Source organism: Flavobacterium sp. IMCC34852 (assembly GCF_030643905.1).
Lineage (GTDB): Bacteria > Bacteroidota > Bacteroidia > Flavobacteriales > Flavobacteriaceae > Flavobacterium > Flavobacterium rivulicola.
Genome location: NZ_CP121446.1, coordinates 2,595,210 through 2,652,880, shown reverse-complemented (window position 1 = coordinate 2,652,880; position 57,671 = coordinate 2,595,210). Strand labels below are relative to the sequence as shown.

Sequence of the window (57,671 nt, the reverse complement as noted above, 5' to 3'; positions counted from 1 at the left end):
CCTAACTATTCCGGAGAGAATACTGCAGTGTTAAGTCTTCAAAACATTACTTTAGCTTTTGATACTTACCAATACAGATGTTTGGTGACAGGTTTAGCGCCATGTGTTACTTTAACTCCTATTGAAGCTATCTTAAACGTAACTAACACCGGTTTCTCTACACAACCTGCAGATGTAAATCTTTGTGGTCAATCAAGTACTTCATTCAGTATTGTAACTACAGGTGATGAGCCTTACAATGTACAATGGCAAATGAGTACTGACGGTGGTGCCAGTTTCAATGATATTTTTGACGGTCCTGACGCTTCTGGTTTAACCTTTGCTGGCGTTAATGATTTTAGTCCTAAAACATTATCAGTATCCGGAATTACTACTGCTCACAATGGTTACCAATTCAAATGTCAATTAGATTTCTTCTTAGACAGTGGAATTGCTACCTTAACAGTGAATACTCCGGTAACTTTAACTAATAATTTCTCATCAGCTCCGGTTGTAAGATGTAGTGCACCAAGTGCTGCAGCCACTTCTTTCGGTATTTCAACTACAGGTTCTGTAGCGGCTGTTGAGTGGAAATATGCAACTTCAGCAAGTGGTCCTTGGAACACTATTGCTGCAGGATTCCCAACAGGCGCCTCTTATTCAGGAGTTAGCTCTAATACTTTATCAGTAACAACTACTGCAGCTACGCCTGTTGGTAATTATTACTACAAAGCATTTGTAACCGGTGCCGGTTCTGGGGCTAACAAGTGTCCAGATGCTGAATCAGCGGTTGCTACTATTTCTGTAGTTAATCCTACTATCACAGTATCTCCTAGTTCAGCGGCTTATTGTACTCCTGGTCCTGCGGTTACTTTAACTGCGGCCGGAAGCGATATCAGTAGCTATTCTTGGACTGCTAGTGGTTTCACTACAACTACAGGAACTTCTATTGCAGTTACACCTTCAGCAGCTACTACTTATACTGTAACTGGTACTGACTCTAATGGTTGTACTAATACAGCACAAGCTACTGTAACTGTAGGTGGTGCCTTTAGTTTAGCTGCTACAAGTTCTGCGGCTACTGTTTGTCCGGGTAACCCTGTGACTTTAAATGCTACACCAACTCCTTTAAGTGGGGTGTCTTATTTAATCAATGCCATTCCTTACCAATTTAATGCGGTTAGTGGGTCATTTACTCCTTTAGCAGGAACTGTTGCTACTGCAATATCAGGAACAGCAGATGATACTGCTTCAGGTGCATTGCCTATTGGCTTCACATTTAACTATGGTGGAACAAACTATACAAACTTTAGAGTGAATTCAAATGGTTTACTTTCTTTCGGAGCCGGTAGTAGTACAGCATCTAATGCTTTGAACTCTACTACTTCAGGAGTTAGACCAGGTATTGCTCCACTTTGGGATGATTTACAATGTTCTGCTTCCGGAATTACTTACCAAGTAAGTGGTTCTGCACCTAACAGAGTATTAACGGTAGAGTGGTTAAATATGGAATGGAACTGGAGTTCTAGTCAAAATGCCATCTCTTTCCAAGTGAAATTATATGAAGGTACTAATGCTGTTGAATTGGTTTACAGAAATGAATTACCGGCAGGTAACCCTGGCGGGTCAGGTGGTGCTTCTGTTGGTTTAATGGGAACTGCTACCAGTAACTTTATTTCATTACAAGACCTTACAGCTTCTCCGGCTATCAGTACTACAACTTCTGCTAACGGTTTAGCAACTAAACCGGCAAGTGGTCAAACTTACAGATTTACTCCGGTAGCTCCTGTAACTTATACTTATGCTTGGTCATCAACACCTTCAGGATTTACAGCTTCTACTGCAGGAGCAACTGCTAATCCTGCTGTTAATACTACGTATGATGTAACTGCTACTTCAAATGCAGGTTGTACAGCTTCTGCTTCTGTTGCCGTATCTGTCGATGCTGCACCACCGGTAATTACTACTCAACCACTTACACAACAATTGTGTCAAGGTAGCACAGCTACTTTAAGTGTGGCTGCGTCTAGTGCTACTGCTTTAAGCTACCAATGGTACAAAGATAATGTGGCTATTACAGGTAATGCTTCTGCTACTACTGCTACATTAACTTTAACAGGTACAACTCCTGCGAATTCAGGAAGCTATACTGTTACAGTAACTAACTGTTCAACGGTAACTAGCGAAGCTGCTGTATTAACCATTTATCCTACTCCTACAGCTGTAGCACCGGTTGCTCAAGCTTACTGTATTGATGCTACTGTACCGGCTACTCCTTTAACAGGAACGCCTAGTGGAGTAACATTCAACATCAGTGGTGGTGCTGCTTTAGGTTTGGCTAACCAAACCGGAGTGACTCAAATCCCTTCGTTTACACCAACTGCGGCCGGAACTGCAACAATCTCTATCACACCGGTAGCGAATGGATGTACAGGTCCTGCAGTTACTTATACTTTGAGAATCAACGCGTTGCCAACAGCTCCGTTATTGTCTGTGAATACGCCTATCTGTGAAGGAAGCTCTTTAGATTTTGCTTCTTCAGTAGCTGTTCAACAAGGATATACTTTAAACAGCAACAGTAATGTAGCCTTTATCGATATCAGTGCTACAGGTACTTCTGTAGGTGCTATCTCTGATGATAGTGAGCATGGTATAACCATTCCGTCATTTATTTATAATGGTACTCCTTACACTACTGCTTTAGTGGGTAATAATGGTGCGATGACTTTTGGTGTTACCACCGGTAATATTGGATTTACCAATACTGCTTTACCTGGAAGTACTGCTAACCTAGCAGGTACTGCAGCTACCATCTGTGCTTTATGGGATGATTTAACACCTGGTACAGGAGGTTCTATCAGAACACAAACAGTTGGTAACAAATTCATTGTTCAATGGACACAAGAAGACAACTTCGGTGCTACAGGAACAGGTACTGTTACTTTCCAAATTCAGTTAGACTTAACAACAAGTCAAATACACTTAGTATATCCGGACATCATTTATGGGGTAGTTGGATACGATAACGCTCAAACCGCTACAATTGGATTGAACTACAGTAGTACTTCTGCATTACAGTACTCATTCAATACGGCTAGTATTTTGAACGGACAAAGTTTAACATTTACACCGGCAGCTTACAGTTATGCTTGGTCAGGACCAAACGGATTTACTTCTGCTTTGGCTAACCCAACTATTGCTAATGCTACACCGGCTGCTACAGGAGACTATACATTAGAAATCACTAATGGAAACGGTTGTAAATCAAGCTCAACAATTCCTGCAGTAGTTTATCCTACACCAACTGTTGTTGCGCCTGCAAACCAAACATACTATACCGGTTTCGCAACTGCTGCTATTCCGTTAGTAGGTACTCCATCAAATGTTACCTTTAACATTAGTGGTGGTGCTGCTTCAGGATTAGCTGATGTAAACGGAGTAACTGAGATTCCTTCATTTATCCCAACGGCTACACCTTCAACAGTAACTATTACACCAGTAGCTAACGGATGTGTTGGAGCGCCTGTGACTTTCCAAATTTCATTTGTTCCTGTTGTAGTTAACATTGAATCTAATGTTTGTGGAAGTATCAATAATGGTTTGAATAACCAAATTAACTGTACTAATATCAGCATCCCTGGTTATACGACTACTGGTTACCAATTTGAAGTAACTAATATGTCTACAGGTGAAGTATCTATTGTATTCAGTAGCCAACATCACTTTAAGTTAACAGATGCCAGCAACTATTCTTATGGTACTACTTTCTCTATTAGAGTTGCGGTTGTATTAGATGGTAATGTTCAAGGATACTACGGTTCTACTTGTTCGCTTACCACTACAGAGGTTAGAACTACTAAAGTAGTAACTTCTCAATGTGGAGCCACTTTAGTATTTGTTAATTCTACTATCAATGCTAATGGTGTAAGTTCAACTAACTTATACAGATTTAGAGTAGCATTAGCCAGTGCGCCAACAGTAACTTACTTGGTAGAGCGTACAGTGCCTAACTTTAAGTTGACTGATGTAATCGGTTTACCTATCCAGTATAATACTGAATACTTAGTAGATGTTCAAGTTCGTGTTAAATTGGCTGGCTTTGAAGCTTGGTCACAATACGGAGAGCGTTGTTCAGTATTCACACCGGAAGCACCGGAGTCTTCTTTGATTGCTTCTCAATGTGAGGATTACCAAGTAACTTCAGATACTGAATTAATCAATGTTATTCCTTTCCCTGGAGCAACAGCTTACCGTTTCCGATTAACCGGATACGATGAGTTTGGTGATGTAAACTATACACAAACAGTAACTAGTTCACTTCCTTACTTTACTTTAAGTATGTTCACAGGATTAACTCCTGGTACAACTTACACTGTAGGAGTATCAATGGAATTGTTCGGAGTGTACACTGACTTTGGTAAAGATTGTACTATCATTACTCCGGTTCCTGCAAGACAAGTTTCGACTACTATTGTAGAGCCGTTCAAAGCTACTGCTTACCCTAACCCGTTTGCAGCTAACTTTATGATCGACGTTAAAACTAGCAGTACTTCAGTAATTGCTATAAAAGTTTACGATATGGTTGGTAGATTAGTGGAGCAAAGAACTACTTCTGTTACCGAATTGGATAAAGCTCCAATTGGTACCAACTACCCATCAGGAGTTTATAACGTGGTTGTAACCCAAGATGATGCAGTACAAACTGTACGTGTGGTTAAAAGATAATTAACAACTCTTAATAATGAAAAACCCATCAAGTAATTGATGGGTTTTTTTATTTAAAAAAGTTAAGCTTTTTTAGTTGAAAATAATTGTTCTATGTTCTAGTCATCATCCACCTCAAACTCAAAATCTTCTAAATCTCTTCGGTCTTTTTTGGTAGGTCTTCCGGTTCCGGTTTTGCGATAGTGTTCTTTGGATAATTTTAGTAATTCTAAATGGGCAAAAACCTCCGGTGGTGTTTCATCCTTGCGGTAAATGTCTACCAATTTAGCCCCAACGCGATTAGCAGGGATATCTAATACCGAAATAGTATAAGTAATTTGGTCTTTCCTGAAAGTGATTTTATCCATCGGGAAAACTTCTCTGGAAGCCTTAGCAACCTGTCCGTTTACCGTGATTTGATTTTTCCGACAGGCTTCGGTTACCATGTTTCTGGTTTTGTAATAACGAACACACCATAAATATTTATCAACTCTCATTTTTTTTCCAAAATCAACGTTAAATAGTTCACAAAAATAAATCAATATTGTATCTTGCGTGCTCAAAAATCAAACAAAAATGAATAATTTTTTAAAAACTATAGCTTGCTTTACCTTAGTATTGCTGGTAGTTTCCTGCTCTAAAGATGATGATAAAACAGAGCCTCTACGTGATTATGCTACACAGTATGAAGCAGATCTAGATAAGATTGAAGAGTTTTTGCAAACCCATTATTATACAGTGGTTGATCACCCGGGTTTCCCCGATGACCAAAGCGTTACTTTTACCAAAATACCAGCAGGCGGCACACAAACTTCTATATGGAACAGTCCCGACTTGGTTACCGATTTTACAGTAGATGCCAATGATATTACATACAAACTTTATTATTTAAAAATAAGAGGTCATGTTGATAGAGATAATTCGGTAAACCCGCCTTCTGAAGCTGATTTAGCCAAAACACCTTGTAATGTTGACAGAGTATTATCAGCTTATGTGGGTCAGTATTTATACACTGCCAAAGAAACTGTTGACGGAGCGGAAGTAGAGGTTTTAAAATTGAAACAGTTTGAAGAAAGTATCAATCCACAAACCTTTTTAACGCTGTCTTCTACCATTAGAGGTTGGGGTGAAGTTTTTCCTAATTTTAAAGCAGGTACTTATTCAGAAAACCCGGACGGTACTTTAACTTATGCTGATTTTGGGGCAGGAGTTATGTTCCTTCCTTCAGGATTGGGCTATTATGCCAGCAGTTCTACTACAATTCCGGCTTATTCTCCGCTCATTTTTTCTTTCAAATTATATGAAATTCAAAGAGTTGATAATGATGGAGATGATATTTACTCTTTTCAAGAAGATTTAAATGGTGATGGTTATGTGAGGGTTTTAGAAGAAGGAGAAGTTAATATTGATGATACAGACGGAGATGGAGTTCCCGATTTCTTAGACATTGATGATGACGGTGATTTTTTTATAACCAAAAATGAGATTATAAATCCACTAACCGAAACTGCCTTTCCGTTCAATGATATTCCACTGTGCGCAGCTGATGGGAAAAAAGTGCATTTGAGTGCTGCTTGTCATCCGTAAAGAAAATAGTATCAATAAAAAAGTCCCGATAACATCGGGACTTTTTTATGGTCAAAAATAAAAGAACTTATTTTCTTTTCATCACTTTTTCAACAGCCGCAACAATGGCTTGGTGGTTTAATTGATACTTCTCCATCAACTGCTCAGGAGTACCGCTTTCTCCGAAGCTGTCGTTAACCGCTACAAACTCTTGTGGTGTAGGATGGTTCAAAGACAATACTCTGGCAACACTTTCGCCTAAACCACCTAAAAAGTTATGCTCTTCAGCAGTAACGATACAACCGGTTTTAGCAACTGATTTTAAAATGGCTTCATCATCTAAAGGTTTGATAGTATGAATGTTGATTACTTCGGCCGAAATACCTTTAGCTTCTAGGGCTTCTGCTGCAATTAAAGCTTCCCATACTAGATGTCCTGTGGCAACTATCGTTACATCAGTTCCTTCGTTTAGCATAATCGCTTTTCCAATTATAAAAGGTTCGTCAGCAGGAGTGAAGTTAGGCACTACCGGACGACCAAAACGCAAATAGGCCGGACCATGGTGGTCAGCTAAAGCAATAGTAGCCGCTTTGGTTTGGTTGTAATCGCAAGTATTGATTACAGTCATACCAGGTAACATTTTCATCAAACCTATATCTTCTAAGATTTGGTGGGTGGCACCATCTTCTCCTAAAGTCAATCCGGCATGCGAAGCACATATCTTCACATTCTTATCAGAATAAGCCACCGATTGACGAATTTGGTCATAAACCCTTCCGGTAGAGAAATTGGCAAAAGTGCCCGTAAACGGAATTTTTCCGCCTATGGTCAAACCGGCAGCAATACCAATCATATTAGCTTCGGCAATTCCAATTTGGAAAAAACGCTCCGGATGGTTCTTTTTAAAATCGTCAAACTTCAACGAACCAATCAAGTCCGCACAAAGCGCTACGACATTTTCATTTTTTTGTCCCAATTCGGTCATGCCTGCGCCAAAACCTGAACGGGTATCTTTACTTCCTGTATTTTCGTATTTTTTCATTTTAAATTTTTATTTTGAAATCAATGGTTTTGAAATCAATTAGTTTGTAAAAGTGTAACTCTTTATTATCCTCTATAAAATTAACTTCGCTAAATAAATCTTCGTTTTCTAATTTGAATTTAGCACACCGCAATGGGAATATCAATCGAGGAAAACTGAAATGCTGATTTTTAGTTACGTTAGTTGGTTTTGTATAAATAATACATTCATTTATAACTTTTTTCTTCTTCTTGTTTTTATACCTTGTGATTTTAATTACCTTAACACCATTAATTGTAACATATTCTACGTTGTACTTATTAGTGTAATTTTCACAATCAATAATTTCTAATGCTTTCCCCTTGTCAACTACGAGACTATTATCAACCTCTAATTTTTCATTGATATTATGAATTTGAAAATCCTCCTTTTTAACAAAATCAATGATAGATTCATACCATATTTTATTATTTTTTATCAGGATTCTTAAAACATAATCTTCTGTTGCAGAATTTCCAAGGGTAATTATTTTTTGTGATAAAGTATCATTTTCGTGTTGACGGTATTCATAGGTTGACATATAATCAAAGTGATATTCCTGTGAAAAAACATTTTGCCCTATAAAGAACAATAGTATCCATAGAATCTTTCTCATCTGATTACTGCCAAAAGACCATTGACCACTATTAATAATCTCCTAAAGTCTCAGCATTCTGTGCCAAACCAACAGCCAATTGGTCATTGTTTGGCGCTTTTCCGTGCCAAGCGTGAGTGTGCATCATAAAATCAACACCGTTACCCATTACCGTGTGCAATAATACACAAACCGGTTTTCCTTTACCTGTTCTGCTTTTTGCTTCTTCCATTCCTGCAATGATAGCTTCAATGTTGTTGCCTTCTTTGATTTCCAATACATCCCAGTCAAAAGCTTCGAACTTGGCTTTTAAATTACCCATGCTCAATACTTCCTCTGTAGAACCGTCAATTTGCTGTCCGTTGTAATCCACTGTGGCAATTAAGTTGTCTACCTTTTTTGCTGAAGCATACATAATAGCTTCCCAGTTTTGCCCTTCTTGCAATTCTCCGTCACCGTGAAGGGAATAAATAAGATTAGGGTCGTTGTTCAATTTTTTAGCTTGGGCCGCACCAATAGCAACCGACAAACCTTGACCTAACGATCCCGAAGCGATTCTTACACCCGGTAATTGGTCATGAGTTGTTGGATGTCCTTGTAAACGCGTGTTCAACTTTCTGAAGGTTGCCAATTCTGACACCGGAAAATAACCCGAACGGGCCAAAACACTGTAGTAAACAGGAGAAATGTGACCATTCGATAAGAAGAATAAATCCTCACCGATGCCGTTCATTTCAAATTCAGGGTTTCTTTTCAATAAGTGTTGGTATAACACCGTGAAAAATTCGGCACAGCCCAATGAACCACCCGGATGTCCCGAGTTTACGGCATGTACCATACGCAAAATGTCTCTGCGAACTTGTGTTGTGAAATCTTGTAAATGTTGTGTGTTAGACATTATAAATAGATATAAATTATTGGGCTCAAAAGTAATTCTATTTTTTGCAAGCCGCAAAAGTTTTATAAATTAGTTATCAAAGGGTTATTAATAATAAATTTAAGCAGAACAACTTAGGGCATAGATTGAAATAAATTGTGTTTTTAAGGTTGGAATTTTATAAAAATACCAAATTATTATGTAACGCTGCTCTTTTGATTTTCAAGTAGTTTTATAAAAAAAATAGAAATATGGAAAAATCACAAACAATCTTCTATTTAGACGATGACGATGAAGATTTAGACTTCTTCAAAGAAGTAGCGGAAGAATTAGGACACAAGGTTAGAGGCTTCTCCGAAGGGAGAATTATGCTCTTGGTATTGGAGACCGAATTGAAAAAACCCGATATTATTTTTTTAGATGTGCATATGCCCATACTCAATGGCCAAGAAATCTTGGAAATCATTAAAAAGTCGGATACACTCAAAACGATACCTATTGTAATGGTCTCGGGTGCATATCCCAAAAAGTTAGTCAAACATTTTAACGATTTAGGGGTTAATTATTTGATGAAAAAGCATCATGTTCGCGATTATAAAGAGGCTTTAGAAGAAGTACTCAATACCCATTTGACCAATTGTAAAATGACTTCTTAAAAACTGTCTTTTAGTCATAGATAAAGCATACCAAAGGTATGGATAGTGTATGAAAAATCACTACCAATTCTATTTGCCAAACAATTAATTATACACTCTCATCCGCATTTGTTAAATAAAATCCTAAATCCTATCCTGAAGTGTCGGGACTAAATCTTAATTCTGTTATCTTTGCGAGCTGTAAATTACCCTTATGAAATTTGATTTATTAGCCAAAGATCCTAATTCAAGCGCGCGTGCCGGAAGTATTACCACCGATCATGGCGTGATTGAAACGCCTATATTTATGCCCGTTGGAACCGTAGCTTCCGTAAAAGGAGTACACCAACGAGAACTGAAAGAAGAAATCAATCCCGATATTATTCTGGGAAATACTTACCATTTATACCTTCGCCCGCAAACCGATATTCTTGAAAAAGCCGGCGGATTGCATAAGTTCATGAATTGGGACAGAAACATCTTAACCGATAGCGGTGGTTACCAAGTCTATTCACTTTCAGCCAATAGAAAAATCAAAGAAGAAGGCGTAAAATTCAAATCCCATATCGACGGCTCATACCATGTGTTTACACCCGAAAATGTCATGGAAATACAGCGTACCATTGGAGCCGATATCATTATGGCTTTTGATGAATGTACTCCTTATCCATGTGATTATCGTTATGCCCAACGTTCAATGCACATGACACATCGTTGGTTAGACCGATGCATCAATCACTTGGAAAAGTTGCCATTCAAATACGGATATGAACAAACCTTTTTTCCAATAGTTCAAGGAAGTACTTATAAAGATTTGCGAGCGCAATCGGCTGAATATATTGCCAATGCAGGAGCGCAAGGAAATGCCATTGGGGGTTTATCTGTAGGGGAACCGGCCGAAGAAATGTACGCCATGACCGAAGTCGTTACCGCCATTTTACCCCATGACAAACCAAGGTATTTAATGGGCGTAGGAACACCAATCAATATTTTAGAGAATATCGCTTTGGGAATTGATATGTTTGATTGTGTGATGCCAACCCGTAACGCCCGAAACGGAATGTTATTCACCGCTAACGGAACCATTAATATCAAAAACAAAAAGTGGGAAGCAGATTTCTCTCCGATAGACGAAATGGGAATCACTTTTGTCGATACCGAGTATACTAAAGCTTATTTACGTCATTTATTTGCTGCGAATGAATATTTAGGAAAACAAATTGCCACCATTCACAACTTAGGATTCTATATGTGGTTGGTTCGTGAAGCCAGAAAACATATCTTAGCCGGAGATTTCAGAACCTGGAAAGACATGATGGTAAAACAAATGAGCCAAAGACTATAGTTGATTCGGTATTTTGGTTATTCGGTGATTAGTAAATCCGAATAACCAAATTATCAAATAACCAAATACACAATGTTAAAAATAATTGACAAATACATCCTCAAACGATATTTAGCTACATTTTCGGTAATGTTGCTGATGTTTATTCCTATCGGAATTGTGATTGATGTTTCGGAAAAAGTCAACAGAATGATTGAAAACCAAGCACCTTTTAATGAAATTGCTTGGTATTATCTCGACTTTACGATTTATTTTGCCAATTTATTATTTCCCATATTTCTGTTTCTTTCAGTGATTTGGTTTACCTCGAAATTGGCCAACAATACCGAAATCATAGCCATCTTAAGTTCGGGAATTTCCTTTACAAGATTCATGCGACCTTACATTGTTGGCGCTACTATAGTTTCTTTTTTTGCTTTAATCATGAGTGTGTATTTGGTACCTAGTGCCAGTGCCGGATTTAAGAATTTTAGGTACAAATACCTTATCGGTAACGGACAAAATGAAATGCGTGATAATTCAGATGTTTTCCGCCAAATCAGTAAAGACGAATACTTGTTTGTAAGCGGTTATAATGAAGTCAGTAAAATGGCATTCAACTTCTCTATGGAAAAGTTTGAAGGTGATAAACTAAAGTACAAACTAATAGCCAGCCGCATCAAATGGAATGAAAAAACTAAGAACTATACACTCTTTAGTTACAGCAAAAGAAAAGTAGGTGAGTATGGAGATATCATTGAACGCGGAGAAAAAAAAGATACTATTTTTAATTTTGATTTAGAAGATTTAACGCCTTTGGTTTACATAGCAGAAACTTTACCTTTAAATGAGTTGCACAAGTTCATCGATAAAGAAAAAGCCCGCGGTTCTTCTAACATCAATACTTATTTGGTAGTGTTGTACAAAAAATACAGTATACCGGTTTCCGCTTTTATTCTGACAATTATAGCAGTGGCCGTTTCGGCTATGAAACGCCGAGGCGGAATGGGAGCCAACCTCGCTATTGGAATTGTTTTAGCCTTCGCCTTTGTCTTTTTGGATAAGGTTTTTGGGGTATTGGCCGAAAAATCTACAGCACCGCCTTTGCTCGCGGTTTGGACACCTAACATCGTTTTCGGACTCCTAGCCATTTATCTTTTAAGAAATGCCAAACGATAATATCAAAAGCTATTTACACCTTCATTTGATTGTATTCATCTGGGGATTTACCGCCATACTCGGAGCCTTAATAACCCTTGATGCGCTTCCTTTGGTTTGGTTCCGAATGTTATTTGCTGTTGGTTTTATCGCCATTTATACCTACTATAAAAAACTACCGCTTAAGGTTCCGACCAAAATCCTCTTTCAGTTCCTTTTTTCAGGTTTAATCATTGCCTTGCATTGGTTTACTTTTTTTCATGCAATAAAAATATCCAATGTTTCGATTACCTTGGCTTGTCTCTCCACCGGAGCTTTATTTGCCTCATTATTAGAGCCGATATTATACGGTAAGAAGATTGTTTGGTATGAATTACTCTCGGGACTTGTGGCCATCATAGGATTGTATTTCGTAGCTGTTTCTGCCGATACCGGAACAGAAGGAGTATGGTCTGCCATTTTTAATGGTGGCAATCAATTCTTATTCGGAATCGGTTTTGCTTTGTTGTCCGCCTTCTTGTCGGCTTTGTTTGCCGTTATCAACAGTCGGTTGGTTAAATCTTATGACGCTACTGTAATTTCTTTTTACGAACTCAGCGGTGGCGTAGTGTTTTTCTCTTTTCTCTTGTTGTTTTTCGGTAGTTTTTCGACCGATTTTTTTCAGCTTTCCGTCAAAGATTTGATCTATTTATTGATACTCAGTTCCGTTTGTACCGCTTATGCTTTTATAGCTTCAACCGCAGTAATGAAATTTTTAAGTCCGTATACTGTCATGCTGACGATTAATTTGGAACCGATATACGGTATCATCTTGGCCGTTTTAATTTTCGAAGAAAAAGAGAAAATGAGCTTTGAGTTCTACATCGGAGCCGCCATTATTCTGCTGACTGTTCTCTTAAATGCCATCATAAAAAGCAGAAAGAAAGAATTAAGTTGAGGTTAAGCAAGGTTTTTTTTGTTTAAAACTAATCCGGAAGATTTGCTTTTTATCACAATTTAAAATTTTATATTTGCTATTCGATTAAACAAAACAAACAACCCTATGGAATATTTAGATTTTGAACTTCCAATCAAAGAATTAGAAGAACAACTCGATAAATGCCAAATCATCGGTGCCGAATCAAACGTTGATGTCACCGCAACTTGTAAACAGATTGAAAAAAAATTAGAAGAAACCAAAAGGAAAATCTACAAAAACCTAACAGCTTGGCAGCGTGTTCAATTATCACGTCATCCTAATAGACCATATACTTTAGAGCATATAACCAATCTTACCAAAGGCACTTTCTTAGAAATGTTTGGCGACAGAAATTTCAAAGATGACAAAGCCATGGTTGGCGGTTTAGGTAAAATCGACGGTCAGTCGTTTATGCTTATCGGACAACAAAAAGGAATCAATACCAAAATGCGCCAATTGCGTAATTTCGGTATGGCCAGTCCTGAAGGTTATCGCAAAGCTTTGCGTTTGATGAAAATGGCCGAGAAATTCAACATTCCTGTAGTAACTTTAATTGATACTCCCGGAGCTTATCCCGGTTTAGAAGCCGAAGAACGCGGACAAGGAGAAGCCATCGCCAGAAATATATTGGAAATGGTGCGCTTAAAAGTGCCGATTATCTGTGTGATTATCGGTGAAGGTGCTTCCGGTGGTGCTTTAGGAATAGGTGTTGGAGACCGAGTTTTAATGATGGAAAATACTTGGTATTCGGTGATTTCTCCCGAATCTTGTTCGTCTATCTTATGGAAAAGCTGGGAATACAAAGAACAAGCAGCTGAAGCCTTGAAACTGACTTCTTCCGATATGAAAAAAATGAAATTGGTAGATGATGTCATTCCGGAACCATTAGGTGGCGCTCATTACGATAAAGAAACGACATTCAAAACGGTTGAACAATATATTATGAAAGCCTTTAATGAATTGAAAGATTTATCAACAGAAGAATTAGTGTCTCAAAGGATGGATAAATACAGTAAAATGGGCGAATACAAGGAATAAATTCTGACAAATTATATCTTAATCCGGAGCCCAATGGTTTCGGATTTTTTTTGGGTTGTTAACAAAAAAGACAAACTTATCAACATTGATTTTGAATAACTCAATTCCAAAATTTTTATAAAAAGAGCTACTTTCGTTTCATGGAAAATCTCAGAAATATTAACCCTATCAAAGTAGATAAAACTACCATCATCAATTTAGAGAAAGGTAAACTACCGCCACAAGCAATGGATTTGGAGGAAGCGGTTTTGGGCGCTATGATGATTGATAAAAAAGGAGTCGATGAGGTAATAGACATTCTCCAACCCGATGCCTTTTATAAAGACGCTCACAAGCATATTTTTGAAGCTATTTTTCAGTTATTCACAGATTCTCAGCCTATTGACTTGTTAACAGTTTCGGCCCAACTCAAAAAGAACGGAAAGTTAGAGTTAGCCGGTGGTGATTTTTACTTAATTCAGCTCACGCAAAAGATATCATCTTCAGCGCATATCGAGTTTCACTCACGCATTATTTTACAGAAATACATTCAGCGAAGTTTAATCAAAATTTCTTCCGAAATCATTGAAGAATCTTATGACGAATCTACCGATGTATTTGATTTACTAGACAAAGCCGAATCCAAACTATACGAAGTAACCCAAGGCAATATCAAACGCAGCTCGGAAACCGCACAAAGTTTGGTCATCCAAGCCAAAAAGCGAATCGAAGAAATCGCTAATAAAGAAGGATTAAGTGGTGTGGCTACCGGTTTTGAAAAGCTGGACAAAGTCACTTCCGGTTGGCAACCCTCAGATTTAATTATCATTGCAGCGCGTCCGGGTATGGGTAAAACTGCTTTTGTATTGTCGATGGCGCGTAATATGGCCATTGATTTTGGTCATCCTGTAGCCTTGTTTTCTTTGGAGATGTCATCCGTGCAATTAATCACCCGTTTGATTTCTTCAGAAACCGGTTTGTCTTCAGAAAAACTAAGAACCGGAAAGTTAGAAAAACATGAATGGGAGCAATTGTCTACCAAAGTAAAAGACCTAGAAAAAGCCCCATTGTATATTGACGATACGCCATCGCTTTCTATCTTCGATTTAAGAGCCAAAGCAAGACGTCTGTCGTCTCAACACGGCATCAAGATGATTATAGTCGACTACCTTCAATTGATGACCGCAGGTGGCAGCAATGGTAAAGGCGGCGGCAATCGTGAGCAGGAAATCTCCACCATTTCCAGAAACTTAAAAGCCTTAGCCAAAGAATTGGAAGTGCCGGTTATTGCGTTATCACAGTTATCGCGTGCTGTTGAAACCCGTGGTTCGAGCAAAAGGCCTTTGTTATCCGACTTACGTGAATCCGGTGCGATTGAGCAAGATGCCGATATTGTATCGTTTATTTACCGCCCGGAATACTATAAAATTGATGAATGGGATGATGATGAACAATCACCAACTGCCGGTCAGGCCGAATTCATTATTGCGAAACACAGAAATGGATCGTTAGAAAATATCCGTCTGAAATTCATCGGAAACCTTGGTAAGTTTGACAACTTAGAAGAATACGGCGGCGGATTTGACGATTTGCCTTCCCGAATGAACAGCGATGACAATCCGTTTTTCACGAAAAATCTCCCATCAGCGAATGAAGCCTTCGGAAGTAATATCAATTCCAATGACGATGACAGTGATGTTCCTTTTTAAAATACTATCCCGATTAATCTCGGGATTTTTTTTATGATTTAGTTCACAGTAAATCTGTTATCTTTGGGTGGTAATATTACTTAAAATGTTTAAAAAGTCACTTTATATTTTCTTTATACTGCTTTCCTTTTCCGTTAAGGCGAATTTTTTATTATTGCCGATGGATGAAGTAGCGCAGAAAAATCACCTCAAAGCCTACGGGATTACCTATTGGGCTTTAGACAAACAGTACAAAGCGAGTTGGTTGCTCAACTACCGAGGCGGTTCTTTTTTATTGCCCGATGTGCCTGAAATTCGCAAAGAATGTCAAATCAGAGGCGTGAGTTTTGAAGTGGTAACTGATGGAGAAATGCAATCGATTTTGGAAGAAATATCGAGTCCGTCTCAAAATATGGAAACGGTAGTTTTAGAAAAGGCACCCAAAATTGCAGTTTATTCGCCACCCGGAAAACAACCTTGGGATGATGCCGTGACAATGGTGTTGACCTATGCAGAAATTCCGTTTAAAGTAGTTTATGATGAAGAAGTCTTGAGCGATCAATTGATTCTATACGATTGGCTGCACTTACACCACGAGGATTTCACCGGACAATACGGAAAATTTTACGGAGCATACCGAAATGCGCCTTGGTATATCGAACAAAAGAAAGATGCCGAAGCGTTGGCAGCCAAATTAGGTTTTCCTAAAGTTTCTCAAGAGAAATTGGCTGTGGCCAAAAAAATACGAGATTTTGTAATCGGAGGCGGTTTTATGTTCGCGATGTGTTCGGCCACAGATAGTTTTGATATTGCATTGGCTGCTGAAGGTGTTGATATTTGCGAACCGATGTTTGACGGCGATAACAGCGATGCGAATTACCAATCTCAAATTGACTACAACAAAACGTTTGCCTTCAAGAATTTTATTTTAGACAGAAAACCGGAACACTACGAGTTTTCGGATATTGACATGACAGAGAAACGACGAATTCCGTTTGAAAAAGATTATTTCACCTTAATGGAGTTTTCTGCCAAATGGGATGTGATCCCGAGTATGTTGTGCCAAAACCACACGCAATTGGTGAAAGGTTTTATGGGTCAAACTACTTCTTTCGACAGCAATTTGATTAAATCCAATGTGTTGACGTTGGGTAAAAACGAATTGAATGACGAAGCGCGTTACATTCATGGTCAAAAAGGAAAAGGATTTTTTACTTTCTATGGCGGTCATGATCCTGAGGATTACCAGCATCGAGTAGGCGATGAGCCAACAGTTCTCGACTTGCATCCAACTTCACCGGGTTTCCGTTTGATTTTAAATAATGTGTTGTTTCCGGCGGCTAGAAAGAAACCACAGAAAACTTAATAGTTTTAATCACAAATAAAAAATCCCAAACCTGCCTGCCGGCAGGCAGGTTCCAATGATTATTGTTCAGGTTTGGGATTTTTTTTAGCCCCGATTACTTCACTAATTTAACATTTGTTATCGGTGTTCAGAGAATGCTTCGCATTTGGAGCGGCATCCTTTTTCGTCTTCTCTTTATTCGCTTGTCACTGTATTCTAACTGACGAAAAAGATATAGCGGAAAGCGGGATTAGCTCCTACTTATTATTTTCAATCACATAATTCAGTACTTTTTGAATCAAATGCACGCGGTCTTTGCCGGTTACATTGTGTTTGTGCATAGGGTAAGGGAAATAATCTACCTGTTTTCCGGCTTCTACGAACTTTTTGACTAAAGATAAATTGTGTTGTTCAACAACCACATCATCGTTGGTTCCGTGGATTAAAAGCAATTTTCCTTTTAGGTTCTTTACATAATTGTATACGGTATTTTCTTCAAATCCTTTAGGGTTTTCGGTTGGTGTATCCATGTAACGCTCTCCATACATCACTTCGTACCATTTCCAATCGATTACCGGTCCGCCGGCAACGCCCACTTTAAACGTATCGGCTTTGCGCAGCATCAAAGAAGTTGTCATGAATCCTCCGTAACTCCAACCGTGAACTGCCAAGCGATTACCGTCAACATAAGGAAGCGATTTTAAATAATCGACCCCTTTTAATTGGTCATCCATTTCGTTGTTGCCTAAATTGGCGTGGATGATGCTTTCAAAAGCAAAACCTCTATTGTCAGAACCTCTGTTGTCTACGGTGAATACCAAATAACCTTGTTCCGCCATCCAATACATCCATAAATTGGCACCGTCTAAATAGGAATTGGTAATCATTTGTGCATGCGGTCCGCCGTAAACGTAAACCAATACCGGGTATTTTTTTGTTGGGTCAAAGTTACTCGGCTTAATCAAACGCGTGTATAAATCGGTAGTTCCGTCGGCGGCTTTGATGGTTTTTATTTCGGCTGTACCGATTTCGTAACCTTCGTATTTGTTTTTACTCACCAAAAGCGTTTTGGCTTTCAAGCTTTTGTCATACAACAAGGATTTCGACGGCGTATCGTGATTGGAAAATTCGTCAAAAAACCAATTTCCATCGCTACTCGGAATCACATTGTGAACCCCTTGGTCTTTGGTAATTAAGGTTTGTTTGCCTTTTAAATCGACTTTGTAAACCAACATATTCGTCGGATTTGGACCGGTGGCTTTGAAATAAATTTCGGTTCCGGCAGTATTGGTTCCGATAATATCTTTTACCACGAATGGATTATTGGTCAATTGTTTGATCAATTTGCCTTCGATAGTGTAGTAATAAAGGTTTTGAAAACCGTCTTTTTCGCTGAACCAAACAAAGTTGTTGGACTTCGCATTCGGGAAGAAAGCATCATGTTCCGGTTCAACCCAACGTGGATTTTTTTCGTTTAAAATGGTTCTGATGAAAGCGCCGGTATTGGCGTCATACAGATTTAGATTCATATCATTTTGACCGCGATTCAGTTCGGCTATCAAAACGTATTTTTCATCCGGTGTCCATGACAAGTTGGTTAAATAGTCATCTTGGTTACCTCTTGGTGTGATGAAAACTGTTTTTCCGTTGGTCAAATTGTAAATTCCAACACGTGGTTTTTCACTTTTTTGACCAATCATCGGGTATTTGATGTTGACTAATTTACCCGGTGTTTCGGTGATGTCTAATAAAGGATAATCGGCTACTTCTGTTTCGTCTTTTTGGTAGAAAGCCAAATAATTGGATTTAGGCGACCAGAAAATACCATTGCTAATCCCGAATTCGTTACGAGCAATTGATTGTCCGGATACGATGCCTTTGTTGGTTTCGTTGGTTACCGCTACTTTTTCGCCTTTACTGTTTAGAATAAACAGATTGTTTTCTTCGGTGAAAGCCAAGTTAGTTTTATTGCTGTCGAATGTATTGTTTTCTGCAGTCTCAGGCGCTTGCAATGTTTGTTTTCCGGTTTTAGTGGTTACATTATATTGGTAATATTTACCGTTTTCAGTTACCATAAAAGTGTTGGAATCAATCCATTGCAATCCGAAGAAGTTTCTTAGTTTGGTGCCCAATGCGGTATTGATGTCAGCCAAAGAGACCAATTCTACAGCGGTATCGTTGGTTGTGGAAGCCGACTTCATTTTGGTCCAAGTATCGGTATAGAATACGTATTTGTTCGTATTCGGAATCCACTGAAAACCGGTTAAGCCATCGGCTCTGAAAGCTCGACCTTGTTGCAATACGGCTTCGTCTAACGTTATTTTTTTTAATTGGGCTTGAGTAGTTAAAGCCACGAATAAACTAACGAAAAGTATAATCTTTTTGTTCATGAAGTAAAGTTTTTGTTGGGCGTAAATGTATAAAAAAAGGACAATCTTTTTTGAATATTATCCTTTGTTTATGATGTCGTTAACGATTCTTAAATGGTGTTTGGTATGCAATTTCAGAAACCAAATGGTAGCTTTCAGATTCAAATTGCCAAAAAAAGGATGGGTGAAATAACTATTTGGCGGAAGGCTTTCTAACTCAGCTATGTTTTTTTTGGCTTGTTCCAGTTTGGCTTTTAAGTCTTCCGTTGAAGCAACTTTAACTGGGGTAACAGTTTTTGGTGCTCTGACTTTGCCTCTAGGAATCGTATTGGTGATTTGAATATAGATTCGAATCCATTTGAATTGCCATTTATAATTTTCAGGAGTAGCGCTTTTGAGTTGGGTTATAACGCCGTTGATGACCAATAAACTGTGGTCTAATTGCCAACCGACGGTTGATTGTGAAACCGCAGGATTCATTTTTTCAAATTGCGGAATGTGACTTTCAATTTGTTGCAGCAATTCTTGTAGTGTTGTCATAGCAGTAAAATTATCGGCTTCCCCATTCCCATAAACCAAACTGAGTTTTTTGATCGATTGGATGTCCGGCTTGTTTAAGTGTTAGCACAATTTGTCCTCGGTGATGGCTTTCATGCGAAATCAAATAGCCAAGAAACGCGGTAGGATGAGGTTTGAACCCTTTGATTTTATTTTCGGCCAAACTTTTTTCCAGTAGTTTGGCCATGGCTTCGGCACTTTTGTGGAGTTCGGTTTGCAATATTTCCTTGTTGATTTTTACTTCTTTGTCAATTTTGAGTAAGCCTTCCAATAATTCCGGTGCTGCGGCTTTGAGCCACATGAGTCTAACATTGTGAAGATGGGCGAATTGATCACCGACTTTTCTGCCCTTAGAAGCTGAAACATCCTCCAAGGCACTTTCTTCAATCACGTCAAGTAAGTAAAGATTGATGCGGTTGTTGATATGCCAAGTCTCGAGTTGGTCTTTCATTTTTATTTATAAAAGTATACTTCAAAAGTAGTCAAATTATGTGTAATTTTTTTTAAAATAAGATTTTAAAAAGACTCCCGTTGTTTATTTTTTATTAGTTTTAAATCTTTAAAAAATCTATTTGTATGAGACTATATTCCTTATTATGTATTTGTTTGTTACTAATGCTTTCCAATTGCTCTTCATCTGAGGATGGGGTTTTTGTTTCTTCAGAGTATATGCCAGGAAAAAAAGGTAATTATTGGAAATATGATGTTTTTGGTGATCAAATTACATTTCAAAGGGATTCTTTATACATACAAAAGAATTTTAAATCAAATGAGAAATACTATTCAACTTATGATTCAAAAGGTTTTGGATTTTACACCTCCTTGATGAATGGCTCTAATGCGGTTTATAGAGATCAAGGATTTACTCAAATCAATGGGTTTGTCGATTGGCAGATTTGCGAGAATTTTATTTTTAGTGCCAATATCTTTCTAACAATTTTAAACGATACTGCAGTTCCCGGAGCAATAATTGATGTAGAGCAAAAGACAGATACAAGATTGAATTCGTTTGAGTCTGGAATAAATGATGTTAATGGAGATTATCGATTACAGACAGAATTAGATCAAGTGTTACCAACATATACAACTCCCAATGGCAATATTTACAGTGATGTTATGGTGGTTAAGCTAACTCTAAATCTTAAAATTTACAATAAGTATTTTATTGACGACGTTCCGTTAATCGACTTGTACATGGACAATCAGAATGTTATAGAATCCAAGCTCTATTTTGCAAAAGGAATTGGAATGGTATACGCTCATACTTCAAAAGAAATTCATTTTGATTCTCAGTTTGGAAATCTGCCTGTTGATTACAGTGGAATACAAGAAGAAATCTTAACAAATTTTAGAGTATTACAATAGAATATTTTTAATATTAAAATCCCAAAAACCTATTGGAATTTGGGATTGTATAGTTTGGAATTTTTAATTAAGATTCTTCATTTTCCTTATCCAAATACTCTTGAACAATTTCGATGGCGTTCGTCACAACATCGCTTAAAGCAGTGATGAAAGTTCCTTCGCCGGCGCTGTTGATGGCGTGTTTGATGGCCTCCACTTCTTTGGCAATGATTTCATGGGTAACATTTTTACCTGAGGCATTAATGCCTTCCATGATTAAACCGATGATTTCTTCTTCGGTTCTACCTCGTAAGTGTTTTTCTTGTCGGATGATGATGTGGTCAAACATTCGGGCGGCAATCATAGCACATTCTCTGATGTCTTCGTCACGGCGATCTCCAACACCGGCAATGATACCGATTTTTTTAGTGGCTTCGACTGAAGATAAAAATTCTTCTACGCCTTTATAACCCGATGGATTGTGGGCAAAGTCAATCATCACTTTGAATTTTTTGAATTCAAAAATATTCATACGACCAGGAGTTTGCGCAGCACTTGGGATAAAGGTTTGCAATGACAAACTGATGTCTTCGGTTTTGAATCCTTGTAAATAAGCGGCTAAAGTTGCAGCTAAAGCATTGGCAATCATAAATTTTGCTTTTCCACCTAAAGTCAATGGTACGTGAGTAGCGCGTTCAACCCTGATTTTCCATTCGCCTTTTTTGATGGTGATGTAACCGTTTTCATAAACGGCCACAATTTTTCCTTCTTTGGCGAATTGTTGTACTTTGGGGTTGTTTTCGTCCATGCTGAAGTAAGCGATGTTGCAGCTCAATTCGTTGGCAATTTTCAAACACTGTTCGTCTTCGGCGTTCAAAATGGCCCAACCGTCTTTTTTTACCGAACGAACAACTGTGGCTTTCACTCTGGCCAAATCATCTAAAGTATGAATGTCGGCTAAACCTAAATGGTCTTCTTGGATGTTGGTGATAATAGCGATATCACATCGGCTGAAACCCAAACCTGAGCGCAGAATTCCACCGCGAGCGGTTTCTAAAACAGCAAATTCTACCGTTGGGTCTTTCAAAATATATTCGGCCGAAAGCGGTCCGGTGGTGTCACCTTTTTCCATCATGTGGTTTTGCACATAAATCCCGTCGGAAGTGGTAAAACCTACTTTATAACCGTTGTTTTTTACAATGTGTGCCAACAATCGGGTAGTGGTGGTTTTACCGTTGGTTCCCGTAACGGCTATAATTGGTATGCGACTTGGTTTTCCGGGTGGATATAGCATGTCGATTACCGGTGCGGCCACGTTTCTCGGCAAACCTTCGCTCGGTGCTAAGTGCATGCGGAATCCCGGCGCTGCATTGACTTCTAAGATACAACCGCCGTTTTCTTTCAACGGTTGGGTTAGATTTTCCGCCATGATATCAATCCCGCAAATGTCTAAGCCGATGACTCTGGAAATTCTTTCACATAAAAAGATGTTTTCCGGGTGCATCATGTCGGTTACGTCAATGGAAGTTCCTCCGGTGCTCAAGTTGGCAGTTGATTTTAAATAAACGATTTCACCGTTTTTGGGAACCGAATCAACAGTATAGTTTAATTTTTCTAATAAGTCTAAAGTATCTCGGTCGATGTCGATTTGGGTCAAAACATTTTCGTGTCCGTAACCACGTCTCGGGTCTTTGTTGGTTTCTTCGATTAAGGTTTGGATACTGTCTTTCCCGTTGCCAACTACATGTGCCGGTTCTCTTTTGGCGGCAGCTACCAATTTATTGTCGATGACCAAAACCCTGAAATCGAAACCGGTGATGAATTTTTCAACGATGACTCTTCGGCTGTATTTTTTGGCATATTCTAATCCGGCAACGGCGTCTTCCCAAGTGACTACATTAATAGAAGCGCCTTTTCCGTGGTTGCCGTCTAAAGGTTTGATTACGATTGGATAACCTATTTTTTTGATGGTGTTTTCTAAATCTTCTTCGTCAACACAAATGCTACCGCTGGCTACCGGAATGGAAGCTAAATCGAGCATGCGTTTGGTTTCTTCTTTGTTGCACGCAATGTCGACAGCGATATTACTGGTTTTACAAGTAATGGTAGCTTGGAAGCGCATTTGGTTTACCCCGTAACCTAGCTGTACTAAGGAATTGGTGCCCAAACGAATCCACGGAATATCTCTGGCTACGGCTTCGTCTACGATACTTCCTGTTGATGGTCCGAGACGCACTCGTTCACGAATTTCACGCATTTTTTGGATGTCGGCTTCCACATCGTAGTCTTTACCGGCGATTAAGGCTTCGGCTATGGCTACTGAACTTTCGGCGGCAAACATTCCTACGCTTTCTTCGGTGTAGCTGAACACTACATTGTATACGCCGGGGGTTTTGGTTTCACGGGTTCTTCCGAAACCGGTTTCCATACCGGCTAAGGTTTGGATCTCTAAGGCGATGTGTTCTATTACATGACCCATCCAAGTACCGCGTTCTATGCGGGAAAAAAAACCGCCTCGAACTCCTTCGGAGCAGCGGTGTTCAATCATGGTGGGAAACATGGCTTCTATGCGTTCGCGAAAACCTTCTATTTTATTGGTGGGAAATTGTTCCATTTCTTCCAAATCCAATCGCATTTGGATTAGCTTTTTGCGTTGTACACTCCAAATGTTAGGTCCGCGTAAAGCTTGTATTTTTAGAATCTTCATGATTGAGAATAATTTGTAACGTTAATAGGTAATGATTTTGTTAAAAATAGGAAATATTTGTTTTTCGACGCTACTTTTTTTGCAGAAAAGCTAAAAAGATAACATCTCGTCGGAATTTTATTTTTAGACTTATTGATTTTCAGGTTTTTAAAGTTCCTGACACAAAAGGCAAACACTGTTTAGCCCCGATAGTAGCGGCTACCATGTAGCGCGAATAGCGGGAATGAGGACAACAAGAAAGCGCAAGCCTTTACGCTTCTGTAATAAAATGGACTATTTTTTGGTACAAATCCTTGTCGTGCATGCTGTGACCAAGACCTTGGGTTTCGATGTATGTTGAGTTTTTCCAAGAGGAAGCGTACATTCTGCCTTCTTCCACCAGGATGACTTTGTCGTTGATGTCGTGTGCGATGATGGCTTTTTGCGCAAAGTTTTTGGCGAATAAGTGTCCGGCAAAATCGTTGATATGGATATCGAATTTTTCCTGATAATGTTTCTCCAAGAGGTTTTTCATCTTGTTGTTAAGACTTAAAATGTTGACAAAGTTGTCGCTGATTTTTTTGAAGCTTGAGGGCGTACCCAGTAGTACGATTTTTTCGATGTGGTCGTTGGGATATTTGTGCAAATAATAAGTGATCGCCGCGCCGCCTATGGAGTGCCCGATGAGTGTTTTTGGGTTGTATTTTTGAGCTAAAATATGAATGAATTCGGCATAACGAGGTGCGTTGAATTCTTTGCCGGAGCTCAATCCGTGGCCTGGGGCATCGATGGCGATGATGGTTTTGCCTGTTGGTTTTAGTTGGTTGAGTAATTTTTTCCAGCGGGAAGCATTGCTTTCCCAGCCGTGAAGTAATAAGATGATTTGACTTTGTCCAGTTCGCCTTTGGCTCGAGTCCTCAGAGCCTTGCCAAATATAGGTTTGGAAATCTTCACCGTCGTAGTGTAAGGTTTCTTGTTGGGCACTTTGCAAAGTTTTTGGCAGTTTTCCGCTTTTGATTTTACCTTTTCGGGGTTGGCTGAAAATGGTGTAGGCGATTTCCTTGGCTTTTTCGGGATAGAAAAAACTGAGGAGGTTGATGTACAAACCAACCGATTTGGTGATTAAAAAGTAGTTGATTTTCTTCATAAAAAAATCCCGATTAAATCGGGATTAATTATTATAGGTGGGCAAATAAATTTTGCATTTTTTCTCTTTCTTCTTCGGCCAAGGTTGCATCAACTAAGATTCTTCCTGAGTGCTCATCGGTGATGATTTTCTTTCTTGCGGCAATTTCAACTTGGGTTTGAGGCGGAATCGTAAAGAATGAGCCTGCCGAAGCACCACGCTCGATAGAAACCACGGCTAAACCATTGCGAACACTTGAACGGATTCTTTTGTAGGCTGCCAATAATCTTTCTTCGATTAGGGCTTCAAACTCGGCTGATTTTTCCATTAAGAAGTTTTCTTCTTTTTGGGTTTCGGCCATGATATCGTTTAATTCGGCTTTTTTGTGTTTTAAGTGGGCTGATTTTTGGTCTAATTTTTCTTTAGAGCTGGAAATTACTTCTTTTTTGTGTTCGATAGAAGCTTTTAATTCCTTGATTTGTTTTTCAGCCAATTGGATTTCCAATTCTTGGAATTCTACTTCTTTGGTTAAAGAGTTGAATTCTCTGTTGTTACGAACGTTTTTTTGTTGCTCGGTGTATTTTTTGATGGCCGCTTGATGCTCTTCAATGGCACTTTTTTTGGTTTTGATTTGTTCTTCTATAGTAACTAAATCACTTTTTAATTTGTCTAAACGAGTGCTTAAGCCGGTAACTTCATCTTCTAAATCTTCCACTTCTAAAGGTAATTCTCCTCTAACGTTTCTGATTTCATCAATTCTGGTATCTATGATTTGTAAGTCGTAGATAGCTCTTAATTTGTCTTCAACACTTAGTTCTTTTGTAGTCGCCATATTTTATAAGTACTTAACTGGATTTGTATTTTCTTCCGAAAAAATGATGGCAAAATTAAGGATTTTTTTCTTAAGAAAATCAACAATATAATTTTTTGTAAATCTTTCGCTTTCAAAGTGGCCGATGTCGGCTAAAACCAGTTGATTTTCAGCTTCATAAAAGTTGTGGTACTTCAAATCGGCGGTCAGGAAAATGTCGGCTCCGGCTTGTTTGGCATTACTGATAGCAAAGCTTCCTGAGCCACCAAGTACGGCTACTTTTTGAATAGGTTTTCCTAACAAAGCGCTGTGTCGAATACCGCCGCATTGCATTTTATTTTTGACAAAGGAAAGAAAATCAGCTTCACTCATGGGTTTTTCGAGTTGGCCTATCATGCCGAGGCCTATATTTTGGTGGGCATTTTGCAATTCGTAAATTTCATAAGCCACTTCTTCGTAAACGTGATTGGAGAATAGCGCTTTGAGTACTTTAGACTGTAAATGTTTTTCAAAAGTCACTTCTATTTTGATTTCCTCGTTTTCTACAAATTCGAAGCGTTCGCCCACTTCGGGATTGCTATCCTCATTGCCCATATAAGTGCCGATGCCTTTGGAGTTGAAACTACAATCTTCATAGTTACCAATCTTTCCGGCGCCGGCGTCGAATAGAGCATTGCGCAGATTTTCTACATTCTCGGGAATTGTATAGGTAACGAGCTTTTGAATAAAGTTTACTTTGGGAACTAATATTTTGGTTTGGGTCAAGCCCAATGCGTCACAGAAGATTTTATTCACCCCGTGTTTGTGGTTGTCTAAAGCGGTATGAACCGCATAGATAGCGATGTCATTTTTGATGGCTTTCAACACTGCACGCTCGACATAATTTTTGCCGGTGATTTTTTTCAAACCTGAAAAAATAATGGGATGAAAGCAAACCACGAGATTGCATTTTTTAGCAATCGCTTCATCGATTACATTTTCTAAAGCATCGTGGCAAACTAGGATACCGGTGGCTTCGGCATTGGCATCGCCAACAAGTAAGCCTACATTATCAAAATCTTCGGCATAGGCTAATGGCGCCATTTCTTCTAATATCGGGAGAATTTCTTTAATTTTCATAATTTATTTGTAAGCGTCAATTTTGGTTAGTTTGATTTGCCAGTTTTTATCCACATCGAAAAAGTAACGGATGTCATCAAACTGTTTTATTCGATAAGCTTCAAGTTCTGCTTCGGTGTATTCTGTTTCACTCTTGTCGTTTTCATCTCTTATATGAATGGTGTTTTTCTCGATGTACAGCAAACAGATTTGGTTCAGTTTAGCTTCATAAATACATTCCACTTCATATTCTTTGCCTTCTTCATCAGTGAAAGACAAAGAGATGTTCTCTTTTTTTACTAATTCGTCAATAGTGACATTTTTAATCATAGCACATAAAGCTTCCGGAAAAAATTGTTCCATGTTGAGGTCATATTCATCACTGGTCAACGAAATGTCTTCGCCACCTTCGGCATCTCGCTCCTTGGCATAATGCCAAGACATGTAAGTATCGGTTTCTATGGGAAATCGCATGTAGGATTTTAGCGCTACCAAGTCGTTTTCAGAAAGGGCTGTTTTGAACGCATCAAAGTTGGATTTGGAATAATCATTTTGCGTTTGAACTTTTCTTTTAGGTACCGAATTGTTTATCTGAATGTCTTGGTTGCCATGCTTACACGAAAAGCAAACGATAACACATATCAGACAAATAATTTTTTTTATGTTATAATTTACGTTGCCCATTCGTTCAAGTATTCCTTAATAATCCATTCGCCATTGACTTTTTCCAGCAATAAAAATCGACCGCTGTTGTGTTCGATGCTTCGGTAGAAAGCGACTTTTACTAAGGCATGTTGGTTTTTGGCAAAGTAAATCGGTTTGTTGATAATTAACAAGCGTTGGTTATTTTCACCGTATTGTTCGGATACTTTTTGAAACTCTTCCAGTGATAAACAGGCGTTGACTTTACTCTTTAAATATTGGTTTTGATTATTAAACAAAACATTGTATTCTTTTGACCAATCTTCATTGATACCGATTACGATTTGTTTTTTGATTTCCGCACTGTATTTTTTTAAGAGTTCATTCCCAGCTATTACTTCTAAAACTTCTTCGTTGTTGGGCGCTTTGTTGCAATAAAAACTCAGGAGTTGCAATCTGTTTTTGGCAATGACTTTTTCGTTTTTATAGTATTTGGTAAAAATAATTTTTAATATGGCGGTATTGTCTGCTTCTTGAGCAAAAGACAATGGCGTAATCAACAGTAACAAGAAAAGAAAATGCAGGTTGAATAGTTTCATTAGTGATTGGAACTGTTATATTTTCATTCAAAGATAAAAAATCGTTACTTTCGTGCTATGATTTTGTTGCGAAAATTACTTTTCCCTTTGGCCATTCTTTATGGCATTATCACTTCAGTTAGAAATTATCTTTATGATAAAGGTATATTAAAATCTTATGCTTTCGATATCCCGGTGATTGCTGTTGGAAATCTCAGCGTTGGCGGCACCGGAAAAACACCACAAATTGAGTATTTGATTCGGTTGCTTTCTCCTAAATATAAAGTAGCTACTTTGAGTCGGGGTTACAAGAGAAAGTCGGAAGGATTTATTTTGGCGGATGCCAATGCGAATGCGGCAATTCTCGGAGACGAACCGTTTCAGTATTTTCAAAAATTTCCGCAGATACAAGTCGCAGTTGATGCTGACCGACGTAACGGCATCACACAATTATTGGCACAAAAAGACAAGCCTGAAGTGATTTTACTCGATGATGCTTTTCAACATCGAAAAGTAAAAGCCGGATTTTATATACTGTTGACTTCCTTTGACGATTTGTTTTGTGACGATTTTATGTTACCCATGGGAAATTTACGCGAAAGCCGAAATGGTGCTAAAAGAGCTAACCTAATAATTGTTACCAAATGTCCGTCTGAAATTAGCGAACTCGCGCAGCAAAATATCAAAAAGAAAATTGGTTTACATGTACCTGTTTTCTTCAGTTTTGTAAAATACGATGACAAGGTTTACAATCAAAACGGAAGTTTGAATGTTTCCGCAACCAAGACGCAAGAAAAAGTATTATTAGCCGGAATTGCCAAGCCGAAACCGTTTTTTGATTATTTACAGTCTGGGGATGATACCGTTATGACTTACGCTGATCATCATCATTTTAGCGAAAGCGACATTTTGAATATAAAAAGCCAAGCCAAGGATAAAATTATCGTTACAACCGAAAAGGATTTTGTTCGACTTATGACTTATGATTTTGGCGGGAAATTGTATTATTTACCTATTAAATCTAAATTTATTTCCCATCAAGACCAATTTGACACACTTGTATTAAAAGCAATGCAACTATAACCAAAATGCTTTTATAATACCATAAAGTGAGGTTATTATAATTAGCACTCCAACCATGGTCATTAATGATTTTCTGGATATTTTTTTGGTAAAATAAGCACCCAGAGGCGCAGCCACAATGCCACCCACAATTAATCCCAATATGATTTGCCAACTTTGGATTCCGGCAAAATAAATCAGAATTCCGGCACTTACATAAGTGATAAAGAATTCGGCAGTATTTACCGTTCCGATAACAATATTAGGTGTATTTCCTTTGTTGATTAAATTTGAAGTCACAATCGGACCCCATCCACCACCTCCAATCGAATCCAGGAATGCACCAAACAACGCCAAATAGGGAGCGTTTTTTATGTTTTTTTCATTATTAATTTTATTAGCAAATGCTTTTTTAAGGATTATAATTCCTAAAACCAATAAGTAAATCATAATGTATGGTTTGATGAAATCACCATCAATAATATTTCCCAAAAGATAAGACCCAATGGCCGAACTTATAACACCCGGAATGACTAATTTGAAAAAAAGTGTTTTGTCAAAATTTCCGAATTTAATGTGCGACAATCCCGAAACACCGGTAGTAAAAACTTCTGCTGTATGCACTGCTGCAGAGGCAACTTTAGGCGAAAGGCCGGAACTTAACAGCAATGTATTGGAGGTTACTCCATAAGCCATTCCTAGGGCGCCATCTACAATTTGGGCTAAGAAACCGGCCAATACAAACCATAAAAAGGTTTGGTCAAAAGTTAAATCCTCAGGCTTTGCTCCGGGTAAATATTTTATAACCACTATGGCAATTAATGAGAGTTTTAACAATACAATAAAAATTCCGATGTGTCTTAGTCTAATTCTTTCCATGGTTTTTGGTGTTTATTTTGTTTTCTTGATTAATTCTAAAAAGTTGAAAGTCAATTCGAGATAAACGAAGTCTGAGTTGGAAGCATAATTTCCGTTTTGTGCTATTTGTTGGTTTTGCACAAATTCTTCGGTGATAAAATGGGAGTATCCAATATTGGTTTCGAGATATTTTACAGGAATGAATCGAATTCTGCAATCGAAATTATGACCCAAAAAAGAACCACTTTGTCCAGTTAAGTCTCTATTGTTTGTTGTACCACCTAATAGATTATTAAAACGGTCTTTTTTGTTGGCCAGCCAATAAAAATTGTAACCGGTATCTACTTTTACCAAAGTGTTTTTAATTTTTGATTGGAATTCCAGTTTGATTTTAGGCGCAATAATATTTTCCATGATGATATAGTCATCGGCTGACCACGGACGGGCAAAACCGAAAAACCTTTCAAAGCGATTACTTTCGTTATCATTAGGATTTTTATCACCGCTGGCATACCCTATGAAAGCGCTTAGCCTTGGTTTATATTTTGTCTTTTGAAATGTGTATCCAATTTCTGCAGTGGCAGCATACGCTTTTTGTGTTTTGTTATTGTCAGTACCAAATTGATGTATGCCGGTGATATCATAGTTAAAACCGGTGTTTTTTATCCAACCATACAATCGAAGTCCCAGACTGTGAATGTTTCTGGATTTATTTCCATTGGCAATTGCAGCCTCTTGCTTTAAGGACAAATAATAAGGTTCAATGGTAATGATGTTTGACCATTTTCGCCAATGACCGATAATGGCGCTGAATTCTTGGTTAGTATCGGGTTTGTCATAGTCGTTAATATCTCTCAGGATTGGATTTAAAAACAAAAAATCCATTTGCCAATCGTTTTTATCCTGACCAATTTGCATTCTGAAACCTTTGAAATTATTGGTAGTATTTCGCCACTGATTGGTGGCAATCAATCGTCGGTCTATCATTTCCATAGCCATTCTACCGTATCTTAGGAACGTTGGGCGTTTGTTTCCTAATTTATCTCTTGGTAATATTTTATCAAAATAGAGTTCGGCATAAGCTTGTATGATATCAGTAGTATTCACATCTCTATTGTCCTCAGGATACAATCCGTTGTTTCTTCTTGAATCGCCAAATTCAATCGAACCTCTAATAGGATCAAGAATATTAATTATTCCAATGTAGGCGCGTGTTTTAAAAAGTAAAGGATAATCATTGCTGTAAGTATCCGTTCTTCGAATATCATTGTGACGCCATTCAGCTCTCGTTCTGGTATATAAACCAAGGTTTAGCCAATTGGATTTAGAAGATTTATCACCGTTTATTTCACTGTAATTCAATACATAGCTTTGAGGCTCAGTCTCTCTTTTTGTTCCATAACTACCGGCTTCAATGTAATAAGAGGTGCGATTTTCTTTTTTATTTACTTTGGTTGAAGCGATAGAATCATTTTGTCCATGCATGTTTGTATGTGCAATAAAACAAAGCAATAAAAGGAGGTTTTTATATTTAATCATTCGGCATAATTTGGTCCAAATATATAAAACATATAATTCCCATCAAATATATATGATATAATTTTCAAAAAAAACTAAATTGAATTTAGTTCTTCAATAGTTTTATTGAGAATCGGTAGCATTTCGTTTCTCAATTGGCCAAAAAGTTTTCTTATTTTGCAGGTTTCTTCATCGTCACTGCATTCATTGCATTTGCTGTAAAAATTTTCAGAAACACAAGGAATTAAAGCAATTGGACCATCAATTAATCGAATGATTTCAGCAACGGTAATGGTGTTGGAGTCTTTTAAAAAACTATAACCACCTTCAGGACCTCGAGTACTTTTTAGAATTTTGTGTTGTCTTAAATCACGCAGTATAGTTTCTAGAAACTTGTATGGAATTCTCTCTTGTTCGGCTATAATTTTAGCTGAGATTGGTGTGGAAGTCTTATTTTGATGTAAATAAATAAGCGTTTTTATAGCGTATTTGGCTTTTTTAGAGAGCATAAATGTTGGGTTTACTTCAAAAGAGTACCTTTTGTTTTGACCAAAATTAAGCTATTTTTTTTAAAGTTGGAAAATCGACTTATGATAAAAATCATAAGCTTCTGAAAATTTATAGTTTTACTTTGTTTAAAAATGAGTAGCCAATTATAGTTGTATTGCTCTAAAGTTTTTTAATATTGTCACAGATAACGAAATAATATATAAAATTTAAAATTCATGTGGGAACTTGTACAAGAAACCGTTAATTATATTAAGAATAAAACCAATTTTACACCTGAATACGGTGTCATTTTAGGATCAGGATTAGGTAGTTTTACAGATGATATTAAAGTCGAATTCACTTTGCCATATCATGAAATCCCTAATTTTCCGGTATCAACAGTTGAAGGGCACAAAGGCGCTTTGGTCTTCGGAAGCATAGGCGATAAAAAAGTCGTAGCCATGCAAGGAAGATTTCATTATTATGAAGGGTATTCGATGCAGGAAGTTACTTTTCCGGTGAGAGTAATGAAATATATTGGTGTGACCAAATTGATTGTTTCCAATGCTTCCGGTGGTGTAAATCCTAACTATAGAGTGGGCTCGATAGCCATTATAAGCGACCACATCAATATGATGCCCGAACATCCTTTAAGAGGGAAAAACGATAGCCGTTTCGGACCTCGTTTTGTCAATATGAGCGAACCCTATAGCCTAAAAATGATTGAAAAAATTAAAGAAATTGCCAAGGCTTCAAATATAGAAGTGCATGATGGGGTTTATCTTGGTTTGCAAGGACCAACCTTTGAAACCTTACACGAGTACAAAATGGTCAAAGTTTTAGGAGCCGATTGCGTCGGAATGTCGACGGTACCCGAGGTTATTGTGGCGCGTCACATGGAATTGGAAACCTTTGGAATTTCAGTGATTACCGACATTGGTAGCGAAGAACATCTGGAAAGTATAACCCACGAAGAAGTTTTAAAAGCGGCACAAGAAGCGGAACCTAAAGTAAGGCATTTGATTAAAGAACTGATTTTACAATACTAAACTAAATTCATCGCAATTACCCGATAGAAATTTTCAGGCTCGAATGGCTTGGTAATCACATCAGTCATCCCGAAAGACAAAAGCATTTCTCTGTTTTCATTTAATGAAATTGCCGTTAGTGCAATGATGGGCATCTCGGTATTAAACTCGCGAATGTGTTGTGTAGCAATTGTTCCGTTGATTCCGGGTAAATGAACATCCATTAGAACTAAATCAAAATTATTATCGGTTTTCATTACTTCAATGGCTTCTTCACCATTGTCAATAATTTTGCATTGCATGCCTTTATTTTCCAACATTTTTTTGGTTACCATTTGATTGATTTTATTGTCTTCAACCACTAAAACATTTTTACCAATCAAAACATCATCGGAATAGGATTTAGGTTTTTCTTGGATAATTTCTTTACAGCCGTTAAGTAAATTAAGTTCAAAGGCAAAAGAGGTTCCAACGCCCACTTCACTTTTTAATCCGATTTCGCCGCCTAATAAGTCAACTAATTTTTTAACAATGGTTAAGCCCAATCCGGTACCGCCATATTTGCGGTTGATTTCAATAGAACCTTGCGAGAAACTGTCAAAAATAGTTTCTTGTTTTTCCTCGGGTATTCCGATTCCGGTATCGTTGATGGCAAAGTTTATTCGTGAAAAATCACCGCCTTTTTCAACCAATTGGGCAATGACTGTAACTTCACCATTTTTGGTAAATTTTAAAGCATTATTGATTAGATTGATAAAGATTTGGGAAAGCTTTGTCGGATCGCCCAACAAGACTTCCGGTATGTCTTGGTCAATTTCCAAAGTGAATTTGTTGTTGTTCTTCGAAGCAATTTCACTCATTGAATTTTGTATGTCCTGCAGTAATCGTTTCAAATTGAAATCAATGTATTCAATCTCAATGTTGCTCGAATCAATTCGGTTAATTTCCAGTATTTCATTGATAAAAGTGAGCAAATAATTTCCGGAGAACTTTAGTGAGTTGAGGTAATGTAGTTGGGTTTGCTTCGGATTATCTTCAATCAGCAAATGGGTAATTCCGTTAATAGCGTTGAGTGGTGTTCGCAGTTCGTGACTTACGGTTGAAAGAAATTCAGCTCTGGCTTTTGAGGCTTTTTCGGCTTTGTCTTTAGCCATTTGTAATTCAAAGTTTTTTTCTTTCAAAAGTTCATTTGAGCGGGTTCTGATAATGTTGTTTTTGTACAAGGACAAGCTCAATAAAGAAAGAATTGAAATTAAGGCAATAGCCAGAATACTGATTAGTTTAACGAATTTGTTAGTTCTTTTTTGGGCTTCGCTTTCTTTTGTCATTTGTTCAATCGCTTTCATGCGTTCACTTTCCTTGAATTCCTGATAATCGTTGGCATCCAATTTTTGTTGGCTAGCTTCAGAGAGACTGTCTTTTAAGGCCAAATGTTCTTTTAGATAGTCGTGTGATTTTTTTAAATTTAAAAGCTTTTCATTGGTTCTGCTTAATGCCAGTAAAATAGCGGCCTTTTGGTCTAAATTTTTGCTTCGGTCATTTAAGTTCAGCGCTCGATTGTAATAATTAAGGGCTAAGTTATTGTGATTTAAACTTTCTTCAATGGTGCCCAATTGATACAAGGCTTCGGCTTTGGTTTTATAAATATCTTCAATATCAGATTTTGAAACAATTTGATTGAACAATTTTGCGGCTAAGTCTGTTTTTCCTTTGGCTTTATATAATATTCCTTTTTGAAGTTTTAAAGGTTCCGAAGCATCAATTTTTAGTATGTTGTAAACGGCTTGTGCTTTGTTAAAATTGTGTTCCGCTTTAGGAAATTCCTCTAAATTCATATAACACATTCCGATGTTGTAATAGCAAATAGCCTGCTGACTGTTTGGTGGAACCGAACTTTGTATTGTTGAGCACTTTGAAAAAAACTCAATGGCGTCTTCGTATTTTTTTAACTCAAAATAGGTTGAACCCAAAGAAAATAAAGCGTCAGCTTTTTGCTTCGAATTCCCTTTAGATAAGGCATAATTAATCGCTTTTTGTGAAAAGTAAAGCGATGATTTATAGTTGTTGATTTTTTTATTAAAATTGGCTAAATCAATATAGTAGGCAGTGCTGTCTTTTGAGAAAGCTACTTTTCGTTGTCCGTAAACAAGAGTTTGAAATAGTAATAATAGGAATAACCATCTCATAAATTTGCAGGATTTTATAGGATTCAGGACTATAAATGTAGCAAATTTATTTTTTTAACAAAATTATCAAGTCAATTATTCGAGAAGAATAGCCTATTTCGTTGTCATACCAGCCTACAACTTTTACCATTTTGTCAATGACAGAAGTTAATTGTGCGTCAAACAGACAAGAGTTTTGATTGCCTAAAATATCTACCGAAACAATCGGATCTTCAGTATAAGCAAGAATTCCCTTTAAATTGGTCGCCGATGCTTTTTTAAAAGCGGTATTGATTTCTTCAATGGTTACTTGTTTCTTAACATAGCATGTAATATCTGTAAGTGAACCATCCGGTACCGGAACGCGAATACCGCTGCCACCAATTTTGCCTTCCATTTCGGGAAAAATTTTGGTTAATGCTTTGGCAGCGCCTGTTGTGGTAGGCACAATCGACTGACTGGCACCGCGAGCACGGCGTAAGTCTTTATGGGGTTGGTCGTGCAAACTTTGGTCGGTGGTGTAGGAGTGAACCGTGGTGATGTAAGCCTGTTCAATACCACACAATTCGTTGATGACTTTAATCATCGGCGCAGCATTGTTAGTGGTACAACTGGCATTGGAAACGATTAGTTCTGTACCGTCTAAAATGTTTTCGTTTACGCCTAAAACTACCGTTTTAATTTCGGGTACTTCGCTCGGTGCGGAAAGAATTACTCTTTTGGCTCCGGCCAATATATGTTGGTTAATGTCTTCAAAGGTTTTGTATTTGCCGGTACTTTCAACCACAAAATCAATGTTGTTCCATTGAAGTTTGCTGATTTCTTTTTCATGGAAGAAAGTGTAATGTTTTCCGTCAACTATAATCGAATTTTCATCAAACGAAACTTCATAAGGCAAAACGCCGTGTATGCTGTCGTATTTGATTAAATGCGCCATGGTTCGATTGTCAGCAATGTCATTGATGGCAACCACTTCAATCGTAGGATGGTTTAAAAGCAAGCGGAATAAATTTCTCCCGATTCTTCCGAAACCGTTGATGGCAATTTGAGTTTTATTCAAAGTTTAATGTCAATTACAATTACAATGTCAATAATCAATTTCAATTCTTAATTAAAGAATATGCTTTTCAGCATGGTAAGACGAACGCACCAAGGCACCGCTTTCCACATGTCGGAAGCCCATTTCTTTCCCTATTTTTTCGTATTTCTCAAATTGTTCAGGAGTGATGAATTCTTTTACAGGTAAATGTTTTTTACTGGGTTGCAAGTATTGACCAATGGTTACGATATCAACATTATTATCGCGTAAGTCCTGCATAGTTTGGATAACTTCTTCTTCAGTTTCGCCTAAGCCCAGCATGATACCCGATTTGGTTCTGCGGATGCCTTTGTCTTTTAAATATTTCAAAACGGCCAAACTTCTATCGTATTTTGCTTGAATACGCACTTCACGAGTCAAACGGCGAACGGTTTCTACGTTATGGGAAACTACTTCAGGATTGGCTTCAACGATTCTGTCAATAATTCTTTCTACGCCTTGAAAATCGGGAATTAGCGTTTCTAAAGTGGTTTCCGGATTCATTCTGCGAATGGCTTGTACAGTTTCGAACCAAATAATCGAACCCATATCTTTCAAATCATCACGGTCAACGCTGGTGATTACGGCATGTTTGATTTTCATGATTTTAATCGAACGCGCTACTTTTTCGGGTTCGTCCCAATCAACGGTTTCGGGTCTGCCGGTTTTTACGCCGCAAAAACCACACGAACGCGTACAAATATTACCCAAAATCATAAAGGTTGCAGTTCCTTCACCCCAACATTCTCCCATATTAGGACAACTGCCCGAGGTACAAATAGTGTTAAGCTTGTATTTATCGACCAAACCGCGGAGTTCGGTGTATTTTTGGCCGATAGGCAATTTGACTTTTAGCCATTTAGGTTTACCAACAGGTTGGTTGCTTTCGAGTACTGATTCCATAATTGCAATTTTCGAATGGCAAAGATACAAAGGTTGGAGTTAGAATACAGAATTTTGGATTCCAAAATTGATGTTAAAAAGGTAATTTAAACAGCCGTTCTTCTCTTCATAATAATTTGATATACAATCCCTATAAATGCTCCTATTTCACCACCGGCAAAACCGTAGTTGTGAATAGAGCCTACAATATGAAAACTTTTACCGTCTTTGATTGAGTAGGGAAAACAGCAATCAGGATAAGTTTGAGGGTTAAATGTTTCCGCTATGTAACCTATTAGACCAAATATTATTGTTACTCCTAATGTTATTAAAACTGCTCTGAAGGCATATTTGAACATTAATCTTGGGGTTTTATGAATAAGAGCTACTAAACCTTGAAAGACACCAATAAATAATCCAACCCACCAAGTGGCTAATACACCAATTAAAGCTGTTGTTGGTCTCGGGTTATTATTTCCCCAATCTGTAAAACCGAATTGGTCAAATTTGAATATGGTGAAATATTCACTTGAAATAGAATAAGTTACCTGGTCATGTAAAGCTCCATAAACAGAAGCTATTAGTACTGAAATGACAACAATGAGGATAAAGATTCCGAGTTTTTTCATATATTCTGAATTAATTACTCCACAAAATCCATATGCCTATTATGTGTTTCACTGATGGTCAAAGTGGAATAAATACCCAAAGCAAAAGCAATCAAACCTACAATTGCAGCGGAGGTAATCACCGAATTGGTTTGCTTCAGATAGTCGAATCCTATTAACATGATTGGCACTGTACCGCGAACCATATTCGGAATACTAGTCGCTGCCGTACTTCTCATGTTAGTGCCAAATTGTTCTGCAGAGACTGTGACAAACATGGCCCAAAAGCCGCAACCTAAACCAATCCAGCCACAATAAAAATAATACATGTTTTCGGTTTTATGACCGCTGAAAAGGAGCAAAGCCACACCAACTAAAGTAAACAATAACATGTATAGGATGGTTTTTTTACGCGAGTGCAAAGCATGGGATATAAATCCGCTCGAGAAATCACCAATAGAAGTCAAAATATATGCCCACATAATCGCTTTTCCCGGATCGATGGAAGTGATGCCCATTTCGGGAGCAAATTGGTTGGCCATGAAGACCAAGATTCCGATACAATACCAAATCGGAACACCAATCAAGATGCATTTTAAATATTTGACAAAAAGTGTTTTGCTCGTAAAAAAGGCCAAAAAATCTCCTTTTTTAACGGAAGTATTTTCTTTAACCGATTGGTACATGCCACTTTCAGCCACACTGATTCTGAGAACTAACAACATCAAACCCAATCCGCCACCGATGAAATAGGCGGTGGTCCAACTTCCTGCCAATTCTACTGTGAATTGCGCTACAACAGCGCCTAAAACGCCAAAACCTGCAATTATAGAAGTACCAATGGCTCGCAATTCTTTGGGTAAAGTTTCGGAAACTAAGGTAATTCCGGCGCCTAGTTCTCCGGCCAAACCAATTCCGGCGATAAAGCGCAACCAAGCATAAATTATCCCTTTGTCGGCAAAATCCATTTGGGGTAAAAAACCACAGGCAATATTGGCCAATGAATAAACAATTATCGAACCAAACAATACTGAAAGTCTTCCTTTTTTATCACCAAAAACACCCCAAATAATCCCACCCAAAACCAAACCAATCATTTGGTAATTGATAATCATCGTGCCCACTGTATCGGCATCCAAATTCATATCGTTCAAGCTTGGAATGCGAACAATGCCAAACAGTAGTAAGTCATAAATATCTACAAAATAGCCCAAAGAGGCAATAACAACAGGAAAACCAAACAGGTGTTTGAGCTTTTCTTCTCGGGTAAATTGTTGCATATTATAATAATTTAAACAGTAACAATCAAATATAGAAGTTTTTCATCTTGTGCTGACTTTTATTTTTTTGAGGTGTTAAAGTTTTTGAAATATTGTTTGTTTAACATGAAATAAATATAAATTTGTATATACAAATGTCTTGTGGTATGAAACGTAGTAATTTTATAAAATTAGCAATAGGAGGAACGACAATGATGGCATTAAACCCTTTATACAATTGGTCAAAAGACTTAAAAACAACCGATACTAAACTTCCGGTTTTGTTTATTGGTCACGGTTCTCCTATGAATGGCATTGAGGACAATGAGTTCTCAAGAACGTGGACCAAATATGGAAAAGAAATTCCAAGACCTAAAGCAGTTTTAGTAGTTTCCGCACATTGGTTAACCAATGGGACTCATATTACCGCCATGGAAAATCCGAAAACCATACACGATTTTGGTGGATTTCCTCAAGCTTTATTTGACGTGCAATATCCGGCAAAAGGAAGTCCGGAGTTGGCTCAAGAGACTTCTAAATTAATCACATCAACCCAAGTTGAACTCGATCACGATTGGGGTTTAGACCACGGAACTTGGACCGTCGTACGACATATGTATCCCGATGCGGATATTCCGGTGTTGCAGTTGAGTATTGATTATAGTAAGCCGCCTCAATACCATTACGATTTAGCCAAAGAATTGGCCTCATTGCGCCAAAAAGGCGTTTTGATTATCGGCAGCGGTAATATGGTTCACAATCTGAGAATGGTGGCTTGGGACAAACTTAACGAACCCGAATTCGGTTACGATTGGGCAAATGAAATCAATGAGGTTTTTAAAGACAAAATAATGGCAGGAGATGCTAAGTCGCTTATTGCTTATGAAAAGTTGGGTAGTGCGGCCAAGTTGGCTATCCCAACACCGGATCATTATTATCCTTTATTGTACACTTTGGGATTACAAGATAAAACCGATGAAGTAAGTTTCTTCAATGACAAAGCTGTCGGCGGTTCATTGACGATGACTTCGGTTAAAATAGGATAAATAAAAAAGGAAGCTAATTGCTTCCTTTTTTGCTATAAACCCAATGCTTTCCGGGTCTGTGGTTGTAAACCGTCTTTGTGAAGTAATACTGATATTGCTTTTAATCTTAGGTAGGCAACACTCATATACACAAATCCGTTTCTACCCGAAGCTGTTCCCCAAGAATTTTTGACTTTGTAATAAATATTTCCTTTTTGGTCTTTGGCTTTGCCCACTATGTGCATCAAATGGTCATCCATTGTATTGTAGTTTTCAAATTCGGCTTGGCGAAAATCAGCGGTAATCTTTTTCTCGGGTTTGATTTCCTCTAATATGGCCATGGCATCTTCGATTTTTTCGGGGATCACAGCAATCCCTTTTGGTCCGGAAAAAGTTGTTTCACTTACATCGCTGTCTAAAGCAAGCGTAAAACCATTGTTAAGGGCATAATCAATATTTTGAACAAATTCGTCTAAAGGCAAATTATAAAAGAAACCATTGGCAAAGTTGTCAGGAATATTCAAGATAAATTTAGAATAAACGGGTTCATGTGTGAAAGAAGTTATCGTGATATAATCATTCAAATCAATCTTATACTCCGCTGAAATTTTTTGTGCAATAATAGGATTCACGCCATCAGTATTGCCCATATGTTTATCCAGAACAGCTTTGTAGTCTTCTTTCCAATTAGCATATTTAGCAGGGGTTAGATCTACGGCTGATTTAAGAATTTCTTCTAGTTCAGCCACCATTTCAGTATGGTCATATGGGTCATCGGGGTTAATTTTACCAGAGAAATCACTTTGCAAAGCAATGCCGTATTTTCGAGCACTGTTGATGACATCGTGATTTAAACCGCCTTCGCCAAATTGCGCTTTTCCCTGACGCATGACATAATTATCTGCTTTGTCTAAGTAAATGTTTCGCACATTGTACATTTCTGAAAGGTCTACATTGGTGCCTTTAAGACGTATAATTTCCGCTTCCAAAAATGAAGTAGTGGAGAAACTCCAACAAGTTCCGGTGTTTTGTTGGGCAACTACCGGAGTAGCTTCGATATCTTTAATTATTTGAAAATCATACTTTTGCGAAAAAGTATTTAAACTTAAAAATAATGCTGTAACGGTGATGAAAGTTTTATTCATAAGAATATGTTTGGTGATGAGGTTAAACTCAAAAAATGAGTTATTTTTACGCTAAAATAATAGTTTTTGTTTGCTGACAACTATTTTTAACTAAAATATAATAATCCTTATAAAGTAAGTTTTGACATGAGCACTATCAATTGGATTACTGCCAAAGAATTTGAAGATATTACCTATAAAAAATGCGACGGTGTAGCCCGAATAGCCTTTAACCGACCGAATGTTCGCAATGCATTCCGTCCGAAAACGACCAGTGAATTGTATCAAGCCTTTTATGATGCTATGGAAGATACTTCTATCGGAGTGGTTTTGCTTTCAGCCGAAGGACCAAGTACTAAAGACGGTATCTGGTCATTTTGCAGCGGTGGCGACCAAAAAGCCCGCGGTCATCAAGGTTATGTAGGCGAAGACGGTTATCACCGATTGAATATATTGGAAGTCCAACGCTTAATTCGCTTTATGCCCAAAGTCGTAATTGCTGTAGTTCCGGGTTGGGCTGTTGGTGGAGGACACAGTTTGCACGTGGTTTGTGACCTGACATTAGCCAGTAAAGAACACGCCATTTTTAAGCAAACCGATGCTGATGTAACGAGTTTTGACGGCGGTTACGGTTCGGCGTATTTGGCCAAAATGGTCGGTCAGAAAAAAGCCCGCGAGATTTTCTTTTTAGGTCGAAATTATACTGCGCAAGACGCTTTTGATATGGGCATGGTGAACGCTGTGATTCCGCATGAAGAATTGGAAGATACCGCTTACCAATGGGCACAAGAAATATTAGAGAAATCGCCAACGTCTATTAAAATGTTGAAATTCGCCATGAATTTAACCGATGACGGTATGGTAGGACAACAAGTATTTGCCGGTGAAGCCACTCGTTTGGCGTATATGACCGATGAAGCCATCGAAGGGCGAAATGCCTTTTTGGAAAAAAGAAAACCCAATTTCGGTAAAAACAAATGGATTCCATAAAATCAGTGTTCAGTTCCCAATCAAGTTGGGAATGACAGTTCAGATTTGATTTATAAAATAATTATAAAAGAATATATGGAAAACTTTACCAACGAAACCATTGACACGAAGGCTTTGCCACGTTTTGAAACGGTTCAATTGTCACCAATTGATTCCAAATATTGGCAAGTGATTTTGATTAGTATTTTTAGCTTTTTTTTCTTGGGTTTAGCCATTATGGTTATTTTGTTTTTTTTGGTGGATGAAGTAGTAGAGCAGAAGCCGTTAATTTTTTCGGCCTACACCGCTGTTTTTGCTATTGCTTTATTATTGTCGCGAATTAGCTTCAAGAAAAAAGCCTATGCTTTCAGAAACCATGATGTGATTTTCAGAAGCGGTATTATCGCGACCAATACGATGGTGATTCCGTATAATCGTGTCCAACACGTAGCACTTCATGAGGGTTTTATTGCTCGTTTTTTTGGTTTGGCCAAAGTGGAAATTTTTACTGCCGGCGGCATTTCCAGCGATTTGGAGATTCCGGGGATTGCCAAAGAGGAAGCCGAAAACATCAAGCAATTGTTGATGGGTAAAATTCAAAAACAACTCTAATGGAATCCAATTTCAATCAGCCGCAACGCCAGTCTTTGGTGGGTATTTTGGTGATTTTCCTGGAGATGGTTTTTCAGGTACTCAAAGCCACATGGCCGATTATTGTCATTACTTTATTGAAAGCGAATACTCAATCTGTTTTTATCGGTTCAATGATTTTACTAGGCATGCTAGCCTGGTTAGGGATTTATTCTTATTTGAATTATCGAAATTTCACTTTTTACATTGATGAGGAAAATGAAGAGTTTATCGTTAGTGACGGAATCATCAATAAGACCAAAACGACGATTCAACTCCACAAAATACAGCAGGTTAACATCAAACAAAACTTAATTCAAAGGTTTATCGGTGTTTATGCGTTGGATGTTGATACTGCCGGAAGCGACAAAAAAGAAGGCAATATCAAAGCCATTTCGCACGATTTAGCTTTGGCTTTGAAATCGAAATTATTGGAAAATGAAGGTACAAAAGTAGCCGTTACCGAAGAAGTAATTGCAGCCGAAAAGCCCGAATACAAAGCGATTCCGTTTCTTAAAATTAATTTGGGCAGTTTGCTCAAAATCGGCATTACTTCCAACTATGTGAAAAGCGTGGGTTTGATATTGACGTTCTTCTTTACCATTTATGAAAACCTTCATCAAGCCGGCGCAGAAGATGTTATCAGCACAGAAAAATTGGAAGGTTTTGTCGATAACAATTCGGTTTGGTATTCGGCATTGGTCTTTATCTTGATCATGTTCACCGTAGTGTTTCTGATTAATATTTTGCGAACCATCATTAAGTTTTTCGACTATACGGTGACCAAGCAAAAAGGCTCGCTGATGTTGACTTACGGCTTAATCAATACCCAAAGTACGATATTAAAACCCGAGAAGGTACAGATTGTTAAGATTTCGAGTAACTATTTCCAAAAGAAACTCAATGTGTTGGAAATCAAAATCAGACAAGCCATCAGCAACGAAAAGAAAGACAATAAATCGCTGATTGAAATTCCGGGTTGTAATACGACTGAACGAGATGAAATTTTAAAATTATTGTTCAAACAATTGCCTGAAAAAGGGGCGTTGATGCAACCTAATTTTCGAAAACTGATTTTTTCGGTATTTATCATTATTGTGCTACCTTTAACGGGTTATTTTTTGTTCGGAAAATATGCGGAACCCATAGTGTTTGATTACGCAAACATTGCTGTTTTTTACACTATTTTCATGTCGGTTTTGCTGTTTTTCGGATTCCGAAATTACCGTTTGTTTGTCAATGACAATCATATCATCAAACAAAGCGGTGCTTGGGATGTTGATCATGAAATAATTGAAATCGGTAAAATACAAGCCATCACGACTTCGCAGTTGTTTTGGCATAAAAGCCTGAATATTGGTTCGTTGACGATGCATACCGCTGGGGGAAACATTACCTTTCATTTGGGCCAATTTGACAAAATAAACGAATATGTAAACCTTTGGCTGTACGAGATAGAAACCTCTAACAGCAATTGGATGTAAATAAATTAAAATTACTATGAAACACTGGGTTGAAGCCGCGCGAGTTAGAACTTTACCACTTTCGGTATCGGGTATTATTGTTGGAAGTTTTTATGCGATGTCACAGGGAATGTTCAATTGGAACATCGTTATTTTTGCGTTGCTGACCACTTTAGGATTGCAAATCTTATCCAATTTTGCCAACGATTACGGCGATGGGGTAAAAGGTACGGATAACGAGGACAGAGTTGGACCCAAACGCGCCATTCAAAGCGGGCTCATAACACCACAAGCCATGAAAAAAGCGATGGTGATTACAGCTTTAATTACTTTGGCTTTTGCGGTTTTGCTAATCTATTTTGCTTTTAAAGAAAGTTATCTACTGTATTCTTTTGTCTTTTTGATATTGGGTATTTTAGCGATTGCTTCAGCGATTCGCTATACGGTTGGAAAAGGTGCTTACGGTTACCGAGGTTACGGCGATTTATTTGTGTTTATTTTCTTCGGATTGGTGAGTGCTTTCGGGGTTTATTTTATGTTCTCGAAAACCATTGATTGGTTGTTGTTATTACCTGCCACAGCTATTGGCTTCTTGAGTGTTGGAGTTTTAAACTTAAACAATATGCGTGATGAAGAAAGCGACCGAAAAGCCGGAAAAAATACTATCGTGGTCAAAATGGGTGGCGCAGCGGCTAAAAAATACCACTTCTTTTTGGTGATTTCGGCCATGATTTTAGTGTTGATATTTGCTTTTTTAAACGATTTTCACTTCGACCAATATATTTTTGTGGTGGCTTATTTCCCATTGATAAGTCATTTGATTACTGTTTATAAAAACCAAAACCCTAAACTTTTAGATCCCGAATTGAAGAAATTAGCCATCAGCACGTTTCTGCTTTCGGTTCTTTTGGCCTTGTGTCTGATTTTCTTTATTTCAGATGTAGTGGTGAACTATGTTTAATTTAAACCGACAATTATGAAAATAACTTTTTACGGACATGCCTGTATCGGAATTGAAGTCAGCGGAAAACACATCTTAATCGATCCGTTTATTACCGGAAATGAAAAAGCGGCTCATATTGATATCAATACTTTAAAAGCAGATTACATCCTGATTACACATGCTCATTTCGACCATATTGCAGATGTAGAAGCCATTGCCAAGCAAAATAATTCAGTTATTGTATCCAATTGGGAAATCGCAACTCATTTCGGCAATAAAGGCTTTCAATACCATCCGATGAACCACGGCGGAAGTTGGCAGTTTGATTTTGGTAAAGTAAAATATGTAAGCGCCATCCATTCTAGTTCTTTTCCCGATGGTAGTTACGGTGGCAACCCCGGAGGATTTGTAATCGAAGGTGAACACAAAAACATTTACATCTCCGGCGATACAGCTTTGACCATGGATATGAAGTTGATTCCAATGCGAACGAAACTTGATTTAGCTATTTTCCCTATTGGTAATTGCTTTACAATGGATGTTGAAGACGCAATCATAGCAGCTGATTTTGTTGATTGTGATAAGATTTTAGGTTGTCATTATGATACTTTCGGTTTTATTGTCATCAACCATGATGAAGCCAAAAAGAAATTCTTCGACGCCGGAAAAGACTTGATGCTTTTGGAAATTGGAGAGAGCATTTCGCTTTAATTTAATTAATACAGAAAATAAGAGTGTCATTTTTGGCACTCTTATTGTTTTGGGAACGAAAAATATCTTATGAAATTTTCAATTTTAGGAATACTGTTAACATTCACTATTGGTACATTCGGACAAAGCAATGAGGGTTTTTGGGACAACATCAGGACAACCGATGAAACTATTATTCTTGAGGCCGGAAAACGAAAAGTAATCAAAACAACCGATTTCCCGATTGGAACTACTGAGGTGGTTTATCGCATTTTGCTTTTGGATGACAATCAAAAAATCAGTTCGAGTTTGGTTTCTGTACTAAAAGCAATTCCGGATCCAACAGGAATCAGTCAAGGTGCTGCGGGAACAGTGTTTTTACTTTCAACCATTTCCGGTGATGACAAGTGTAAGTTTGCGGTGTTTACCAGTGAAAATGACGCGTTACAATACGAAAAGACCGGAACACCCAAGAATGCTTGTATTGTTCAAGACGAGCCGGTGAATAAAGCGGCCAAACTACTTACCGAGAAATCAAAATGTCTGCCACTAAATACTCGAAATCTCTGGTTTGGCTTTCAAAGCGACAATTGGGTGATGAAAGAAAAAATCGTTTTGGAAGTTGTGCCTTGGGTAAATTACAATCTGCGAAGCGGTTGGACACCCGAGAATAAAAAAGAGATTTTAGCCTTGGTCGAAAAATTAGAAATGACTTCAAAAGTGGCCAATAAAGATTTGTTTTTAGGCGATTTCTTAAAGGCTTTTACAACTAAATATACTTATTCGGATTATAAAAAGCTTCTGGCGGCTGAGAAAGCCAAAACCATTGATACTATGGCAGAAGAAAGCTTGGTTAATTCAGGACAATTGACCGGCTATTTGGAAAAAATCAGGAGCGAAGCTAAAAAACTGAATTTTACCAATAAATCAGAAGAAGCTATTGCTAAAATTCAAAAGGAAATCATTGAAAAAAACAGAGCCACAGCTACAGATTATGGTTTGCTGGGCGGTTTGTATTTGTCGTCCAAACAATTTGTAAAAGCGGAGGAAGCTTTTGAAAAAGCCATTGCCCTGAATCCGTCGGAGCTGCATTATCGTTTGCAATTGGCACATGTTTATATGTTTACCGATCGAATAAATAAGGCGAAAGACATCCATAAAAAATACAAACAAAACAATTTGTCGGGGAATAAAAGTTGGGCAAGCCAAGCCAAAACCGACATGCAACAGTTTGAAAAAAATGGTTTTCCTACCGATAATTTTAAAAAAGTTTTACGCGTTTTAGACTAAAAAGATGACAGCAACTTACCATAAATACGTTCTTCATTTTAAGCAACCTTCAGGCACTTCTCGAGGCGTTTTGACCGACAAAGAAACCTGGTTTTTAATACTCGAAAAAGACGGTAAAAAAGGCATAGGCGAGTGCGGAATTTTACGCGGATTATCGGCTGATGATCGTCCCGATTATGAAGAAAAATTGCGTTGGGTTTGTGAAAATATTCACCTTGGCGAGGAAAAATTATGGCAAGAATTGATCGAATTTCCATCCATTCAATTTGGAGTAGAGATGGCTTTTTTGTCTTTAAAAAGTGAAAATCCTTTTGTTTTATTTCCGTCAAAATTTACCTCGGGCGAAAAATCTATCGTCATCAACGGACTCGTTTGGATGGGTGATGAAGCCTTTATGAAACGCCAAATAGAAGAAAAAATTGCCCAAGGATTTACCTGTATAAAAATGAAGATTGGCGCCATAGATTTCAACAAAGAAATCGAATTATTGCGCTTTATTCGTCAAAATTTTGATGAAAATACGATTGAGATTAGGGTTGATGCTAACGGTGCTTTTTCTGAAAATGAAGCTTTAGATAAAATTAATCAAATAACTGGTTTTAAATTACATAGCATAGAGCAACCGATTCAGAAAAACCATACTGACACGATGTCAGTTTTGTGTAAATCAACCAATTTGCCAATTGCTTTGGATGAAGAACTCATTGGTGTATTTTCTTTGGAAGATAAAGAACAATTACTGTTAAAAATCCAACCCCAATACATCATTTTGAAGCCAAGTTTCATCGGTGGTTTTCGCGGTACTTTAGAATGGATTTCCCTGGCCGAAAAATTAAATATCGGTTGGTGGATTACTTCCGCTTTAGAAAGTAATGTCGGTTTGAACGCGATTGCTCAATTTACTTTTTTACAAAACAATTTAATGCCACAAGGTTTAGGAACCGGAAGTTTGTATACCAATAATTTTGATTGTCCGCTGCAAGTTTCACAAGGCCAACTTTGGTATAGAAATGAGTCCGATTGGAAAATTAATTTGGATGATTTTGAATAAAAAAACCTGCTCATTTGAACAGGTTTTTTTGCTTTAAAAAGTTACTTTCCCCAATCAATTTTTCTGGAGAAATACATCACGGCTCCGAGGATGAAAAATAAGCCAATGCTTCCCACCAAAAGCGCATAATCTTCCATTTGGATAATCACATAAATGAAGGTGTACAAAACAGAAAGTGACGTCGCAATAAACAGCGGGAATTTTCTATTCTTCAAAATCGAAATCGAATAGAGTGTAATCATAACTACCACCGCAATTCCGGAAATGGCATAAGCTAAACTAAAACTACTGTGTTCAGTAATTGAAATCAATAAAGTGTAAAACATAATCAGCGCAATACCAATCATTGAATATTGAAAAATATGAATATTGATTTTGCTTATCGACTGAATTAAGAAGAAAATCAGAAATGTCAAACCGATTACCAGGAAGCCATACTTTGAAACGCGTTCGTTTTGCTGGTATTCGTCGACAGTATCGATTAATTTTACCCCAAAGCGGTAATCTTCTAAATTGGGTAAAACATTGGCGTATTGCTGCGAAAAAGTGCGGTTGATGTCTAAAATTTTCCAATCGACATGAAAACCGTCTTTGTTGACCACTTTGGTAGTGTCATTGGCCGCAAAAGAACCTTCAAAACTTGGCGATTCCCAATCGGAGTCGATACCAACAGCGGTTACTTTTCCGATCGGAATAAAGTTGATGCTGTTGCTGCCATTGTAAGTGATGCCAAAATTGAAATTGATTAGGCTGTTAGTCGCTAAGGTTTTATAATCAAAGAGATTGGTGGCTAAAACACTGTAATTGCTTTTGTCATCAGGTTGTGGTTCAAAGGTTAGTTTTTCATTGTTGAGCTGAATCTTTAACTCGCTTTTGATGCTTTTCAGATTGGTAGTTTTGACAATGATAGCCGCTTTATCCCATTGAATACTTTCTTCCGGGATATTAAGTTTGGTAAAATTGGGCGCAGTGAAATTGCCTTTAAAATTCATGTCTGCGGTAAAAACTACCGGATTAAAAATGCTGCGTTTTAAGGATTCGTTTTTCTTTACTTTGGAAGTATTGGTTAATTCACTGGGGAAGAAGTAAGCATAATTAGTTGTGGCTCTTCTTTGCAAAGTGGTTGCGCCGGTTTTTTGGTCGGTGACGTTGATATTTTCATAAGTGTTATACGGTATTCGCAAAATTGGTCCGTAAAAAGCAACATCGCTACCCCAAAGATTGGAGATTTCGTTAACGACTTCCGATTTTCGTTGGGCTCGTTCTGCAATTAAGTTTTGTACAAAAAGCAAAGGAATGAGCAGGACAAAGGTGAGCAATCCTACCATAATCATTTTGGCGGTGGTGGATTGAAAAAATGTTTTTTCTTCGTTGTTTTGTTGTTCTTGAAATTCTTGATTTTCCATGATTTACTGGTTTTAAAATGAATAATTTTGATGCATAGCGATAAAAAAATAGAGAATGGCGATTGGGATATTGGCAAGCATAATCAGCATTTTGATAGCTAACACTTCTCGGTCTTTGGGATATATGCAAAATTGATACAGCAGATTTAACAAGACAACGCCATTAAACAATGAAGCAAACAGCACATAAAAAAAGCCTATAACCAATAATTGCATTAAGCCCGGGAAAAGCATATAAAAGAGTAGGATAATTGTGCCAATGGCAAAGGAGCCTAATGCCAAATAGGTCGAAAATCGGCTCGATTTTTCTCTTTGATTATAAATTGATGTTTCCATGATTAGGATTGTTTGAGGTTAAATTCTTTTTGATTAAAAACGAAAAATAGATGAATACACCAAAGTGTATTGAAAACAATATTGATTTAAGCGATATGGCCATTTGGAACAAATCATATGCTAATTCAAATGGATTGCTTATAATATCCCAACTGTTGTAACGTAAAATCCGTCCGATATAAATTCCTATACCGCAGAGAAAACAAATGATGGGAATGATTAAGCTGGTAATTTTTACCGTTGTGAACTGATAGAGGATTTTTTCAAAATCGAGTAAGGACAGTATTCCAAAGGCAAAACCAATCAAGGCATAAGAACTCAGGATAATCAAATCGAGCCAAAAAATGTGTCCGTCAGAGTTAACCAAATGCACTAAATCAGTAATGATATAAAACGCATTGGGCACAAAAGCCAACCAAATTCCCATGATAGCTAATACTTTGAATTGGGCTGTTTTCTTTAAGTCCAAAGTCAATAAGTGTAACGTAATTACATAAGGAATGAAGGCCAGAAATACATTCCAAATCAGGAAAAACAAGTAAACAGAATTGGTGATTTTGGCTCTGACTAATAGAAGTGAAAGACAATAAAGTCCGTAGCAAAGCAACAATTGGTTGGCTTTTTTGTTTTGATTGAAGAGTTTAAGTAGTGCGTCCATTTTTATTTGATGTTAAAAGAGTTTTGAATGTTTTGTATCGGAATAAATAGCATTTTTTCAAAAGGCAAATCGTGGAAATGATGGGCATTTTGGCCTCTTTTATAGTAATTTAAAAAGGTATTGAATCGGTTAGGATAGAAGAGTGTACCCATGAAAATCACCATATACAAATAGGCGCTTTTTTTGCCGTTGCCTAACAAATAATACTGCATTCCGATTTCTTCAATGACTGAAACTCCGGTGTTGGTCAACACATGTATGACATCGTGATCTTCGAGTTTGGGTTGCATTTCGAAATTGTATTTTAGTAAAAAGCAGCCCATGTGAAAACCCAAACTTTCTTGTGGATACTGAATCAGCTCTTTGGGTGTTACGTTCCAAGGGTCGTTCTTTTTGAAGAATTTTTGGTAGGGCTTTTTGCTCCACTCGTACATTTTTTCGATGATTAAATCTCTCATAAATTAAATTAAAAGTACTTTGAATTTCAAAGTTAATAGATAAAAAAATAGTTAGCTTTTAGATATTAATTTTTCAAGCGCTTCGATGTGATCTTGAAAGGCTTTTTTTCCGGTAGCTGTGGCGATGTAACGCGTATTGGGTTTTTTTCCGATAAATTGTTTTTCAATCATGATGTATTCTTCGTTTTCCAAGGCTTTGGTATGGCTGGCCAAGTTACCGTCGGTGACACCCAGTAATTCTTTGAGCATGTTAAAATCGGCACTTTCGTTGACCATCAATACCGACATAATTCCCAAACGAATTCGGTGATCAAAAGCTTTGTTGATATTTTGGATGAGGTTTTTCAAAATTAATAAGTGTCAATTACGGTTACCAATAAAGGCGAATCTACCAATTGTGATGGCGCTACAACTTTTTCTTCTAACGGAATTGTATTCCCGTAACGTTCCTGCAAGATGGCTTTTACTTTTGGGTTATCCAAATTAAATTTTTTTAAACTTTCCAATCCACAAAGTTCTATTCCCGCGGCATTTTTATAGATTTTCCAAACTAATTCGGAACAATATATTTTGTCATCAGTCCATTCAAAATAAAGGTCGTAATCTTTGTTTTTAAACTGACTTCCGTACGATTTCATTTTTTCAACCACTGAAGCATTTAAAATAGTATTTGCATTTTTCAATCTTTTTACCAAATAGGCATTACCTTGACCATGGGAAATCCATTCTTTGAAAGGCGTTATTTTTACCGGTTGAACCGCTTCATAAACATATTTTTCGCCTTTGATGTCATAAATAATTCCACAATGAGAAAATTTTGAGTTGGTCGCAATTCTTACCGCTTCACATTGTCTGGATTGTGAAGTTTGAAAGATGATATCACCGTCACGCAATGATTCTTGGGCTTTTTGGTCTAATTTGGCAAAAGCTTTATCAACTTGAATTGCATTGACTTTTGCCAATACAAAAAAGGCAACCAGCAAACCTGCTATGATTACAACTGCTTTTTTCATTACTTATTTTCTATCGTATTTAAAATACATAATGCTTCCGTATAGAATATTGCAAACCCCAAATCCCAATGCCCAAAACAGCAACCCGTAACTCAGAAACCAGGTTGACAATAGTCCGAGCAATATTTGAGTGATTCCCAGATAACGCACATCACCCAGTGTGTATTTGCTGGCATTTACACAAGCCAATCCATAAAAAATTAGCGTTAGTGGCGCAACCAATTCTAATATGTTTTTTTCTATTAGGAAAACTATAAAAAATCCGCCGGTTAGCAAAGGAATTAAAAAATTAATCAATAATCTTCTTGAAGTTGGATTCCAAAATTCCTCTTTTCCTTTTGTCGCTTTTCTCAAACTCAAAAACAGTCCGGTTATAATAGATAAAATCATTACAGAAATACCGATTAGCAATAATCGATAAACCGCTTCAAAAGAAATCACTAAATCTCTGTAAGAACCGCTAGTTGAAGTATCAAAGTAGATGGTTTTATAAGCCAACCATGCGCCAATTAATGAATATACTCCGGCTAGCACACCGGATAAACCACTCAATGACATAAATCTTGATGACTGTGACATCATTTGCTTGATGTCTTGAATGTCTTTTAAATAATCTTTAGTTTCCATATAAAAGTACTTTGAAAAACAAAGTAAGTAAATAATTTTTCTGTGACCAAATGTTTTTTCATTTATTTTTGAGAAAAATTATCCTAATGAGAAAACTTCTTTTCGGTGCTACATTTTTCCTGACTTCCTTTGCGTTTGGCCAAGTCAAAGACGAACAAATGTTGAAAGATATTTATACAATGGCTTTGACTAATTCTAAAAGTTACGCATGGCTCGATGATTTGTCTAATAAAATCGGACATCGTTTGTCAGGTTCGGTTGGCGCTGAAAAAGGGGTAATTTATACCAAACAACAATTGGAGACTTTGGGTTTGGATAGGGTTTATCTGCAAGAAGTAATGGTGCCTAAATGGGTTAGAGGTGAAAAAGAAACTGCTTATATTATAGATAAAAAAAATAAAATTAGTGTTCCTATTTGTGCGCTTGGCGGTTCAGTAGCCACTCCGAAAGAAGGAATTACTGCAGAGATTATAGAAGTCCATAGTCTAAAAGAGTTGGAAACTTTAGGTGAAGCCAAAATTAAAGGCAAAATCGTTTTTTACAACCGCCCGATGGAACCTGAAAATATTGATACATTTTTATCTTACGGTCGATGTGGTGACCAAAGAAGATCCGGAGCCCATGAAGCAGCAAAGTTTGGTGCTGTTGGAACCATTGTTCGTTCTCTCAATTTAAGATTAGACGATTTTCCACACACCGGCGCTACCAGTTATGGCGATTTACCCAAAGAAAAATACATTCCAACGGCTGCCATCAGTACCAATGGTGCCGAATTGTTGAGCCAAAAATTGAAAGAGAATCCGAAACTTACCTTTTATTTTAAACAATCCTGCCAACAATTGGAGGATGTACTTTCCTATAATGTAATCGGAGAAATTAAAGGAACGGTTCATCCCGATAAAATTATGGTGGTAAGTGGTCATCTAGATTCCTGGGATTTGGCCGATGGTTCACACGATGACGGTGCGGGTTGTGTACAAAGTATGGCTGTTTTGGAAATCTTTAAAAAGCTCAACTATCAACCTAAAAATACCCTGAGAGTGGTATTATACATGAACGAAGAAAACGGTGGACGAGGTGGAAAGCAATACGAAGCAGAATCCAAACGCAATAAGGAGAACCATATTTTTGCCATGGAAAGTGATGCGGGTGGATTTACACCCAGAGGTTTTTCTTTGGAATGCGATGAGCCTAATTTTACCAAAGTCAGAAGTTGGGCATCATTGTTTGAACCTTATTTAATCCATCTTTTTGTGAAAGGGCATACGGGTTCGGATATTCATCCGTTGACGTCGACTAAAATCGTTAAAGCCGGTTTGCGTCCGGATTCACAGCGTTACTTTGATTACCATCATGCCGCCAATGATACTTTTGAGGCCATTAATAAAAGAGAATTAGAGCTTGGTGCCGCTACGATGGCTTCCTTACTTTATTTGTTTGACCAATACGGCATTGATTAATTGAAACCTACGCAATTATACCTACTCAATCAACCCGAAAAGTATCGAGACATGCTTTTGCATATCATTGCCGTTGTTGAACATACTTTACCGGAAGCTACTTTAGAATATAAATGGGGTATTCCTTATTTCTATTACAAAAAGAAACCGTTTTGCTATCTCAATGCGAGTCACAAACGCCAATTTGTAGATGTTGGTTTTGCTAAAGGTTTTCAGTTGAATGGTCAACAACAACACTTAATCGCAGACAACGGTAGAAACACCATAAAATCATTGCGTTATTATGCTTTAGATAAAATAGATAACAACATTTTAGTTGCAGTTATTGAAGAAGCTAAGACTTTATATTAAAAAAAAACGTCCCGATTATCGGGACGTTTTTAATTTTAGTTTTGACCTATTTTATAAATCCAACCGGTTTTGGCTTCGGTTTCATTATTGAATTCAATCACGTAATAGTAAGTGCCATCCGGTAATTCTTCTCCTTTATCGGATTGACCTCTCCATTCGTCACGGTATTGGTTTTTACTGTAGACTTTCATTCCGTAACGATTGTATATACTAAGATTTTTAACATCGAGTAAACTCAAATCAAAGAAATCATTGTTACCGTCATTATCGGCAGAAATACCTTTTTGTATGTCACAATAGATTCTGTCCAATGTAATCGACTCGTTTCTAAAACAACCGTCTGGAGTAGTAACGGTCACATTAAATGATACAGGCAGTTCTTCAATGATAGAAGTTAAATTTAAATATTGACTAACATCAAATGTGTTTGCGTTAGAGCCAACTAACTGTTGGTCACTCGTAAACCAAGCAAAACTAGCAGTATTTACATCAAAAGTAGCATTGACAGCAGCAACTTCTAAAATGAAGTTATTTCCAACACAACTTCCGGTAATTTCAAAATCAAAACCACTTTGAACGGTTACCGCAAGACTTCCATTGGTAGCACATTGTCCGGCATTAGAAGTAAAAGTATAAGTTCCCGAAGTAGTATTGTCAATAACTGCAGGTGTCCAAGTTCCACTTATGCCTTCTATAGAAGTTGCAGGAAGTGTTGGAGCAATTTCTCCAATACATAATGGTGCAATACTATTAAAGGTAGGATTCACAATCGGATTAACGGTGATAGTCAAAGTTGATGTCGGACCACAAACACTTGAATTTAAGGTAAAGGTATAAGTGCCTGTTTGTGTATTACTAGCCGTGCTTGGATTCCAAGTACCGGCATATCCTTCAATAGAGGTTGTTGGCAACGAAACAGAATCACCGCTACAAATAGTAATTGGTGTGAAAGTAGCGGTTACAAATGGTTTAACGGTAATTGTACCCGTTAGATTTACGGTATTACAAGTTCCTGTAGCACTCACTGTAAAGTTGAAAGTACCCGATTCAGATGGAGAACCACTAATAGTGAAGACTCCTGTACCCGAATCGAATGTTCCTGTAACTCCTGCAGGAAGACCTGTAACAGTAACCGCAGTAGCCTCAGTTGCAGTGTAAACAATGTTTGCAATAGCTGTATTGATACAAACAATTTGGCTGTTGTTGTTTGTGGTTAATGCCAAACCTGTAGCAGGTGTTAAAGAGACTACCCCTGAAGTTGGCAATGAACTACATTCCACTGAAGTAACCGAAACCGCATCAAGGAAATTACCAACTGATGGATTTCCGCCCGCACTTGATACAGATACAAATCGCAAAGTATAGTTATTGCCACCGGTAGCCGGGATGGTATAGGTTAAGTTGCGTAAAACCCAAGCAGTATTGCCATCGGTAAAGTTACCTAAACTCACATAAGGTCCGCCAACAGGGCCAATTTCTACCCTTACAGTATCACTGCCTTGACGGCCACGGTGGGCAAAGGAGATTTGGAGTTGAGAACCCGGACTTGTTGTAAAGTCTTGGAATATAGTAGCTATTGAATTACCGTTCATTTCAATGAACTGGTTTCCTTGGTAAGCAAAAACATTTTCAAATCCGGCCGCAGGCCAAACTTCTAAAATTCCGTCTGCCGCAGTGGTGTCCCAACAAGGAACAACATTTTCATTCAACATATTAGGAAACTGACCTGTTGCGGTTGGGTTTTCGAAACTACCGTTACAAAATTGTGTAGCAATAGGAGTCGCAACAACAGTATACGTTCCAGGAACCGTAGTTGTAAAACTGGCAACGTTACCCGGATTGGTAAAGCCTGAAGGAACTGTCCATACATAATTATAAGTACCCGGAATTTGCGGTGTAGCAGTTACAGTTGCTGTTTGATTATTACAAATGGCAGTACTATTAACCGTTACTACAGGTGCCCCCGGATTAATTAAAGTTACTGTATCGCCGGAAGTTACCGTACAATTCGTCGTGTTTAGATTAAATGAAGTATAAACACCGGCATTCAATCCGGTTAGAATGATTTGCCCGTTAGCGTCTGAAGTAAAGTTAGTCGGACCAACCAAAACAGTATCATCCAAATATGTTACAGCATAAGTTTGATTAGGAATCAAATTACTTATAGTAATTGTACCCGTATTTCCATTACAAGTCAAAGGATCTGTACCGGTTACCGGTGCTGTAGAAGGAATGTTAAATGTGATTATATCTGTTGCACTAAAAGAACATCCATTAACTGCAAAATTAAAGTTAGAATAGGTTCCTGCATTTAATCCTGTAAGCGTATAGGCACCATTATTATCAGTTAAAAAGCTAATTGGACCAACGGAAGTAGTATCATCTGAATAAAATAACGAGTAGTTTGTATTTGGTGTTAAACTACCAATAGTAATGGTTCCATCTGTTGCAGCACAACTTGTTGGAGTTGTAGAAGCAAAGGTCGGATTGGCTTGTAAAGTATAGGTGGCTATATAATTTGCACCATTGTTATTAATTAGTATGGTATCATCACACTGGGTAGTTGAATTAACATCTCCGGTTACATCATAATATACTTCTAAAACATATTCTCCGGCAGGATAAGCAGTTAAATCAATTGGGAATTCGGCATCAGTTAATACTCTTTGCCATTTTTGATCACCGGTTGAACATGGTCCGCCACTTGGGAATGTACCACCAGCACAGTCATCTAAAAATGGTAAATTCATCACGGCAAAAGCTCCGGGAGTTCCGGTAGCGGGATAAATTCTATAATTTAAACGCGCACTACAAACATTTGCGGTGGCAATTTTAAACGTTTTTAATTCTGCTCCTCTCAATTTGAAAGTATTGGAGTAGGATACAAAAGTTCCGAAATCGGTATTAGGGAAAATATTTTGTGCAGGTCCGATAATTGAAGCGCCTGAACCTACTGTATTAAAGAAGTTTGAGGTTTGACAATTGTTTAACCATACTGCACTAGCATAACTTCCAAAAGAACAATCCTGATAAACTGTGATGGCCAAAGTTGTGGTTGTAGCACATTGATTAGCATCCGGTGTAAAGGTATAAGTTCCGGATTGCGTATTGT

Annotated in this window: 52 protein-coding genes (2 of these 52 cut by a window edge); 22 read left to right on the top strand and 30 right to left on the bottom strand. The window is 37.7% G+C overall.

Annotated features, from left to right (window positions below):
* Positions 1-4,704, top strand: the 3' portion of a protein-coding gene (locus P7V56_RS11475; RefSeq protein ID WP_171221954.1) for an NIDO-like domain-containing protein. The gene continues 3,519 nt to the left of window position 1, outside the view; the window shows 4,704 of its 8,223 coding nt (coding positions 3,520-8,223); its start codon lies beyond the left edge, outside the window; its stop codon occupies positions 4,702-4,704.
* A gap of 98 nt (positions 4,705-4,802) precedes the next feature.
* Here P7V56_RS11475 and P7V56_RS11470 read toward each other — a convergent pair whose 3' ends face one another.
* A complete protein-coding gene (locus P7V56_RS11470) occupies positions 4,803-5,180 on the bottom strand; it encodes an RNA-binding S4 domain-containing protein (RefSeq protein ID WP_171221953.1) in 378 nt (125 codons plus the stop codon).
* A 79-nt stretch (positions 5,181-5,259) separates the two neighbouring features.
* Between P7V56_RS11470 and bamM the strand changes: the two genes are divergently transcribed.
* A complete protein-coding gene (bamM, locus tag P7V56_RS11465; protein ID WP_171221952.1) occupies positions 5,260-6,270 on the top strand; it encodes a BamM family beta-barrel-assembly machinery protein in 1,011 nt (336 codons plus the stop codon).
* A gap of 67 nt (positions 6,271-6,337) precedes the next feature.
* On the opposite strand, the gene P7V56_RS11460 is transcribed toward bamM, so the two are convergent.
* The 3 genes from P7V56_RS11460 to P7V56_RS11450 are packed head-to-tail and all read right to left on the bottom strand — an operon-like array spanning position 6,338 to position 8,802.
* Positions 6,338-7,291: a transketolase family protein gene (locus P7V56_RS11460; protein ID WP_171221951.1), complete on the bottom strand. Its 954-nt coding sequence runs from the start codon at positions 7,289-7,291 to the stop codon at positions 6,338-6,340.
* A gap of 1 nt (position 7,292) precedes the next feature.
* Complete coding sequence (locus P7V56_RS11455) at positions 7,293-7,925, bottom strand: hypothetical protein (protein ID WP_171221950.1); 633 nt, start codon at positions 7,923-7,925, stop codon at positions 7,293-7,295.
* Between the two features lie 31 nt (positions 7,926-7,956).
* Positions 7,957-8,802 (bottom strand): transketolase, encoded by an 846-nt coding sequence (locus P7V56_RS11450; RefSeq protein WP_171221949.1) that lies wholly within the window; start codon positions 8,800-8,802, stop codon positions 7,957-7,959.
* A 230-nt stretch (positions 8,803-9,032) separates the two neighbouring features.
* Here P7V56_RS11450 and P7V56_RS11445 point away from each other — a divergent pair, with 230 nt between their 5' ends.
* The 7 genes from P7V56_RS11445 (at position 9,033) to P7V56_RS11415 (ending at position 16,927) form a co-directional block, all read left to right on the top strand.
* Positions 9,033-9,437, top strand: coding sequence for a response regulator (locus tag P7V56_RS11445; protein ID WP_171221948.1), 405 nt, complete (start codon positions 9,033-9,035; stop codon positions 9,435-9,437).
* A gap of 193 nt (positions 9,438-9,630) precedes the next feature.
* Positions 9,631-10,761 (top strand): tRNA guanosine(34) transglycosylase Tgt, encoded by a 1,131-nt coding sequence (tgt, locus tag P7V56_RS11440; RefSeq protein WP_171221947.1) that lies wholly within the window; start codon positions 9,631-9,633, stop codon positions 10,759-10,761.
* A 72-nt stretch (positions 10,762-10,833) separates the two neighbouring features.
* Positions 10,834-11,919, top strand: coding sequence for an LptF/LptG family permease (locus tag P7V56_RS11435; RefSeq protein WP_171221946.1), 1,086 nt, complete (start codon positions 10,834-10,836; stop codon positions 11,917-11,919).
* Positions 11,906-12,835, top strand: a complete 930-nt coding sequence (locus tag P7V56_RS11430) for a DMT family transporter (protein WP_171221945.1) — start codon at positions 11,906-11,908, stop codon at positions 12,833-12,835. Before P7V56_RS11435 ends, P7V56_RS11430 begins: the two co-directional genes overlap by 14 nt.
* 105 nt (positions 12,836-12,940) lie before the next feature.
* A complete protein-coding gene (locus P7V56_RS11425) occupies positions 12,941-13,894 on the top strand; it encodes an acetyl-CoA carboxylase carboxyltransferase subunit alpha (protein WP_171221944.1) in 954 nt (317 codons plus the stop codon).
* 140 nt (positions 13,895-14,034) lie between these two features.
* A complete protein-coding gene (gene dnaB / locus P7V56_RS11420; RefSeq protein ID WP_171221943.1) occupies positions 14,035-15,582 on the top strand; it encodes a replicative DNA helicase in 1,548 nt (515 codons plus the stop codon).
* Between the two features lie 85 nt (positions 15,583-15,667).
* Positions 15,668-16,927, top strand: coding sequence for an asparagine synthetase B (locus tag P7V56_RS11415; RefSeq protein ID WP_171221942.1), 1,260 nt, complete (start codon positions 15,668-15,670; stop codon positions 16,925-16,927).
* Between the two features lie 236 nt (positions 16,928-17,163).
* On the opposite strand, the gene P7V56_RS11410 is transcribed toward P7V56_RS11415, so the two are convergent.
* Genes P7V56_RS11410 through P7V56_RS11400 form a run of 3 tightly spaced genes read right to left on the bottom strand, consistent with a single transcriptional unit; the run spans position 17,164 to position 20,284 of the window.
* Positions 17,164-19,296, bottom strand: coding sequence for a S9 family peptidase (locus P7V56_RS11410; protein WP_171221941.1), 2,133 nt, complete (start codon positions 19,294-19,296; stop codon positions 17,164-17,166).
* Positions 19,297-19,353: 57 nt separating this feature from the next.
* A complete protein-coding gene (locus P7V56_RS11405) occupies positions 19,354-19,815 on the bottom strand; it encodes a DinB family protein (RefSeq protein WP_171221940.1) in 462 nt (153 codons plus the stop codon).
* 10 nt (positions 19,816-19,825) lie between these two features.
* Positions 19,826-20,284: a DinB family protein gene (locus tag P7V56_RS11400; protein WP_171221939.1), complete on the bottom strand. Its 459-nt coding sequence runs from the start codon at positions 20,282-20,284 to the stop codon at positions 19,826-19,828.
* 125 nt (positions 20,285-20,409) lie between these two features.
* On the opposite strand from P7V56_RS11400, the gene P7V56_RS11395 reads away from it, so the two are divergent.
* Positions 20,410-21,198: a hypothetical protein gene (locus P7V56_RS11395; protein WP_171221938.1), complete on the top strand. Its 789-nt coding sequence runs from the start codon at positions 20,410-20,412 to the stop codon at positions 21,196-21,198.
* 67 nt (positions 21,199-21,265) lie between these two features.
* Here P7V56_RS11395 and cphA read toward each other — a convergent pair whose 3' ends face one another.
* The 6 genes from cphA to P7V56_RS11365 form a co-directional block, all read right to left on the bottom strand.
* The gene (gene cphA / locus P7V56_RS11390; protein WP_171221937.1) at positions 21,266-23,884 is read right to left on the bottom strand and encodes a cyanophycin synthetase; all 2,619 of its coding nucleotides are present in this window, start codon (positions 23,882-23,884) and stop codon (positions 21,266-21,268) included.
* A 250-nt stretch (positions 23,885-24,134) separates the two neighbouring features.
* On the bottom strand, positions 24,135-25,010 hold the full coding sequence (locus tag P7V56_RS11385) for an alpha/beta fold hydrolase (protein WP_171221936.1): 876 nt from the start codon (positions 25,008-25,010) through the stop codon (positions 24,135-24,137).
* A gap of 31 nt (positions 25,011-25,041) precedes the next feature.
* Positions 25,042-25,821: a zinc ribbon domain-containing protein gene (locus P7V56_RS11380; protein WP_171221935.1), complete on the bottom strand. Its 780-nt coding sequence runs from the start codon at positions 25,819-25,821 to the stop codon at positions 25,042-25,044.
* A gap of 3 nt (positions 25,822-25,824) precedes the next feature.
* Positions 25,825-26,919, bottom strand: a complete 1,095-nt coding sequence (locus P7V56_RS11375) for a Nif3-like dinuclear metal center hexameric protein (RefSeq protein ID WP_171221934.1) — start codon at positions 26,917-26,919, stop codon at positions 25,825-25,827.
* A gap of 3 nt (positions 26,920-26,922) precedes the next feature.
* Complete coding sequence (locus P7V56_RS11370) at positions 26,923-27,582, bottom strand: hypothetical protein (protein WP_171221933.1); 660 nt, start codon at positions 27,580-27,582, stop codon at positions 26,923-26,925.
* The gene (locus tag P7V56_RS11365) at positions 27,570-28,139 is read right to left on the bottom strand and encodes a hypothetical protein (protein ID WP_171221932.1); all 570 of its coding nucleotides are present in this window, start codon (positions 28,137-28,139) and stop codon (positions 27,570-27,572) included. Before P7V56_RS11365 ends, P7V56_RS11370 begins: the two co-directional genes overlap by 13 nt.
* A 57-nt stretch (positions 28,140-28,196) precedes the next feature.
* Here P7V56_RS11365 and lpxK point away from each other — a divergent pair, with 57 nt between their 5' ends.
* Positions 28,197-29,201, top strand: coding sequence for a tetraacyldisaccharide 4'-kinase (gene lpxK / locus P7V56_RS11360; RefSeq protein ID WP_171221931.1), 1,005 nt, complete (start codon positions 28,197-28,199; stop codon positions 29,199-29,201).
* Here the strand turns inward: lpxK and P7V56_RS11355 are convergent.
* From P7V56_RS11355 to P7V56_RS11345, 3 genes are all read right to left on the bottom strand, one after another.
* The gene (locus tag P7V56_RS11355) at positions 29,196-30,059 is read right to left on the bottom strand and encodes a sulfite exporter TauE/SafE family protein (RefSeq protein WP_171221930.1); all 864 of its coding nucleotides are present in this window, start codon (positions 30,057-30,059) and stop codon (positions 29,196-29,198) included. The two genes, lpxK and P7V56_RS11355, sit on opposite strands and share 6 nt — an antisense overlap.
* A gap of 12 nt (positions 30,060-30,071) precedes the next feature.
* A complete protein-coding gene (locus P7V56_RS11350; protein ID WP_171221929.1) occupies positions 30,072-31,577 on the bottom strand; it encodes an alginate export family protein in 1,506 nt (501 codons plus the stop codon).
* A 74-nt stretch (positions 31,578-31,651) separates the two neighbouring features.
* Positions 31,652-32,065 carry an RrF2 family transcriptional regulator gene (locus P7V56_RS11345; protein WP_171221928.1) on the bottom strand — a complete coding sequence of 138 codons (414 nt, stop codon included), beginning with the start codon at positions 32,063-32,065 and terminating at the stop codon, positions 31,652-31,654.
* 216 nt (positions 32,066-32,281) lie between these two features.
* Here P7V56_RS11345 and P7V56_RS11340 point away from each other — a divergent pair, with 216 nt between their 5' ends.
* Entirely contained in the window at positions 32,282-33,094 is an 813-nt protein-coding gene (locus P7V56_RS11340) for a purine-nucleoside phosphorylase (protein WP_171221927.1), read from the top strand.
* Here P7V56_RS11340 and P7V56_RS11335 read toward each other — a convergent pair.
* The 5 genes from P7V56_RS11335 to P7V56_RS11315 all read right to left on the bottom strand — a co-directional run bounded on the left by P7V56_RS11335 (position 33,091) and on the right by P7V56_RS11315 (position 39,086).
* Positions 33,091-35,259: a tetratricopeptide repeat-containing hybrid sensor histidine kinase/response regulator gene (locus P7V56_RS11335; protein WP_171221926.1), complete on the bottom strand. Its 2,169-nt coding sequence runs from the start codon at positions 35,257-35,259 to the stop codon at positions 33,091-33,093. The genes P7V56_RS11340 and P7V56_RS11335 overlap by 4 nt on opposite strands.
* A 46-nt stretch (positions 35,260-35,305) precedes the next feature.
* A complete protein-coding gene (gene gap, locus P7V56_RS11330; RefSeq protein ID WP_171221925.1) occupies positions 35,306-36,298 on the bottom strand; it encodes a type I glyceraldehyde-3-phosphate dehydrogenase in 993 nt (330 codons plus the stop codon).
* 51 nt (positions 36,299-36,349) lie between these two features.
* Positions 36,350-37,219, bottom strand: coding sequence for a lipoyl synthase (gene lipA / locus P7V56_RS11325; RefSeq protein ID WP_171221924.1), 870 nt, complete (start codon positions 37,217-37,219; stop codon positions 36,350-36,352).
* A gap of 86 nt (positions 37,220-37,305) precedes the next feature.
* A complete protein-coding gene (locus tag P7V56_RS11320; RefSeq protein ID WP_171221923.1) occupies positions 37,306-37,827 on the bottom strand; it encodes a hypothetical protein in 522 nt (173 codons plus the stop codon).
* A 14-nt stretch (positions 37,828-37,841) separates the two neighbouring features.
* Complete coding sequence (locus P7V56_RS11315; protein WP_171221922.1) at positions 37,842-39,086, bottom strand: MFS transporter; 1,245 nt, start codon at positions 39,084-39,086, stop codon at positions 37,842-37,844.
* Positions 39,087-39,277: 191 nt separating this feature from the next.
* On the opposite strand from P7V56_RS11315, the gene ygiD reads away from it, so the two are divergent.
* Positions 39,278-40,111, top strand: a complete 834-nt coding sequence (gene ygiD / locus P7V56_RS11310) for a 4,5-DOPA-extradiol-dioxygenase (RefSeq protein WP_445972093.1) — start codon at positions 39,278-39,280, stop codon at positions 40,109-40,111.
* 32 nt (positions 40,112-40,143) lie between these two features.
* Here the strand turns inward: ygiD and P7V56_RS11305 are convergent, their stop codons facing one another.
* Positions 40,144-41,235: a C1 family peptidase gene (locus P7V56_RS11305; RefSeq protein ID WP_171221920.1), complete on the bottom strand. Its 1,092-nt coding sequence runs from the start codon at positions 41,233-41,235 to the stop codon at positions 40,144-40,146.
* A gap of 126 nt (positions 41,236-41,361) precedes the next feature.
* Here P7V56_RS11305 and P7V56_RS11300 point away from each other — a divergent pair, with 126 nt between their 5' ends.
* The 7 genes from P7V56_RS11300 to P7V56_RS11270 all read left to right on the top strand — a co-directional run bounded on the left by P7V56_RS11300 (position 41,362) and on the right by P7V56_RS11270 (position 48,250).
* Positions 41,362-42,204, top strand: a complete 843-nt coding sequence (locus tag P7V56_RS11300; RefSeq protein ID WP_171221919.1) for a 1,4-dihydroxy-2-naphthoyl-CoA synthase — start codon at positions 41,362-41,364, stop codon at positions 42,202-42,204.
* 75 nt (positions 42,205-42,279) lie between these two features.
* The gene (locus tag P7V56_RS11295; protein WP_171221918.1) at positions 42,280-42,795 is read left to right on the top strand and encodes a PH domain-containing protein; all 516 of its coding nucleotides are present in this window, start codon (positions 42,280-42,282) and stop codon (positions 42,793-42,795) included.
* On the top strand, positions 42,795-44,297 hold the full coding sequence (locus tag P7V56_RS11290) for a PH domain-containing protein (RefSeq protein ID WP_171221917.1): 1,503 nt from the start codon (positions 42,795-42,797) through the stop codon (positions 44,295-44,297). The genes P7V56_RS11295 and P7V56_RS11290 overlap by 1 nt, the downstream gene beginning before the upstream one ends.
* A 16-nt stretch (positions 44,298-44,313) precedes the next feature.
* The gene (locus P7V56_RS11285; RefSeq protein WP_171221916.1) at positions 44,314-45,237 is read left to right on the top strand and encodes a 1,4-dihydroxy-2-naphthoate polyprenyltransferase; all 924 of its coding nucleotides are present in this window, start codon (positions 44,314-44,316) and stop codon (positions 45,235-45,237) included.
* Between the two features lie 15 nt (positions 45,238-45,252).
* Positions 45,253-45,930: a metal-dependent hydrolase gene (locus P7V56_RS11280; protein ID WP_171221915.1), complete on the top strand. Its 678-nt coding sequence runs from the start codon at positions 45,253-45,255 to the stop codon at positions 45,928-45,930.
* 69 nt (positions 45,931-45,999) lie between these two features.
* The gene (locus P7V56_RS11275) at positions 46,000-47,199 is read left to right on the top strand and encodes a tetratricopeptide repeat protein (protein WP_171221914.1); all 1,200 of its coding nucleotides are present in this window, start codon (positions 46,000-46,002) and stop codon (positions 47,197-47,199) included.
* A 4-nt stretch (positions 47,200-47,203) separates the two neighbouring features.
* On the top strand, positions 47,204-48,250 hold the full coding sequence (locus P7V56_RS11270; protein WP_171221913.1) for an o-succinylbenzoate synthase: 1,047 nt from the start codon (positions 47,204-47,206) through the stop codon (positions 48,248-48,250).
* A gap of 41 nt (positions 48,251-48,291) precedes the next feature.
* On the opposite strand, the gene creD is transcribed toward P7V56_RS11270, so the two are convergent.
* Genes creD through P7V56_RS11235 form a run of 7 tightly spaced genes read right to left on the bottom strand, consistent with a single transcriptional unit; the run spans position 48,292 to position 52,748 of the window.
* Positions 48,292-49,656 (bottom strand): cell envelope integrity protein CreD, encoded by a 1,365-nt coding sequence (creD, locus tag P7V56_RS11265; RefSeq protein ID WP_171221912.1) that lies wholly within the window; start codon positions 49,654-49,656, stop codon positions 48,292-48,294.
* A gap of 12 nt (positions 49,657-49,668) precedes the next feature.
* The gene (locus P7V56_RS11260) at positions 49,669-49,992 is read right to left on the bottom strand and encodes a hypothetical protein (RefSeq protein WP_171221911.1); all 324 of its coding nucleotides are present in this window, start codon (positions 49,990-49,992) and stop codon (positions 49,669-49,671) included.
* Entirely contained in the window at positions 49,973-50,650 is a 678-nt protein-coding gene (locus tag P7V56_RS11255) for a DUF1361 domain-containing protein (protein ID WP_171221910.1), read from the bottom strand. The genes P7V56_RS11260 and P7V56_RS11255 overlap by 20 nt, the downstream gene beginning before the upstream one ends.
* Positions 50,651-50,652: 2 nt before the next feature.
* Entirely contained in the window at positions 50,653-51,108 is a 456-nt protein-coding gene (locus tag P7V56_RS11250; protein WP_171221909.1) for a hypothetical protein, read from the bottom strand.
* Positions 51,109-51,159: 51 nt separating this feature from the next.
* The gene (locus P7V56_RS11245; RefSeq protein WP_171221908.1) at positions 51,160-51,456 is read right to left on the bottom strand and encodes a winged helix-turn-helix domain-containing protein; all 297 of its coding nucleotides are present in this window, start codon (positions 51,454-51,456) and stop codon (positions 51,160-51,162) included.
* A 2-nt stretch (positions 51,457-51,458) separates the two neighbouring features.
* Positions 51,459-52,121 (bottom strand): YiiX family permuted papain-like enzyme, encoded by a 663-nt coding sequence (locus tag P7V56_RS11240; RefSeq protein WP_171221907.1) that lies wholly within the window; start codon positions 52,119-52,121, stop codon positions 51,459-51,461.
* 3 nt (positions 52,122-52,124) lie between these two features.
* The gene (locus tag P7V56_RS11235) at positions 52,125-52,748 is read right to left on the bottom strand and encodes a hypothetical protein (RefSeq protein ID WP_171221906.1); all 624 of its coding nucleotides are present in this window, start codon (positions 52,746-52,748) and stop codon (positions 52,125-52,127) included.
* Between the two features lie 86 nt (positions 52,749-52,834).
* Between P7V56_RS11235 and P7V56_RS11230 the strand changes: the two genes are divergently transcribed.
* Positions 52,835-54,208: a M28 family peptidase gene (locus P7V56_RS11230; RefSeq protein ID WP_171221905.1), complete on the top strand. Its 1,374-nt coding sequence runs from the start codon at positions 52,835-52,837 to the stop codon at positions 54,206-54,208.
* Positions 54,209-54,559, top strand: a complete 351-nt coding sequence (locus P7V56_RS11225) for a DUF1801 domain-containing protein (RefSeq protein ID WP_171221904.1) — start codon at positions 54,209-54,211, stop codon at positions 54,557-54,559.
* 35 nt (positions 54,560-54,594) lie between these two features.
* On the opposite strand, the gene P7V56_RS11220 is transcribed toward P7V56_RS11225, so the two are convergent.
* Positions 54,595-57,671, bottom strand: the final stretch of a protein-coding gene (locus tag P7V56_RS11220) for a T9SS type B sorting domain-containing protein (RefSeq protein ID WP_171221903.1). The gene runs 3,823 nt beyond the window's last position; the window shows 3,077 of its 6,900 coding nt (coding positions 3,824-6,900); its start codon lies off the right edge, out of view — the gene reads right to left on this strand; the stop codon is at positions 54,595-54,597.

Excerpts from the sequence above, each read along its gene's own strand:
- dnaB (WP_171221943.1), top strand. The coding sequence starts at position 14,035 with ATGGAAAATCTCAGAAATATTAACCCTATCAAAGTAGATAAAACTACC.
- P7V56_RS11300 (WP_171221919.1), top strand. The coding sequence starts at position 41,362 with ATGAGCACTATCAATTGGATTACTGCCAAAGAATTTGAAGATATTACC.
- lipA (WP_171221924.1), bottom strand. The coding sequence starts at position 37,219 with ATGGAATCAGTACTCGAAAGCAACCAACCTGTTGGTAAACCTAAATGG.
- P7V56_RS11240 (WP_171221907.1), bottom strand. The coding sequence starts at position 52,121 with ATGAAAAAAGCAGTTGTAATCATAGCAGGTTTGCTGGTTGCCTTTTTT.
- P7V56_RS11395 (WP_171221938.1), top strand. The coding sequence starts at position 20,410 with ATGAGACTATATTCCTTATTATGTATTTGTTTGTTACTAATGCTTTCC.
- P7V56_RS11460 (WP_171221951.1), bottom strand. The coding sequence starts at position 7,291 with ATGAAAAAATACGAAAATACAGGAAGTAAAGATACCCGTTCAGGTTTT.
- P7V56_RS11280 (WP_171221915.1), top strand. The coding sequence starts at position 45,253 with ATGAAAATAACTTTTTACGGACATGCCTGTATCGGAATTGAAGTCAGC.
- P7V56_RS11385 (WP_171221936.1), bottom strand. The coding sequence starts at position 25,010 with ATGAAGAAAATCAACTACTTTTTAATCACCAAATCGGTTGGTTTGTAC.
- P7V56_RS11260 (WP_171221911.1), bottom strand. The coding sequence starts at position 49,992 with ATGGAAACATCAATTTATAATCAAAGAGAAAAATCGAGCCGATTTTCG.
- tgt (WP_171221947.1), top strand. The coding sequence starts at position 9,631 with ATGAAATTTGATTTATTAGCCAAAGATCCTAATTCAAGCGCGCGTGCC.
- P7V56_RS11340 (WP_171221927.1), top strand. The coding sequence starts at position 32,282 with ATGTGGGAACTTGTACAAGAAACCGTTAATTATATTAAGAATAAAACC.
- P7V56_RS11270 (WP_171221913.1), top strand. The coding sequence starts at position 47,204 with ATGACAGCAACTTACCATAAATACGTTCTTCATTTTAAGCAACCTTCA.
- P7V56_RS11405 (WP_171221940.1), bottom strand. The coding sequence starts at position 19,815 with ATGACAACACTACAAGAATTGCTGCAACAAATTGAAAGTCACATTCCG.
- P7V56_RS11370 (WP_171221933.1), bottom strand. The coding sequence starts at position 27,582 with ATGGGCAACGTAAATTATAACATAAAAAAAATTATTTGTCTGATATGT.
- P7V56_RS11250 (WP_171221909.1), bottom strand. The coding sequence starts at position 51,108 with ATGAGAGATTTAATCATCGAAAAAATGTACGAGTGGAGCAAAAAGCCC.
- P7V56_RS11290 (WP_171221917.1), top strand. The coding sequence starts at position 42,795 with ATGGAATCCAATTTCAATCAGCCGCAACGCCAGTCTTTGGTGGGTATT.
- P7V56_RS11445 (WP_171221948.1), top strand. The coding sequence starts at position 9,033 with ATGGAAAAATCACAAACAATCTTCTATTTAGACGATGACGATGAAGAT.
- lpxK (WP_171221931.1), top strand. The coding sequence starts at position 28,197 with ATGATTTTGTTGCGAAAATTACTTTTCCCTTTGGCCATTCTTTATGGC.
- P7V56_RS11350 (WP_171221929.1), bottom strand. The coding sequence starts at position 31,577 with ATGATTAAATATAAAAACCTCCTTTTATTGCTTTGTTTTATTGCACAT.
- P7V56_RS11230 (WP_171221905.1), top strand. The coding sequence starts at position 52,835 with ATGAGAAAACTTCTTTTCGGTGCTACATTTTTCCTGACTTCCTTTGCG.
- P7V56_RS11295 (WP_171221918.1), top strand. The coding sequence starts at position 42,280 with ATGGAAAACTTTACCAACGAAACCATTGACACGAAGGCTTTGCCACGT.
- P7V56_RS11470 (WP_171221953.1), bottom strand. The coding sequence starts at position 5,180 with ATGAGAGTTGATAAATATTTATGGTGTGTTCGTTATTACAAAACCAGA.
- P7V56_RS11455 (WP_171221950.1), bottom strand. The coding sequence starts at position 7,925 with ATGAGAAAGATTCTATGGATACTATTGTTCTTTATAGGGCAAAATGTT.
- P7V56_RS11255 (WP_171221910.1), bottom strand. The coding sequence starts at position 50,650 with ATGGACGCACTACTTAAACTCTTCAATCAAAACAAAAAAGCCAACCAA.
- P7V56_RS11335 (WP_171221926.1), bottom strand. The coding sequence starts at position 35,259 with ATGAGATGGTTATTCCTATTATTACTATTTCAAACTCTTGTTTACGGA.
- P7V56_RS11365 (WP_171221932.1), bottom strand. The coding sequence starts at position 28,139 with ATGAAACTATTCAACCTGCATTTTCTTTTCTTGTTACTGTTGATTACG.
- P7V56_RS11375 (WP_171221934.1), bottom strand. The coding sequence starts at position 26,919 with ATGAAAATTAAAGAAATTCTCCCGATATTAGAAGAAATGGCGCCATTA.
- P7V56_RS11450 (WP_171221949.1), bottom strand. The coding sequence starts at position 8,802 with ATGTCTAACACACAACATTTACAAGATTTCACAACACAAGTTCGCAGA.
- P7V56_RS11415 (WP_171221942.1), top strand. The coding sequence starts at position 15,668 with ATGTTTAAAAAGTCACTTTATATTTTCTTTATACTGCTTTCCTTTTCC.
- P7V56_RS11315 (WP_171221922.1), bottom strand. The coding sequence starts at position 39,086 with ATGCAACAATTTACCCGAGAAGAAAAGCTCAAACACCTGTTTGGTTTT.
- P7V56_RS11400 (WP_171221939.1), bottom strand. The coding sequence starts at position 20,284 with ATGAAAGACCAACTCGAGACTTGGCATATCAACAACCGCATCAATCTT.
- P7V56_RS11430 (WP_171221945.1), top strand. The coding sequence starts at position 11,906 with ATGCCAAACGATAATATCAAAAGCTATTTACACCTTCATTTGATTGTA.
- P7V56_RS11285 (WP_171221916.1), top strand. The coding sequence starts at position 44,314 with ATGAAACACTGGGTTGAAGCCGCGCGAGTTAGAACTTTACCACTTTCG.
- P7V56_RS11425 (WP_171221944.1), top strand. The coding sequence starts at position 12,941 with ATGGAATATTTAGATTTTGAACTTCCAATCAAAGAATTAGAAGAACAA.
- bamM (WP_171221952.1), top strand. The coding sequence starts at position 5,260 with ATGAATAATTTTTTAAAAACTATAGCTTGCTTTACCTTAGTATTGCTG.
- P7V56_RS11380 (WP_171221935.1), bottom strand. The coding sequence starts at position 25,821 with ATGGCGACTACAAAAGAACTAAGTGTTGAAGACAAATTAAGAGCTATC.
- ygiD (WP_445972093.1), top strand. The coding sequence starts at position 39,278 with ATGATGGCATTAAACCCTTTATACAATTGGTCAAAAGACTTAAAAACA.
- P7V56_RS11235 (WP_171221906.1), bottom strand. The coding sequence starts at position 52,748 with ATGGAAACTAAAGATTATTTAAAAGACATTCAAGACATCAAGCAAATG.
- P7V56_RS11410 (WP_171221941.1), bottom strand. The coding sequence starts at position 19,296 with ATGAACAAAAAGATTATACTTTTCGTTAGTTTATTCGTGGCTTTAACT.
- P7V56_RS11305 (WP_171221920.1), bottom strand. The coding sequence starts at position 41,235 with ATGAATAAAACTTTCATCACCGTTACAGCATTATTTTTAAGTTTAAAT.
- creD (WP_171221912.1), bottom strand. The coding sequence starts at position 49,656 with ATGGAAAATCAAGAATTTCAAGAACAACAAAACAACGAAGAAAAAACA.
- P7V56_RS11275 (WP_171221914.1), top strand. The coding sequence starts at position 46,000 with ATGAAATTTTCAATTTTAGGAATACTGTTAACATTCACTATTGGTACA.
- P7V56_RS11345 (WP_171221928.1), bottom strand. The coding sequence starts at position 32,065 with ATGCTCTCTAAAAAAGCCAAATACGCTATAAAAACGCTTATTTATTTA.
- P7V56_RS11355 (WP_171221930.1), bottom strand. The coding sequence starts at position 30,059 with ATGGAAAGAATTAGACTAAGACACATCGGAATTTTTATTGTATTGTTA.
- P7V56_RS11320 (WP_171221923.1), bottom strand. The coding sequence starts at position 37,827 with ATGAAAAAACTCGGAATCTTTATCCTCATTGTTGTCATTTCAGTACTA.
- P7V56_RS11435 (WP_171221946.1), top strand. The coding sequence starts at position 10,834 with ATGTTAAAAATAATTGACAAATACATCCTCAAACGATATTTAGCTACA.
- cphA (WP_171221937.1), bottom strand. The coding sequence starts at position 23,884 with ATGAAGATTCTAAAAATACAAGCTTTACGCGGACCTAACATTTGGAGT.